At 36.0% G+C, this 57671-nt stretch carries 54 protein-coding genes (2 of these 54 cut by a window edge); 13 read left to right on the top strand and 41 right to left on the bottom strand.

From position 1 onward, the window contains the following. Nucleotides 1–793, top strand: the 3' portion of a protein-coding gene (locus tag CEF19_RS18190) for an HD-GYP domain-containing protein (protein WP_100407378.1). Its footprint begins 401 nt before the window's first position; 793 of the gene's 1194 nt are visible here — the last part of the coding sequence; its start codon lies off the left edge, out of view; the stop codon is at nt 791–793. A gap of 158 nt (nt 794–951) precedes the next feature. Here the strand turns inward: CEF19_RS18190 and CEF19_RS18185 are convergent, their stop codons facing one another. Beyond that, on the bottom strand, nt 952–1245 hold the full coding sequence (locus CEF19_RS18185) for a Dabb family protein (protein WP_100407377.1): 294 nt from the start codon (nt 1243–1245) through the stop codon (nt 952–954). 129 nt (nt 1246–1374) lie between these two features. After that, nucleotides 1375–2073 carry a class I SAM-dependent methyltransferase gene (locus CEF19_RS18180; RefSeq protein ID WP_100407376.1) on the bottom strand — a complete coding sequence of 233 codons (699 nt, stop codon included), beginning with the start codon at nt 2071–2073 and terminating at the stop codon, nt 1375–1377. A gap of 152 nt (nt 2074–2225) precedes the next feature. On the opposite strand from CEF19_RS18180, the gene CEF19_RS18175 reads away from it, so the two are divergent. After that, nucleotides 2226–3050, top strand: a complete 825-nt coding sequence (locus tag CEF19_RS18175; RefSeq protein ID WP_100407375.1) for a Cof-type HAD-IIB family hydrolase — start codon at nt 2226–2228, stop codon at nt 3048–3050. Between the two features lie 60 nt (nt 3051–3110). On the opposite strand, the gene CEF19_RS18170 is transcribed toward CEF19_RS18175, so the two are convergent. The 3 genes from CEF19_RS18170 to CEF19_RS18160 all read right to left on the bottom strand — a co-directional run bounded on the left by CEF19_RS18170 (nt 3111) and on the right by CEF19_RS18160 (nt 7167). Then, a complete protein-coding gene (locus CEF19_RS18170; protein WP_100407374.1) occupies nt 3111–4553 on the bottom strand; it encodes a carbon starvation CstA family protein in 1443 nt (480 codons plus the stop codon). Nucleotides 4554–4677: 124 nt separating this feature from the next. After that, nucleotides 4678–5409 (bottom strand): LytR/AlgR family response regulator transcription factor, encoded by a 732-nt coding sequence (locus CEF19_RS18165; protein ID WP_100407373.1) that lies wholly within the window; start codon nt 5407–5409, stop codon nt 4678–4680. 18 nt (nt 5410–5427) lie between these two features. Further along, a complete protein-coding gene (locus tag CEF19_RS18160; protein WP_100407372.1) occupies nt 5428–7167 on the bottom strand; it encodes a sensor histidine kinase in 1740 nt (579 codons plus the stop codon). Nucleotides 7168–7355: 188 nt separating this feature from the next. On the opposite strand from CEF19_RS18160, the gene CEF19_RS18155 reads away from it, so the two are divergent. Beyond that, nucleotides 7356–7613, top strand: coding sequence for a hypothetical protein (locus tag CEF19_RS18155; protein WP_100407371.1), 258 nt, complete (start codon nt 7356–7358; stop codon nt 7611–7613). Nucleotides 7614–7867: 254 nt separating this feature from the next. Here CEF19_RS18155 and CEF19_RS18150 read toward each other — a convergent pair whose 3' ends face one another. From CEF19_RS18150 to CEF19_RS18135, 4 genes are all read right to left on the bottom strand, one after another. After that, nucleotides 7868–8143: a YkvA family protein gene (locus tag CEF19_RS18150; protein WP_100407370.1), complete on the bottom strand. Its 276-nt coding sequence runs from the start codon at nt 8141–8143 to the stop codon at nt 7868–7870. Between the two features lie 26 nt (nt 8144–8169). Beyond that, on the bottom strand, nt 8170–10251 hold the full coding sequence (locus tag CEF19_RS18145) for a sensor domain-containing protein (protein WP_100407369.1): 2082 nt from the start codon (nt 10249–10251) through the stop codon (nt 8170–8172). A 167-nt stretch (nt 10252–10418) separates the two neighbouring features. Further along, a complete protein-coding gene (locus CEF19_RS18140) occupies nt 10419–11678 on the bottom strand; it encodes an erythromycin esterase family protein (RefSeq protein ID WP_100407368.1) in 1260 nt (419 codons plus the stop codon). A 173-nt stretch (nt 11679–11851) separates the two neighbouring features. Then, entirely contained in the window at nt 11852–13186 is a 1335-nt protein-coding gene (locus tag CEF19_RS18135) for a multi antimicrobial extrusion protein MatE (protein ID WP_100407367.1), read from the bottom strand. Between the two features lie 174 nt (nt 13187–13360). Between CEF19_RS18135 and CEF19_RS18130 the strand changes: the two genes are divergently transcribed. Beyond that, nucleotides 13361–13714, top strand: coding sequence for a protein YmzB (locus CEF19_RS18130; protein ID WP_100407366.1), 354 nt, complete (start codon nt 13361–13363; stop codon nt 13712–13714). A 77-nt stretch (nt 13715–13791) separates the two neighbouring features. On the opposite strand, the gene CEF19_RS18125 is transcribed toward CEF19_RS18130, so the two are convergent. Next, nucleotides 13792–14124, bottom strand: a complete 333-nt coding sequence (locus tag CEF19_RS18125; RefSeq protein WP_100407365.1) for a hypothetical protein — start codon at nt 14122–14124, stop codon at nt 13792–13794. An 86-nt stretch (nt 14125–14210) separates the two neighbouring features. Further along, nucleotides 14211–14537, bottom strand: a complete 327-nt coding sequence (locus CEF19_RS18120; protein WP_100407364.1) for a hypothetical protein — start codon at nt 14535–14537, stop codon at nt 14211–14213. A 103-nt stretch (nt 14538–14640) separates the two neighbouring features. On the opposite strand from CEF19_RS18120, the gene CEF19_RS18115 reads away from it, so the two are divergent. The 4 genes from CEF19_RS18115 (at nt 14641) to CEF19_RS18100 (ending at nt 18148) form a co-directional block, all read left to right on the top strand. Continuing rightward, entirely contained in the window at nt 14641–15171 is a 531-nt protein-coding gene (locus CEF19_RS18115; protein WP_100407363.1) for a hypothetical protein, read from the top strand. A 17-nt stretch (nt 15172–15188) separates the two neighbouring features. After that, complete coding sequence (locus CEF19_RS18110; RefSeq protein WP_100407362.1) at nt 15189–15671, top strand: DUF456 domain-containing protein; 483 nt, start codon at nt 15189–15191, stop codon at nt 15669–15671. A gap of 148 nt (nt 15672–15819) precedes the next feature. Next, nucleotides 15820–16686 (top strand): dimethylarginine dimethylaminohydrolase family protein, encoded by an 867-nt coding sequence (locus CEF19_RS18105; protein ID WP_100407361.1) that lies wholly within the window; start codon nt 15820–15822, stop codon nt 16684–16686. Nucleotides 16687–16777: 91 nt separating this feature from the next. Next, the gene (locus CEF19_RS18100; protein WP_100407360.1) at nt 16778–18148 is read left to right on the top strand and encodes an amino acid permease; all 1371 of its coding nucleotides are present in this window, start codon (nt 16778–16780) and stop codon (nt 18146–18148) included. Here CEF19_RS18100 and CEF19_RS18095 read toward each other — a convergent pair. Both CEF19_RS18095 and yicI read right to left on the bottom strand, forming a co-directional pair. Then, nucleotides 18140–18766, bottom strand: a complete 627-nt coding sequence (locus CEF19_RS18095; RefSeq protein ID WP_100407359.1) for a LysE family transporter — start codon at nt 18764–18766, stop codon at nt 18140–18142. The genes CEF19_RS18100 and CEF19_RS18095 overlap by 9 nt on opposite strands. Nucleotides 18767–18943: 177 nt before the next feature. Continuing rightward, on the bottom strand, nt 18944–21265 hold the full coding sequence (gene yicI, locus CEF19_RS18090; protein ID WP_100407358.1) for an alpha-xylosidase: 2322 nt from the start codon (nt 21263–21265) through the stop codon (nt 18944–18946). Between the two features lie 123 nt (nt 21266–21388). On the opposite strand from yicI, the gene CEF19_RS18085 reads away from it, so the two are divergent. After that, complete coding sequence (locus CEF19_RS18085; RefSeq protein ID WP_100407357.1) at nt 21389–22264, top strand: helix-turn-helix transcriptional regulator; 876 nt, start codon at nt 21389–21391, stop codon at nt 22262–22264. A 145-nt stretch (nt 22265–22409) separates the two neighbouring features. Here the strand turns inward: CEF19_RS18085 and CEF19_RS18080 are convergent, their stop codons facing one another. The 17 genes from CEF19_RS18080 to CEF19_RS18005 form a co-directional block, all read right to left on the bottom strand. Further along, nucleotides 22410–23165, bottom strand: coding sequence for an exodeoxyribonuclease III (locus CEF19_RS18080; protein WP_100407356.1), 756 nt, complete (start codon nt 23163–23165; stop codon nt 22410–22412). 15 nt (nt 23166–23180) lie between these two features. Further along, nucleotides 23181–24236, bottom strand: a complete 1056-nt coding sequence (locus tag CEF19_RS18075) for an asparaginase (protein WP_157800999.1) — start codon at nt 24234–24236, stop codon at nt 23181–23183. A 38-nt stretch (nt 24237–24274) separates the two neighbouring features. Next, entirely contained in the window at nt 24275–26125 is a 1851-nt protein-coding gene (locus CEF19_RS18070; RefSeq protein ID WP_100407354.1) for an ABC transporter ATP-binding protein, read from the bottom strand. Then, entirely contained in the window at nt 26122–27849 is a 1728-nt protein-coding gene (locus CEF19_RS18065; RefSeq protein ID WP_100407353.1) for an ABC transporter ATP-binding protein, read from the bottom strand. The genes CEF19_RS18070 and CEF19_RS18065 overlap by 4 nt, the downstream gene beginning before the upstream one ends. Nucleotides 27850–28098: 249 nt before the next feature. Beyond that, entirely contained in the window at nt 28099–28968 is an 870-nt protein-coding gene (locus CEF19_RS18060) for a glycoside hydrolase family 43 protein (RefSeq protein ID WP_100407352.1), read from the bottom strand. A gap of 12 nt (nt 28969–28980) precedes the next feature. After that, on the bottom strand, nt 28981–29358 hold the full coding sequence (locus CEF19_RS18055; RefSeq protein WP_100407351.1) for a sensory rhodopsin transducer: 378 nt from the start codon (nt 29356–29358) through the stop codon (nt 28981–28983). A 19-nt stretch (nt 29359–29377) separates the two neighbouring features. Continuing rightward, a complete protein-coding gene (locus CEF19_RS18050; protein ID WP_100407350.1) occupies nt 29378–31012 on the bottom strand; it encodes a response regulator transcription factor in 1635 nt (544 codons plus the stop codon). A gap of 71 nt (nt 31013–31083) precedes the next feature. Further along, nucleotides 31084–32865: a sensor histidine kinase gene (locus CEF19_RS18045; RefSeq protein ID WP_100407349.1), complete on the bottom strand. Its 1782-nt coding sequence runs from the start codon at nt 32863–32865 to the stop codon at nt 31084–31086. 109 nt (nt 32866–32974) lie between these two features. Further along, nucleotides 32975–33598: a YesL family protein gene (locus tag CEF19_RS18040; RefSeq protein ID WP_100407348.1), complete on the bottom strand. Its 624-nt coding sequence runs from the start codon at nt 33596–33598 to the stop codon at nt 32975–32977. 77 nt (nt 33599–33675) lie between these two features. Beyond that, complete coding sequence (locus CEF19_RS18035; RefSeq protein WP_100408368.1) at nt 33676–34719, bottom strand: glycoside hydrolase family 88/105 protein; 1044 nt, start codon at nt 34717–34719, stop codon at nt 33676–33678. Between the two features lie 24 nt (nt 34720–34743). Continuing rightward, nucleotides 34744–35589 carry a carbohydrate ABC transporter permease gene (locus CEF19_RS18030; RefSeq protein ID WP_100407347.1) on the bottom strand — a complete coding sequence of 282 codons (846 nt, stop codon included), beginning with the start codon at nt 35587–35589 and terminating at the stop codon, nt 34744–34746. Between the two features lies 1 nt (nt 35590). Next, nucleotides 35591–36538: a carbohydrate ABC transporter permease gene (locus CEF19_RS18025; RefSeq protein ID WP_198510315.1), complete on the bottom strand. Its 948-nt coding sequence runs from the start codon at nt 36536–36538 to the stop codon at nt 35591–35593. Between the two features lie 261 nt (nt 36539–36799). Next, nucleotides 36800–38116, bottom strand: coding sequence for an ABC transporter substrate-binding protein (locus CEF19_RS18020; protein WP_100407346.1), 1317 nt, complete (start codon nt 38114–38116; stop codon nt 36800–36802). A gap of 306 nt (nt 38117–38422) precedes the next feature. After that, nucleotides 38423–39727 (bottom strand): Gfo/Idh/MocA family protein, encoded by a 1305-nt coding sequence (locus tag CEF19_RS18015; protein WP_100407345.1) that lies wholly within the window; start codon nt 39725–39727, stop codon nt 38423–38425. Between the two features lie 173 nt (nt 39728–39900). Beyond that, nucleotides 39901–40692 (bottom strand): alpha/beta hydrolase, encoded by a 792-nt coding sequence (locus CEF19_RS18010; protein ID WP_100407344.1) that lies wholly within the window; start codon nt 40690–40692, stop codon nt 39901–39903. Nucleotides 40693–40908: 216 nt separating this feature from the next. Then, nucleotides 40909–41061 (bottom strand): hypothetical protein, encoded by a 153-nt coding sequence (locus tag CEF19_RS23275; RefSeq protein WP_157800998.1) that lies wholly within the window; start codon nt 41059–41061, stop codon nt 40909–40911. Continuing rightward, on the bottom strand, nt 41055–41255 hold the full coding sequence (locus CEF19_RS18005) for a hypothetical protein (RefSeq protein WP_100407343.1): 201 nt from the start codon (nt 41253–41255) through the stop codon (nt 41055–41057). Before CEF19_RS18005 ends, CEF19_RS23275 begins: the two co-directional genes overlap by 7 nt. Nucleotides 41256–41376: 121 nt before the next feature. Here CEF19_RS18005 and CEF19_RS18000 point away from each other — a divergent pair, with 121 nt between their 5' ends. Then, nucleotides 41377–41556 carry a hypothetical protein gene (locus CEF19_RS18000; RefSeq protein ID WP_100407342.1) on the top strand — a complete coding sequence of 60 codons (180 nt, stop codon included), beginning with the start codon at nt 41377–41379 and terminating at the stop codon, nt 41554–41556. An 81-nt stretch (nt 41557–41637) separates the two neighbouring features. On the opposite strand, the gene CEF19_RS17995 is transcribed toward CEF19_RS18000, so the two are convergent. Then, nucleotides 41638–42729, bottom strand: a complete 1092-nt coding sequence (locus tag CEF19_RS17995; protein ID WP_100407341.1) for a rhamnogalacturonan acetylesterase — start codon at nt 42727–42729, stop codon at nt 41638–41640. 309 nt (nt 42730–43038) lie between these two features. On the opposite strand from CEF19_RS17995, the gene CEF19_RS17990 reads away from it, so the two are divergent. Continuing rightward, nucleotides 43039–45120 carry a methyl-accepting chemotaxis protein gene (locus tag CEF19_RS17990; RefSeq protein ID WP_100407340.1) on the top strand — a complete coding sequence of 694 codons (2082 nt, stop codon included), beginning with the start codon at nt 43039–43041 and terminating at the stop codon, nt 45118–45120. Between the two features lie 57 nt (nt 45121–45177). On the opposite strand, the gene CEF19_RS17985 is transcribed toward CEF19_RS17990, so the two are convergent. The 5 genes from CEF19_RS17985 to sda all read right to left on the bottom strand — a co-directional run bounded on the left by CEF19_RS17985 (nt 45178) and on the right by sda (nt 48621). Continuing rightward, the gene (locus tag CEF19_RS17985) at nt 45178–46056 is read right to left on the bottom strand and encodes a metal-dependent hydrolase (RefSeq protein ID WP_100407339.1); all 879 of its coding nucleotides are present in this window, start codon (nt 46054–46056) and stop codon (nt 45178–45180) included. A gap of 123 nt (nt 46057–46179) precedes the next feature. Further along, nucleotides 46180–46785, bottom strand: coding sequence for an alpha/beta hydrolase (locus CEF19_RS17980; protein ID WP_100407338.1), 606 nt, complete (start codon nt 46783–46785; stop codon nt 46180–46182). A gap of 13 nt (nt 46786–46798) precedes the next feature. Further along, nucleotides 46799–47782, bottom strand: a complete 984-nt coding sequence (locus CEF19_RS17975; protein ID WP_100407337.1) for a ring-cleaving dioxygenase — start codon at nt 47780–47782, stop codon at nt 46799–46801. A 26-nt stretch (nt 47783–47808) separates the two neighbouring features. Then, nucleotides 47809–48255, bottom strand: coding sequence for a MarR family winged helix-turn-helix transcriptional regulator (locus CEF19_RS17970; RefSeq protein ID WP_100407336.1), 447 nt, complete (start codon nt 48253–48255; stop codon nt 47809–47811). Nucleotides 48256–48468: 213 nt separating this feature from the next. After that, the gene (gene sda / locus CEF19_RS17965) at nt 48469–48621 is read right to left on the bottom strand and encodes a sporulation histidine kinase inhibitor Sda (protein WP_100407335.1); all 153 of its coding nucleotides are present in this window, start codon (nt 48619–48621) and stop codon (nt 48469–48471) included. A 909-nt stretch (nt 48622–49530) separates the two neighbouring features. Here sda and CEF19_RS17955 point away from each other — a divergent pair. Continuing rightward, complete coding sequence (locus CEF19_RS17955; RefSeq protein ID WP_100407333.1) at nt 49531–49923, top strand: hypothetical protein; 393 nt, start codon at nt 49531–49533, stop codon at nt 49921–49923. Nucleotides 49924–49946: 23 nt separating this feature from the next. On the opposite strand, the gene CEF19_RS17950 is transcribed toward CEF19_RS17955, so the two are convergent. Next, on the bottom strand, nt 49947–51002 hold the full coding sequence (locus CEF19_RS17950; RefSeq protein WP_100407332.1) for a two-component system sensor histidine kinase NtrB: 1056 nt from the start codon (nt 51000–51002) through the stop codon (nt 49947–49949). A 247-nt stretch (nt 51003–51249) separates the two neighbouring features. On the opposite strand from CEF19_RS17950, the gene CEF19_RS17945 reads away from it, so the two are divergent. After that, complete coding sequence (locus CEF19_RS17945) at nt 51250–52152, top strand: mechanosensitive ion channel family protein (RefSeq protein WP_100407331.1); 903 nt, start codon at nt 51250–51252, stop codon at nt 52150–52152. Nucleotides 52153–52231: 79 nt separating this feature from the next. Here the strand turns inward: CEF19_RS17945 and CEF19_RS17940 are convergent, their stop codons facing one another. The 4 genes from CEF19_RS17940 to CEF19_RS17925 form a co-directional block, all read right to left on the bottom strand. Next, on the bottom strand, nt 52232–53422 hold the full coding sequence (locus CEF19_RS17940; protein WP_100407330.1) for a sensor domain-containing diguanylate cyclase: 1191 nt from the start codon (nt 53420–53422) through the stop codon (nt 52232–52234). A 482-nt stretch (nt 53423–53904) separates the two neighbouring features. Beyond that, nucleotides 53905–55008, bottom strand: coding sequence for a glycoside hydrolase family 88/105 protein (locus CEF19_RS17935; protein WP_100407329.1), 1104 nt, complete (start codon nt 55006–55008; stop codon nt 53905–53907). Nucleotides 55009–55047: 39 nt separating this feature from the next. Continuing rightward, complete coding sequence (locus CEF19_RS17930; RefSeq protein WP_100407328.1) at nt 55048–57363, bottom strand: AraC family transcriptional regulator; 2316 nt, start codon at nt 57361–57363, stop codon at nt 55048–55050. Nucleotides 57364–57601: 238 nt separating this feature from the next. After that, nucleotides 57602–57671: the 3' end of a sugar phosphate isomerase/epimerase family protein gene (locus CEF19_RS17925; RefSeq protein ID WP_100407327.1), read on the bottom strand. It continues 869 nt past the right edge of the window; the window shows 70 of its 939 coding nt (coding positions 870–939); its start codon lies beyond the right edge, outside the window; it ends in the stop codon at nt 57602–57604.

The following is a 57671-nucleotide window of genomic DNA, read 5'->3' as shown; positions in this document are numbered from 1 at the left end:
TACAATCTCATTTCTTTTTCCTAGTATTTTATATCCAGTGGACGGTGTTGATATTTCCAATCGGATTCTCTTATATATTATCGTGACAAGCTTTAGTTATGTTTTGTTTAATAAGTTAATTGAACTTTATAATCAACAAGTAAATATTGTCGTTGAATCTTTAGAAACCACCCTTGAACAAACGGTGAAAAGCTTTGTTATTTCAATTGAAGCAAAAGACCAGTATACCTTCGGGCATAGTGAACGTGTAAGTACCTATTCAGTGGAAATTGGAAGAAGTCTTAAAGAATATCACGAAAAACATAACCTAAATCGATTAAAACTTAGTGGGTTGGTTCACGATATTGGAAAAATTAATATCCCTGAAAACATCCTAACAACACCTGATAAATTAACAGACGAAGAATTTGAAATCATCAAGACCCATCCAATTGTTGGTGCTCGAATGGTTGAACGAGTTACAGGTTTAGAATTTTTAACACATGGTGTTCTTTATCACCATGAAAGATGGGATGGTGAGGGATATCCTAGAGGGCTTAAAGGAGAAGACATTCCTTTAGATGCTCGTGTTCTAGCAATTGCAGATGCATTTGATGCAATGACTTCAAATCGAGCTTACAGGGATGCGTTATCGTTTGAAGAAGCAATTAATTTGATAAAGGAGGGTAGTGGCACTCAATTTGACCCCAATCTGATTCAGTACTTAGACACGTTCAAACCTAGATTAAAAAAAGTTTATGATTTGTCCAATAGTTCATTAGAAGAATTTGAACGAGTAACCGATTTCTTATAACCCCTTATCTTTTAATAAAGCTAGGTGGCTATTCTAGGCAGCTGCATACATATAAGCGATTGTTTTTTTGAGGTTCCTTGACAGTACAGTATGACGACCCTAGACAGTTTTATCTTGAAGAAAAGACAGAGACTTTGGGTCTCTGTCTTTTCTCATCTTTATAGTTCAAAGTCAACGCCGATGCTATCAACGCGCCCCACTTCTTTAATAAATGCTGCAACTGCTTGATGGTCTGTATTTAGAACGTATACATCCAATGCGGCCTGATCCTCAAAACGTACACTTAAAACCACTTGATAATCCTTACTTTTTTCTTGCAGGTTTAAACCAGCATGAATCTCGACAATGCCAACCAATTGATTCTTTAATGCCTTAAAACGATCGATTACTTCTTGTAGCTGTTCTGATGAAGTTTCTTCTGAGAATTTAATTAATACCGTACGATGTATCATATGTTACCCCTCTTCTGTGCTCATTTATCAATTACCTGCTTATTTTATCGAACACGAGAGGGCATTTCAATGAATTTATCTTTTTTTGGAAACATCGACAAATGTTCTGTCAGTTCTAAATTAAAAGATTTACTTCTCTGCTGTTAATATAAGTGGAACAATATTTGAACGGTATATTGACATTAAATCTTCATGTTCAACAATCGTATCATAAATCTCAGGACCAAGTTCCGGTGATGGATTAAAGTCATATTCACTATTTGTTTGTAACTTATCAACGTGAAACGGCTGAACCTTTATATTTAAAAAACCGTTTGCTTTAAGATCTTCCACCCACTCGCTTCTTGTTCGTATGTTCTTAATTCCATAGAAGTGTTCCATTTTCTTAAGTTCCGTTTCATCTAATGTTTCATCATGAGACATCTCAATTGCAATGAATTTCCCACCCTGCTTTAATACCCGGTAGTATTCTGCTAATGATTTGGATATGTTAGTAAAAGCTGTAACTGATTCAGAAAGGACGAAGTCAAATATTTCTTCTTGATAAGACAAGCTTTCTGCAATTTCATAAGTCGCATGAACAGGTACATCCGCCAATTGAAAACGTTGATTAGCTTTCTTAATCATTAGTAAATGCTTGTCACATGCTGTAACACGGCAATTAAAATGAGTATACAAATACACGGAAGTCAATCCTGTTCCACAGCCAACATCAAGGATTTCCGTTTGCGCATGAATAGTTTGACTTTCTAACAATTCTTTTGACAAAGATAGCCCCCCGGGATGGGAACCGCCTACTCCTAGCTTTGCTAACGCATCAATATACATTGCCTTGTCCCCCTATCTCAGATTACTATCCTATAGTCTATGAATGTAGCTTGTGTAACGTGTTCATTTATTTCAAATTTATTTGACTACACGAACGCCTCTTTTTATAGTACAGTAATACTTAAAAGAAGAATCTGAAAGGAATGTTAAGCATGACTTACAAAATGATTGTTATTGATATGGATGATACTCTTTTACGTGATGACCATACAATTTCCGCCCGCACAACCAAAGCATTAATGGAGGCACAAGAAAAAGGAGTGAAAGTCGTCCTAGCCTCAGGAAGACCTACTTACGCAATGAATGACTATGCAAATAAACTGCAGCTTGCGGATTATGGGAGTTATATCCTGTCTTTTAACGGGGCAAAGATTATTAACTATAAAACCAAAGAAGAAGTATTCAGTAGCTCCCTACCACCTGAAACCGTTCATCGTCTAATTGAATTGAGTCAAAGAGAGAATGTTTGGATTCATACATATATTGGTGACACAATTGTGACAGGCGAGGCTAATGAATTTACGGATATTGAAGGCCACATAACCGGTTTACCGGTTCACGTAGTTCCTAGTTTAAAAGAAGCTATTACAGAACCAGTCGTGAAGGTTCTTATGGTTAAGGAAGCTGAAGTGCTTATTAAAGTTGAGGAAAAGCTTCAAGAGGAATTAAAAGGACAGTTTAGTATCATGCGCTCGAAACCATACTTTTTAGAATTTTTAGAAACAGGGATATCAAAAGGAACTAGCTTAAACCACGTTATTAAGAAACTTGGAATTTCTAAGGAAGAAGTTATTGCCGTGGGCGATAGTTATAACGACCTAGACATGATCGAATTTGCGGGCTTGGGAGTAGCTATGGGAAATGCGCCTGATGATATTAAAGAAAAAGCAGATTATGTAACGGACACGAATATGAATGATGGTGTGGCAAAAATCATTGAGAAGTTTGTGTTAGTAGAAGAAGCGCTTGTGGAATAGCTTTTGATAATAAAGAGGAAATCAAAAGGTGTGTGATAACCTTTTGATTTCCTCTTTCCTTTATGCTGCGTCGTTTATATCATCATCTAATTCAAAATCAGTTTCATCACGATTCAGCTTTACTTTATACGCGAATAAACCAAGAATCATACTTGTTCCAATCATAGCTACAATATATGAAACAGGCATCGATAAGCCGAAACCGATAGGCGCATTAAAGATAAATGTTAATGTCACCATGGTCATAAAAGTGGCAGGTATTGTTGCTACCCAGTGGAATTTCTTTTGTATGGCTAAATACATCGCTCCAACAAAAAGGGCCACCGCACTAAGCGCTGCATTCGAGACCCCAAAGTATCTCCAAAGTATTGTGAAATCCATATTGGTAAGAACAAATGAAACCACGAACAAAGGAAGAGCAATCCATAAGCGGCTCATTACTTTTAATTGGGAGATATTTATATATTCTGCGATAATCATACGAGCCGAACGGAAGGCTGTGTCGCCAGAAGTAATCGGTAATACGATAACTCCTAGGACTGCTAAGGTACCCCCAATTGCTCCAAGTAACGTATAGGCCACTTCGCTTACAACTAAGCCCGCCCCACCTGTTGTAATTAATTCATTTAAATCTGTACCAAAAAATAGACTCATTGCCGCTGCAGCCCAAATCATTGCGATAATTCCTTCTACAATCATCATTCCATAAAAAACTTTTCTTCCATTTTGTTCATTTTGCAACGTCCTCGAAATGATTGGTGATTGCGTTGCATGAAAGCCAGAAATCGCCCCGCACGCAATTGTTATCATTAAGACTGGGAAGACCGCTGTTCCAGCTGGATGCATATTTTGGAGGGTTAATTCAGGAATTGGAGCTCCAGTAATGATAAGCATGCTACCAATACCAACAGCGCTAATCAATAATAGTGCCCCTAAAATCGGATAAATTTTACCAATAATCTTGTCGACTGGAAGGAGTGTAGCAAAAATGTAATAGATGAAAATAGCTCCTGTAATGACACCTAAAGCAATCCATCCATTCATTAAATTGAAAAGCAATCCTGCTGGTGCAGTAACGAACACTGTACCCACAAGTAGTAAGAGTAATACAGCCACTAAGTTAACAAAATGTTTCATCGTCTTTCCGAGAAATTTCCCAGCAAGCTGTGGTAAATGAGCTCCTTTATTTCGGATTGAAATCATTCCTGTTAAATAATCATGAACAGCACCAGCAAAGATACATCCGACAACAATCCAAATAAATGCGACCGGACCATAAAGCGCTCCCATGATTGGACCGAAAATAGGCCCCACTCCCGCAATGTTTAAGAGTTGAATTAAGGAATTTCGATTCGTCCCCATTGGGATATAGTCAACACCATCCTTCAATCGAAATGCAGGAGTAGGTCGTGACTCTTTAATAACGAACATTTTTTCAATAACCTTACCATACGTGAAATAACCGATAATTAAGAGAGCAATTGATACTAAGAATGTAATCATAAAACACACCCCTTCCTCTATTGAATACGCTTTCATTATAGCGTCAAGTTTCAATAAATAGGTCGATTAGGTATAACATGTTAGAAAATGTACTTAACATGTTTATTTGGTGGTCTAAGATGCACTATAATTCTAATTTTTGTCTCAGTGCTTTCACATAATTTCTGCTTACAGGAATTTCTTCCATCCTTCCAACAATTTTTAGTTGAAAAGCACCATTAAACCATGGTATCAGCTGTTCAATTTTGTTAAGGTTAACTAGATAGCTTTTATGCGTGCGAAAAAAAGGATACCCTTTAAGCTTTTCCTCTATTTCTTTTATTGCTATTCTCGCGCTATACATACATTCTTTAGTACAGATGAAAGTTTCCCTATCCTCCCGAAATAAATACAGGATGTCCTCAGGGGAAATGTATACAATTCTCCCATCCTCCTCTACTGCTAGTTTAGCAATTTTCACTGAATTTTCTTGTCGTGAATGTCCACTGCGCATCCTTTCCTTTACCAACTGTATTGTCTCCTCAATCGCTTCTTCACTAAATGGTTTCAGAATATAATCTAATGCCTGGACTCTAAAAGCTTTAACAGCATAATCTGGGTAGGCAGTAGCAAAAATAATGAACGGCACCTTCTTCATACTCTGTAAAGCCTTCGCTAATTCCAACCCTGACATTTGTGGCATTTCAATATCGATAAAAGCAAGGTCAGGCTCGTTACGGATGATGATTTCTAAGCCTTTCCCCCCCGAATCTGCTTCTCCAATAATTTTGATGTCTTTATGTTTTTCTAATAAAAAAGTTAACTCATCTCGACTATAAAGCTCATCATCTATTACAACTGTGGTTATCGGTTGCATATAACTCTTCTCCTCCTACTACTTTATAGACGGTATGGAAAACGATACGGTTGTCCCTACACCTTTTTCACTATCTATATTAAGCGATCTTTTTTCACCATACATCATTTCAAGTCTCCTGTTAATATTGTATAATCCGATACCTGTCCCTGTATCTGAAGCAACTTGGTTAGTTCCAAGCTCTAAAATTCTTTCATGTTCAATTCCTAAACCATTATCAGCAATCAAGATTTCTACATACTTTCGCTTCTTTATTATTGCAATATGTATATAACTATCGCTTTTTAGCTGCTTCATGCCATGTTTAATCGCATTTTCTACAAGAGGCTGAAGCGTCATAGGTGGTAGTTTTAAAGGAAGTAACTCTTTATCAACGTCATAGTGAACGGTCAATTTATCAGAAAATCTGGTTTGTTCAATTTCCAAATATGCTTGAACATGCTTCAGCTCTTCTTCAATTGTCGTTTCAGTCGCTGTCGTCCCACTGAGATTCTGTCTAAAAAAGTGAGAAAGTGAGATTAATAGTTTTCTAGCTTTCTTTGGATCTGTTCTGACAAGAGCAACAATTGTATTTAAAGCATTGAAGAGGAAATGAGGACTGACTTGAGCTTGTAACGCTTTAATTTCTGCTTGTTTGGCTAATTCAAGATGTCGGTCAACTTCTGATAGTTCGAGTTGATGACTAAGTAACGTCGAAAGGCCTCGACTAATCTCTATCACTGTAGGTGTGATTTCCTCCTCTGCACCGAAATAAAACTTAAGCGTCCCAATTGTCTCCTCCTTTATCTTCAATGGAGCAATAATCGCTGCCTTCAATGTACAATTTTCTGCACCACAATGAATATCCTTTTGGCCAGTCATTTTTAATTTACCTTCTTTTAATACTCGTTTTGTCGCTTCAGTTCTGATTTTTTCATTAACCAGATGGTGGTCAGCACCAACACCTACAAAAGCCAAAATTTTCTCTTTGTTCGTAATAGAAACGGCATCAACATTAACTTCTTTTAAAAGTATTTTACATGTCGGTAACGCAGATTGCTCTGTTAAGCCTTTACGCATATCCTTTAATGTGAAGTCAGCTAAACGCAAGGCTTTTTCCGCTTGGATTGACCCCATCTTCTCTTCTTCTTGAATAACATTCCTAATAATCAAGATGAAAATAGCTGCACCTATTCCATTGGCTACAATCATTGGTAGACCAATTTCTCCAACTAACATAAGAGCCTGATTGTATGGCCGCGCAACAAGTAAAATCACTCCCATTTGTAATGCTTCCGCTAACATACCTACAATTAAAGCAGTTTGCAATGAAATAATTCGGTTATTTTTGTTGCGTTTATAGAAATAACCAGCAAGGGATCCAGCAATAATTGTCGAAAATCCACAGGCAAAGCCTGTGAAACCTCCTAAGAGATAACGATGAACACCGGCTACTAAACCGGCCCCTACACCAACCTTCCAGCCTCCTAATAAACCAGCGACAACAATACCAATCACTCTTGAATTTGCGATAGCTTCCCCCTCACCTAAATCAATCGCCCAGCTTGTGTACGTTCCTTGTTCAGGATTCACTGTTAATCCTGTATATGTTCCTATAATTCCAAATAGGCCAAACATAAGAATAACACTTACTTTATGAAATTTAGAAATTCTTCGTTTTTCAATCAGATGCCTAATAAACTTAAATCGTGTCATGACAAATGCTACGGTAACAATAATGCCAAGGCGTTCTAGCATAACAAATATTAATTCCCACATATTAGACATCTCCTTACACAAATATGATATGACCCTTTTCATACCATACCATGAGAGCCCCAAACAGCCTAGAACAATACTTTTTTCACGCAAAAAAACTTCCGCTTCTGACGTAGGATACATGTCCGTTTCAATCTATTGTTTGGTCACATATGATGCCTCATAGCCACTATAAAGGAGGAAGAGTAATGTCCTTACATTATTACAGTCTTTGTCAAAAATATCACGGAAAAACAGTGGAAATTACGACCGTTGATGGTCAAGTCCACAGGGGAGTTATTCGTCATGTAAATAAAAAAGAGGTTTATATTGAGCCAATTGGTCAACGCTTCGGTGGTTTTAGTTATGGCTATGGTTGGGGCGGTTATTATCGTCCAGGCTTCGGTTTTGGGATTGCATTAGGCGCTATTGCTACACTTGCATTACTGCCTTTCTTTTTTTGGTAGAATTGGTAAATTACAAAATGGGTGTCCAAACGGATTGATTAACCTCCGCTTAGACACCCATTTTCATTTAATAGGATTTGTATTGTGAAATACATTGCTGATAGCAATTGTAAAAGACCATTATAATAACCCTGTTTTATTGACCTGTCTGGATATCAATGACCGTCCTATTCTCAGATAAGGCTGTAATAGTAAATCCGTGTTTCAAATTTAACGCTATTAATATTTATAGGATATTATTATAACACCTCCACCTAATTCAATTTATGAGTATCCCTCAAATGTGGAGGTGCTTTTTTGATAAGATGCTGAAGAAGAAACATAAGAACGAATACATCGTCAACCAACCCTGCTAACGGAATATAATCATAGATAAGGTCGAACGGTAATATGAGATATGTGAAGAATATTAGAATATAGATTATCTTTTGACGAAACAACACTTCTTTTGATAAGAAATAATCAATTAAAAAAGGGAAAAATCGTTTTATTTTAAAAATAAGAAAGATTCGACTTAACATACGCTTCATTTCAATTCTCCTATTCTCCTATTAAATTATTCGGCTGGAGATAGTACCCCTACTCGCAAATACGAACTAAATTCAGGTTCCATAACTGGGCGACTAAAGAGAAATCCCTGAATAAATGGACACTCGAGTTCTAAAAGGAATTGTAATTGATCCATTGTCTCAACGCCTTCAGCAATAACAATCATATCAATACCCTTTGCCAAAGAGATTAAGTTCTTTATAATTTCCTTGTTTCGATTTTCTTTGAAAAGACCTGCAATAAATGATTTATCTATTTTCAAAAAACTAATATCATAGTTTGTTAATGAGGTTAACGAAGAATATCCTGTCCCAAAATCATCCAATGCAAAGCGAATCCCATACTCCATTAACTCCTTGATTACTGCTTGTGTTTGCATTTCATTTAATAAAATAGATCGTTCTGTTATCTCAATAATAACAAACTCAGGATTTACATTATAATGATTAATAATATTTTTAATATCCTGAGCGATTCCAGGAATGAGTAATCGTCTTGGTGAGAGATTGATGGATATTGGGACAATATCTATTCCCTCGGATTGCCATTTATTTATATCTGCACAAACCTTGTGAATAACCCAATCTCCAATTCCGCCAATTAATCCACACTCTTCTGCAACTGGAATAAACTGCATTGGTGAAATAATACCCTTTTTTGGATGATTCCAACGAATTAATGCTTCAGCACCTTTAACAATACCCGTTGTTGACTCCACTTCTGGCTGATATTCCAAAAAAAACTCTTTCCCCTTTAACGCTTTTTTTAGCTCTGTTTCAGTCGTAAAGAAGTGATGTAACTTATTATCCATGGCAGATGAGTAAAATTGGTAATGACCTTTTCCATTTTCTTTCGCTCTAAATAACGCAATATCCGACTTTTTCAACAATTCCTGTAAGTTCTTTCCGTCATATGGAAAAATACATATACCAATGCTTGCGGTAATTGAAAGTTCTTGATTATCAATTAGAAATGGTTCTTCAACCTGAATTGACAACTGACGTGCTATCTCTTCTGAAGTCTGTTCGGGGTTTTTAACTACTAATACGAATTCATCTCCCGCTAGTCGTGCTAAGAAGTAGTTAGGGTTCAATTTAGCTCTTAGTCGCCTTGCGAGCTCCCGAAGAATCCTATCCCCCACTTCATGACCGAGAAAATCATTAATATATTTAAATCTATCTAAATCAAAGTAATATAGAATAAATTCTTTATGTTCTATCGCTGACTTGGTAATTATCTCATTCATTTTCTTCATAAAATGACGTCGGTTTGGTAACCCTGTTAAAGCATCATGGTTTGCAATATAGTTCAAATTAATACTCGATTCTACTGATTGTGAAATGTCACTAATGATTCCAACCATTTTCATAGGCTGATATTCATTGTCATAAATAATGACTGTTTGACCGTGAACCCATTTTATCGTTCCATACTTGTCTATTAAACGATACTGATAAGCTATATTTCCAACCCTCATTAATTCCTCGTAACTCGCATCTATCATGTTAATGTCACTAGGATGTATACTTTGTTTCCAAAGGTTTATATCTCCAATAATTTCATCTGTGGAATATCCCATAATATCAGCTAAACCATTAGAACAGTAGGCCATTTGATTCTTTTTTATATCTAATGTCCAAATCCCCACACTTAGATGGTTAGTAATAACTTTAATAATTTCATCTGTATTTTTCAACTTATTATCCAATTCTTTAAATGGTGTTACATCTTGAATCGTACCAATCACACGGATAATTTCTCCATTTTCATTTAGAATGATTTCGTTTTTGTGAATAAGGTTTCGAATTTTACCATCTGAACGAATAATTTTATACTCCACTGTACAATTTTCCTTATTCACTAGTCCACTTTGTAATAGTCTAGAAACTCTTTCTCTATCACTATGATGAATTATCTTTAACAGACCATTAAAATCAGGAGCCGGGATTAGTGGATCTAATTGAAAAATCGCGTAAATTTCTTCAGACCAATATGTACATAGTGTAACGGGATTATATTCAAATAGTCCTAATAAATTTTGGTCTTGTACCCTACTTGTTTGAAAAATGTTTTGTAGTGGGTTGCTCATATTATCACCTTTTAAAAAAGTATTTTCCCTATATTTTTAAACAAATACAGTACAATCTCTAATCTATTATTCATGTTGGTTTTTGTCGGCCTATGTCTACTTTACCACTTTTTAATTTTATTGTCCGATTGTTTTATTAAATAAAATAAAAGCCTAACAAGAGTAAGTTAGACTTTAGCTTTTCTTCTATATAAAGGTGTGAGAGCTTGTGTTTGATCGATGTGAATATAAGCGTCATAACGTTCTGGTACATTGGTTGGTACATAATTTCCTAATTGTTCATACATTGGATTATAACTCACTCCAATTGCTCGATGGCCTACTATTTGTTGAAATAACCGTTTATTTTTGTGAGTAAACATTAAGAATTTATTAAATGCACCTGCTTGATGTAAGATATCTTCCCAACTATTTTCTATTGCTGGTGGAACTTGCATGACTTTCATCTCATCTCCCCAACTATCAGCAGCAATTACCGTTCCTTCATACGTTCCGAAACCGACGATATACACTTGATCGTCGCCGTAAGATTCCCTCATTAATTGACCAACGTTAACAAGTCCTTCATCAGCCATAGGGGTTGCTCTGGCATCCCCAACATGTGTATTATGTTCCCAAATTACACCTTTAGCCGATAAGCCATAATAGCTTGAGATAATATTAACAACCTCAACCATATGACGATCACGGATATTCCAAGAGTTATCATCGTGCGTAACCATTGTTCGATAATAATTTTCAGCATTATCCATAACTAATGAATTGATTTTCAAATTTAAGGTTTCTTCTCCCCCTTCAATTAATTCATTGTCACGGAGTTTTTTTAATAAATTCATTAATTCTTCTAAACAATCTTCACCGTAAAGTGCAGCCGCTACCCCATACTTTTGTGCATCTCTGTGATAAGGCTCGAAGCAATTGAATGCTTTTTTTGCATCTGATGTAATCGAAGAACCAATACTATCTAAATAATCAATTACAGCCTCCATTGATTCCCACAAACTGTATACATCCATTCCATAAAATCCAATCTTATCTTCATCGTCCTGTGTATCATTATAGGACCTGAGCCATGTAATGAACTCTACCATCTCTTCATTTGCCCACATCCAGCTTGGCCATCGATCGAAGGTTTTTAGTATTTTTTTAGCGTCTTCTTCTAAACTTTGACCTTTTATATAACGATTTACTTCAAAACAGGAAGGCCAATCTCCCTCAACTGCAATAAAATGAATCCTTCTATTCTTAATTAACCACTTCGTCATTTCCGCTCTCGTCGAATAAAATTCAGATGTGCCATGTGTTGCTTCACCTAATAGAAGAAATTTGGCATTGCTAGCCTCTGTAAGCAAAGGTTCTAAATCTCTGCTCGACTCAAATCGAACTGAATGTTCGACAATGAGATTGTTTAATTCATCTTTTCGCATAAGCACACACCTCCTATAATTAGTATGACCACCCTACTCACTGTTTATAGATGAATTTTTTTTGCCTTGTTCTTCGGATCGGTAGGGAGTATACCAAAAGAGTGAATCCACATGAATTCACTCTACGCACCAAATTGATTTATTATGTTAATTCAAAATGGCAGTTGGTTTCTCTACATTCCCGCTGATTGTGATTGCTTAGCTTGACGTTTACTTAATAAGTTTATTCGACCTCTTAAGACAACGAAAAGTAAAACAAATAATTCCCCAAGCATCCCCACTGATTGCGCTAGTGCTCCAATCACACCATTCCAAAATGGAAAGAAACTTGCTGTAATTAATAGAACCAAAAACGTGATGATAAGATTCGTCGCTTGCGTTAAAAGCATGAGTTTCGTTTGATCTCGAATTAATAACAACCCGTTACAAAAGTCAATGCAAGGGAAAACTAATGTCATTAATAAAAAAATTCTAAGACATTGCATACTTGCAGTGACCAGGCGTTCATTTGCACCAAGCACATGTTCAAGAAACCATGGACCTAGCGATGTAAAGCAAAATAAGGCTAAAATAAAGGAAGGAATAAATCCGATCAACAACGAAAACTGAATCACTTTTTTGGGATTTTCTTTATAAAAAGTTAGAACAATTTGATGAACATACGTAAAAAAGCTTAGAATGAGCTGAGTGATACTAAGAGCAAGTGCATAAGATGCAATTGCAAGCTCTATTTCACTCGTTTTTCCTAAAAAAGCGTTAATGAATGGACCCACCATGACGATAATAAGTGAAGACCAAATTAAAGGGTTATAAAAACGAAATACTTGCTTTTTTGTTGTAATCGCGTGATTTACATCCTTTTCTTTCATCTTCTTAACTAGTATTCTGCCTTCTAGGTAACTTACTAGGCTTTCAACCATCATTCCTGCTAGAAAAATATAAGCTCCGCTACTTGCGGTAATAGTACCCGAATCAATAAAATAAAGTGATAACAAGTACATGACGATTAATCGCAACACCATTCCAATGGTGAGCCATTTTGTTTGTCGATTTAAAATAATTACCCCTTGAAATAAACAACGAATAGCCGAAAAAAACGTAACTACAATTAAAATCTGATACACGTCAACGATTTGACTCACCATTGCCGGATCTGCGCCGAATAATTCGGTAAATACCCATCTACCAATCGGACTATAAGCAATTGTTGTGGAGATTATCATAAGGCCAATTAACACATATAAGCCGACCATTGACATCGCTTTGAACGATACCCTATCTCGTACTAAAGCTGAACAAGTATGACGCAATAAGACCCCTAAGCGCTCAGTAATCCCAAATAGACTCATGGCAATTACATAGCTTGCAATAATTACTTCGGGTTTCTCTGCCCTAGCTAACGTTCCATTAATTATAATATGGGAAAATGTGACTAAGCTTGCCGATAATCCTAAAGGAATAAAAAACAGTAAGAGCTTACTAACCGGTAACGAAGATGTTTGATTCATAAGACGACTCTTCTTCCCTTTTTAGATTTAACAACGTTGTTAAAATTACTAACAATTTTTACAATCATTTAACTTAATATTATCACACGCTTTATCTAATTCATATATACTTGCTACCCAAAATTAAAGAATGAATGTAATTGTAATGGGTATAGTACGAAGAGGAGGAGGGTTATGATGGATCACATGATTAATGAACTTGCTACATGGCTCGAAGCGGGTAAAGGACATACATTGATTATTCATAAAGGAGAACGAAAGCAAGGGGAAATAACTGATATTGATAAAATCAAGCTGGATCTTGAGGACATTTCGGTAAGGCGAATTGAACGGGAAGATCCTGACGGTTATTTAGCTAATGCTGAAGTGCTTCTACATGGACTTGGTGAAATTAGTACGGACCAAGGAACAATGCCTTTACCACAAAACATATTCGAAATTCCACTGCTTGGTGATTTTCATTCCTCAATTGTCGAGGACGGACTTAAAATCGAAACAGAAAAAGCGATTTATAACATCTATAAATAAGGGAAATAAGGGACTGTCACAACAGCAAAGGGTTGTGTCCTAAGGTTTAAACCACCCGTTTGACACAACCCTTATTATTAAGCTGAAAATTTATAATTAATCTGTTTAGACTTGTAATTTGCAATTTTACATTTTATATACGTTTCCGACAACTCAAATTCTTCTGCTACTGTAACTAGTGCACCGTAATATGTTTTGGTTTGTGCCATTTCTTCCATGATTAGTAAATCAAATATAACAGCATCTATATTTTCTTCCAAAGTAAGTATGTATTGATTTTCAGCCATTAGTCGTGCGATTTTAAAAATAAATTCAGAGCTTTTATTAAAGGTAAACTGGAATTCAATTAGTGATAATCCACTTGTAACAAACGTCTTTATCTCTTCTAGAAATAATATGTTTTTATTCATTACATCATCACTCCTTTTTATACCCTCATCTTAACACCATTAGCTAAATTTTGAAAGCGTTTTCAATAAATTTAGCTAAACTATTTTTACTCCGACTTGTTCAAATTTAAATTGACCCATTCACGAGCCTTCTCCCCACTCTCCCATAAGGAATCAATTGAAATATCATCAAACATAGGTTTTACTTTATTCTCTAAAAATGAATAGTCTATTTTTGTGGACTCTATCCCTAATTGAAAAATGTCTTCTGGTGATGAATGTAAAAAAAGACTTACTCCAAATATCAGAATGCAAACCCCAATCACCAATTTAATTAACTGCTTCAAGAAATTGAGCACGAAAACTCCGATAACAAGAACCCCAAAAAGAATAAAAAATTGTGGGTTTGAAATGATTGATTCAAGTATTTCCATAGTCAGTTCCTCCAAAACTTGTGTATACTACAGTGTGTACGTATTATACATATGTATACCTTAAATTGGTATAAAGATAATTATTAGCTAGGGGGAAACTGTTGTGTTTGATCCAACGATATTTGATAATATAAAGGTTGTCTTGGAGGGAATGATTTATGACTTTGACCTAGCTAATGAAATCATTGTCACGAGTCGCGAGGATTCTGTCGATTTAGCAACCATGTCCCGGAAATTTGCGATGCAATTTCAGCTTCAAGATTATCCACATGCTCTTCCTTATGCTGAGGTTAGTTTGTTTTCTTCGATAAAAGATTTTTCATTAGAGATGCTAGACCATGATGAGAAAACTGCAGGGTGTGTGCTTGAGATTAATTTCTATTCAACGGTTTCAAATGTGGATGATGATTGCCACCATATTGAAAAAGAGCTTTCTAACATTTGGAACGGACGACCATTTATTAACCAACAAATTTCCTTTAATTTTCGACAGAAACAGAAATTAATGAATAAAACCAATTTAAATTTCAAACGTAAAATTAACGAAGGGCAAATCAATGATTTCAAAGAAATTATTGACCATTGCCTCGAATCTTTAGAATTTTATAGTGAAAATTACAGTGAAAATGAATAAATAATGGAGCTGATTCTTTGGACATCATTTGGTGGAGTCTTATAATTTTATGTTTTTTTGCAAGTTTCATTGGCTTACTTTACCCGATTATCCCATCTGTAGTCATGATTTGGGCAGGGGTACTACTTTATCACTTTCTAGTTTTTTCCGATGCTTTAACATGGTGGACCTGGGGAACACTCCTAATGTTAACGATTGTCTTATTCGTTGTTGATTACATCGCAAATCTCTATTTCGTTAAACGATACGGGGCTTCTAAATGGGGAATGCGTGCGGCAACGATCGGATTAATTATCGGAAGCTTTATTCTTCCCCCTTTCGGCATTTTACTTGTGCCTTTTGCTCTTGTTTTGATAACAGAACTTATTCAAAGAAACTCCATACCCGACTCATTAAAAGTTGCCTTTGGTACATTTATTGCCTTTCTTAGTAGTACTTTTGCCAAGGCGGTTATCCAATTAACAATTATTCTGGTCTTTGTTATTGATATCATTTTCTAAAGTTGAATTCTTCGAACCGAATTGCCTTCTAAAGTCTTACTCAGATTTTAGAAGGCTTTATCTCCTTATCAATCCAATTTTTTCATCCTATACTCTCTTCTAACTTAGGTCATTCTAATATAAGAATTAATTTTTAGGAGGCCATCATATGTTACCAACCACGACAACTAAACCAAAAACCTATTGTAACACTGAATACGACAAGCTAGAGCAGGTTGTTTTATGTCAACCTAAGTACATGACTATTAAAGATTTGATTAATGAGACTCAGAAGCATTTTAAAAATGAAGGAATTCATATTGAACTTGCTATGAAGCAGCATAACGAGTTTGTGAAAACATTACAAGCACATGATATTGAAGTCATTCTTTTACCAACACTAGAAAAGTATCCTGAGCAAGTTTTTACAAGAGATATTGGCTTTACCCTCGGTCAAACAATATTTGTCGCAGAGATGGCAAGTGAAGTTCGTCAGGGTGAAGAGGACATTTTAAAGAAATGGCTTGAGGATTCTCTGACTTCTTACTACAATATCGTCGGGGACCGAATTGAAGGTGGCGACGTGATTATTGATCGACACAAGATTTTCGTTGGACAGAGTGACCGCACGAATAAAGAAGCGATAAATCATCTTCGTTCACTATTACCTAATTATGAAGTGATAACGATTCCATTTACTGAAAAATACCTTCATCTTGATTGTGTGTTTAACATTATTTCTCCACACGAAGCTATTTATTTTCCTAATGCTTTTACAAAAAAAGAAAAAGGAATACTCGAGCATCATTATGACTTAATCGAGGTGAATGACGAGGAGCAATTTACTCTTGGTACAAATGTGCTATCAATTGGCAGTAAAAAAATCATTAGCTTACCCGTCAACAAACATGTGAATGAACAACTACATGCACGTGGTTTTGAAGTGATAGAAGTTGATATTACGGAGATTATTAAATCAGGTGGGTCATTTCGATGTTGTACTCTGCCGACTCTTCGTAGTAAGAGTGAATTTTAAGTGTAAGAAAGGAGAATCTGTACTTTCTCTTTTCCGTTACATAAAGTCGAAACTATAACAAATAATAAAAGCAGAAGTGAGGTGAAAAGGCATGAAATCAAAGTCTGCTGAAAAAGCTGAAAAGCCTTTACAATGGTGGCAACTGTCTTTGCTTGGCGTTGCCTGTACGATTGGTACCGGTTTTTTTCTAGGCTCAAGTATTGCAATAAGTATGGCAGGCCCTTCTGTAATCTTATCATTTGCTCTTGCAGCCTTAGGAACATATTTTGTTTATGAAGCCTTAGCGAAAATGACTATTGCCGATCCTCAAAAAGGTTCCTTTCGTTCCTATGCAAAAAAAGCTTATGGTCGGTGGGCTGGCTTTTCAAGCGGCTGGGTTTACTGGCTATCAGAGATGCTTATTATCGGTAGCCAAATGACCGCCCTCTCCATTTTTTCGAGATTTTGGTTTCCAGGGATTCCCTTATGGGTGTTTGCAAGCATCTATGCTGTTTTAGGACTACTCGTTATCTTGGCAGGACCAAAAGGCTTTGACCGCGTTGAGAACTTACTAGCCGTATTAAAAATTGCGGCAATTCTTATGTTCATCGTATTAGCTATTGTTGCATTATTTGGTTTATTTGGAGGAGGAACGGAACAGAATGTAATTCCTAGAACATATGATGGGTTTTTCCCAAATGGTATTTCTGGATTTCTTCCCTCACTTATATTTGGCTTTTACGGATTTGCAGGAATTGAAATCATGGGTCTCTTGGCGGTCCGTTTAAAAAATAAACAGGAGGCACCTAAATCAGGCAAGGTTATGCTATTACTATTGGCGGTTATTTACATTTCATCAATTAGTCTTTCTCTAATAATTGTAAATTGGAATAACTTTAACCCTGACCAAAGCCCCTTTGTTTCAGCGTTAAATAATTATAATATTAAGTATGTACAGGATATTTTTAACGGTGTTTTTATCATTGCTGGGTTCTCAACAATGGTTGCCTCTCTTTTTGCGGTCATTCGAATTCTGGTAACATTAGCAGAAGACAAAGATGCACCGGCAGTTTTCTCAAAACGTATTAAATTTGAAATCGCTCTCCCGGCGATAGTCCTAACAACAGGAGGAATCATCGTTTCCATTATTCTTTCAATCGTCATGCCCGGACGAATTTACGAGTATATAACCACCGCAGCAGGGCTTATGTTGTTATATAATTGGTTTTTCATTCTTGGATCCTACGGACGATTATTTGAACAAACAACGATGGATAACATTAAACGTTACTTAGGTTTCGCTCTTGTTTTATTAGCAGTAACAGGAACTATGTTTCATCATACAAGCCGACCAGGTTTTTATGTGAGTCTTGTATTCCTCATTGTTATTGCACTTGTAACGTTTATTATGCAACATATGTGGAAGAACGATCCGGAAGGCGACGAAAAAGCTATCGGAACCCTCTTTACGAAATTAAAATAATATTCTACACGCCTGTATACCGAAGTAAACACCAAATCCTATTAAAGAAAGACCAGAGAGAATTGATACCGTTTTTAATAGCTTCGTTGTTAAAAATTTTCTCATTCCACTTGCGAGTCCTGCCATCGTAACATCCCAAATGGCAATTCCGAGAAAAATCGCACCACAATATAGAATAAGTGTATTTGTATCATATTGTGTGACTGTTTTAGCAAGAATAGAACCGAAAATTCCAAGCCAAAATAGAATGGTTAATGGATTAAACAATGACATGAAAAAGCCTGAGAAGAAGGATTTCACATGAGATTCCTTCTTTGATCGTGATAGATTTATCGTGATGTTTTTTGCGCCAAGCAAGCTTTCAAATCCCGTGTAAACCAAAACGAAGAAACCAAATAACCATAAAAAGGCCTGTATAAATGGAATTTCAATTAAATGAACAACACCGAGAAAAACGAACAACATATACACGCCATCCGCAATCGTTGCTCCTAATCCCACAAGCCAAGCATGAACAAAGCCATTCTTGATACCTCGATCAATTTGTGCAGCATTAACAGGGCCTATTGGGGCAGCTAACGACAAACCGAGTAAAATATAACTTAATAAAACAGTCATCAAACCAACCTCCATCAATCAGTCAGACGGACAAACCGTACCGCTTGTACATCCTATTCAGAAGAACAAGCATTTACGACAGAAGATTTAGAATGACAGTTTCTTTGTTTGTTATAAATAAAAAGAGGGTTGTATCATAAGGGTAAAACCGCCTTATGACACAACCCTCTCTAGTTTTTATAATTGGACATTTATTTGGGATTGACCTGGATCTGGGCTTAAGCGCAACCCAAACCCTTCTCGGTTTAGGGATGCTCCTGTCACACTAGACACCTGGTCTATTCCTCGCAAAATCACACTCCAATTTTTAGATTCTCCTGTAAGGTTCAACACGATTTGATTTCCAGTTCTCTCCGCATTAAACTGTAAACTCTCCACACCGTCCACGGAGTAAACTTTTGCTATCGCTGTTTTAACATCTTCTAATTCAAATATATGGAACTCTACTCCGTCCGTATAGTCATAGTCCGGCTTTGTATCTTCCTGGCCTACAGCAATAATCGTATTGGCACGAATATATAACGGGAGACTATGGTAATCATGAGGCTCCTTTTTCCAAACGCCGCCTTTTACCTTCTCATTTGTAAGAAAGTGAGTCCATGTCTCGCCATGTGGTAGATAATAATCAGCAATACCCTCTTCATTAAATATAGGCGCTACAAGAATTGAGTCTCCAAGCATATATTGTCGTTCTAAATAATCACTCGTTGGGTCACCATTAAATTCAAGGACCATCGGGCGCATCATTGGTATACCTTTTAATGCAGAACCATTTGCCTGAGTGAATAGGTATGGCATTAGTCTACACTTTAGTTTTGTAAAGTGCCGAAGAACACTCACGGCTTCTTCATCATACAACCAAGGAACACGATACGAGCGACTTCCATGTAATCGACTATGACTTGATAACAACCCAAATGCTATCCAACGTTTATAAACATCCGCTGTTGCATTACTTTCAAACCCACCAATATCATGACTCCAAAATCCAAATCCTGACATCCCAAGAGATAGCCCGCCACGAAGGCTTTCTGCCATCGATTCGTACGTTGCAGAGCAGTCTCCACCCCAATGTACTGGAAATTGTTGACCGCCCGCTGTTGCTGACCGAGCAAATAAGGCTGCTTCTCCTTTCCCTAATTTTTTTTCAAGTACCTCAAAAACAACTTTATTATATAAAAGGGTATAATAGTTATGCATCTTCTTTGGATCTGAGCCATCATAATAAACCACGTCCGTCGGTATGCGCTCACCAAAATCTGTTTTAAACGAGTCTACTCCCATATCAACAAGCTTTTCAAGTTTTTCTGCAAACCATTGGCTCGCATCAGGATTTGTAAAATCAACAATTCCCATACCAGGTTGCCATAAATCCCACTGCCAAACATCGCCATTTTCCTTTTTAACAAAATAGCCTTTTTCCAACGCTTCATCGAACAAATGGGAACGCTGAGCAATATATGGATTAATCCATACACAAATCTTTAAACCTTTATCTTTTAAACGGCGAAGCATCTCCTCTGGTTCAGGAAAGACACGCTCATCCCATTCAAAGTTACACCAATGAAATTCCTTCATCCAAAAACAATCAAAGTGAAAGACATGTAACGGCAAGTCACGCTCAATCATCCCATTCACAAATTCATTTACCGTCGCTTCATCATAATTTGTTGTGAATGATGTTGTTAACCATAATCCAAATGTCCACGCAGGAGGAAGAGCTGGTTTACCTGTTAATGTTGTATAATTCTCTAGCACATCCTTGATTGTGGAACCACCAACTACATAATAATCAAGGTATTCGCCTTCAACACTAAATTGGACCTTTGAAACCTTCTCAGATGCAACCTCAAGAGAGACGTTTTCTGGATGATTAATAAACACCCCATAGCCTTTATTAGTAACATAGAAAGGAATATTTTTATAAGATTGCTCGGAGCTGGTGCCACCGTCCTTATTCCAAATATCAACCGATTGTCCGTTTTTTACAAAAGAGGTAAATCGTTCACCAAGACCATAAACACACTCACCTACTCCAAGAGATAATTCCTCTTTCATGTAAGTGTTTACATTTCCCTCTTTTACATAGCCCATGCTCTTTAGTCCACTTTGTGTGAGATGCTTTCCTTTATAATCAAACAAAACAGACCATACATCCTTTTTTATCGTCGCAGTAACATCTCCACTTTTAAAGCGTAAAGACGAGTCATCTTCCTCGATAGAAATGACATGGTTGCTTTCATTCGTAATCGCAAAATGAGGACCACGAATCTGTTTACCTTTATGATGATAAATTTGAACACGAATCACATCAGCTATTGGCGAAGACAACTTTACCTCTATTAATGGGGTATCGAGCTCACCAGATCGATTCACAATTGGCTTTGGTGGAGCAAACACTGTTAATGAGTCTGAGCGTTTGGTTACATCATGGACCTCGACTGGACTAATTACTTCATATTGTTCTCTAATTAACCATTGACCATCTGAAAATTTCAAGAATATTCACCCTTTCGTTGTTTTCAACTCTACTTATAAGTACAATAATATAGTAGACAACTAGGTAAATCTTTAAGAATTCCATCAAAAAATAACACAATTCTGATATTATAAGGAGTAAAAATGGAAAAGTCGTTGTTACATGAGGCGAGAGTTCACGGAGACCCAATGTTTCAACTTGGGGTATACGAAGTATCTGAATTAAATAATCAAGTGATCTTTGATTGTCATTGGCATTACGAACTAGAATTTGTTTACTTAGAAAAGGGAGAGGCTTCCTTTCAAATAGGTACAACCCTGCACCAATTAAAAGCCGGCGAGGCCGTGTTTGTGCCGTCTGGTGGACTACACGCAGCTTATCCACTTAATAACTCTGAGTTTAGACTATACGCCATAGTATTTGATAGTAATTTTCTGAGTAGCTTCTCTTATGATGCCATTCAACACAAATATTTAGACTTACTTAACACTGAGTCGCCATTTCCAATCATTAGTCAAACCAATTCTTGGGAGAAGAATATTATTCACTATCTTCAAAAAATTATTAGTCTTTTTCAAACCAGAGATATTGCCTATGAATTAGAAATTAAAGCGGATTTGCTGTTAATTTTTTCATTATTTATCAAGCATCATTCTACTAAACTAGTAGCCTTTCGCGACCCAATTGAACAAGAAAAAATTGCGCGCTTAAAACAAGTTCTTCAATTTATACAAGATAACTATCCACACAAATTAACGATTTATGAGTTAGCCACTCTTGTTCGAATGAGCGAGGGTCATTTTAGCCGTTTCTTCAAATCATTGGTCCATAAAACGCCGATTGGTTATATTAATAGCATTCGAATCAACCATGCTACGAGGCTTTTAAAAGAAACCGATCGAAAAATAGTGGATATCGCCATGGACGTGGGCTTTGAAAATCAAAGCTACTTCATTAAAACCTTTAAAAAACAGAAAAAGTGCACCCCTAATAGCTTTCGAAAAATGAACTTACAGTAAAGAAGCGGACCCACTCCGAACCTAAAGTCCTTTCCTCTTCTGTGAACAAGGTTTGATATCCTTTGAAACTACGGTAATCACTTAACTTTTACCCTTCTATTTAAAAAAAACAAGGAAGACACACTCTGTCTTCCTTGTTTTATAGCTAGATATCAAGCTCGAGTACGATTGGACAATGATCACTGCCCATTACATTGCAATGGATATCTGCATCCTTTAAGTTTTCTTGTAATTTCTGTGAGACTAGAAAATAATCAATCCGCCAACCAATATTCCTTTCGCGGACTTTGGCCATATATGACCACCACGTATAGGCACCTTCTTGCTCTGGATAAAAATAACGATAACTATCAATGAAGCCTGATAGTAACAGCTCAGTCATTTTTCCACGCTCTTCATCGGTAAAGCCGGAGTTTCCTCTATTCGATTTCGCATTTCTTAAATCAATGTCTTGGTGTGCAACATTCAAGTCACCACACAAAACAACTGGTTTGTGCCCATTCAAATCGACCAAGTGTTGACGGAATGCCTCCTCCCACTTTAGCCTATATACAAGTCTTGCGAGATCTCTTTGAGAATTAGGAGTATAAACATTCACCAGATAGAATGATTCAAATTCAAGTGTAATGATTCTTCCTTCATCTTGCTTATCTTCTTCCCCGACCCCGTATTTAACCGATAATGGCTTAGTTTTAGAGAAAACCGCTGTACCTGAATAGCCTTTTTTTATCGCATAATTCCAAAATTGATGATAGTCTTCTAGATTTAACTCAATTTGACCTTCTTGGAGTTTTGTTTCCTGCAAACAAAATATATCTGCATCAACCTCGTGAAAATAATCAAGAAATCCTTTTTTTACACATGCTCTTAGTCCATTAACATTCCACGATACAAGTCTCATTATTATTGGTTCTCCTTAACTTAAACTTAAAGGCAGGTTCTCAAAGAACAATTCTTCAGAAAACAAAAACGCCTCTCTCTTCTTTTTGTCAGTAAATGTTCCATAAGCAAGCATTAGTTTCACCATCGCTGCTTCAAGTCCAATATTCTCAAGTTGATTAACTCCGTATTCCATCAACTCTATCGCAGACGAGTATTGATTAACGCGATGTTCCCTTGGTGCGATATACACATCAACATCATGCTTGGAGCAATATTCCACAAAGGCTTTTAACGAATAATGCGGATCTTCCACTTCTCTTGTAGATGCAGTGCCTGAATGATATAAATCATGGACAACTGCACGTGGTTTACGTTTTTCAAAATCATAGTAGCCATAGCCCACTCCAGGATAAGGACGAACATATAAAATATCAGATGTGAATTGTTCTTCGAGCCTTAGATTCGGTCTTTTTTTTCTTATTTCTCCAATAGACGGGTTTTCTCGGTGCTGATGGTATTGAAACTGTCCATTGACCATCTTCCCAAATATCACAGATTTCACACTATCAAACTCATCAGCAAACGGAAGCGAGGAAAGGAGCCTTGAACCTAGATGAACAAGGGTCTCCCCCTTTTTATCCGCAAAAACGACAAAAATGCCTGGAAGAGCCGTATTTACTATAAAGCTTACTGCGTCAGAGAAATTATCAACAGCTTTACTTTTTGGGTGAGCCATCGGAAAATTACTAGCAACAAACACAATCGGTATCGTACTATGCCGATTTAAATAACTAATCGCTGCTGTCGTATAAGGAAGTGTGTCCGTTCCATGGGTAATAATAATTCCAGCATAATCATCGTAATTTACTTTTTGTAAGCTTGCCTGTAAGACATGCCAATCGCTCGGCATTAAATTTTCACTTAATAAAGTAAAAGGTTCAATCGGTTCGAAATCCACTTCTATATTTGCTTTATCTTTATATTTTTCAAGTAATAAAAAGGGAGAGCTGTCATTTACATCAATAGTATGACCTTCTGTTTTGCTTCCAATTGTCCCACCTGTAAAAAGCACTAGAATTTTTTTAATCAACACTCCCACTCCTTCATTCAGAATTTAGTAGCCAATTATTAACTTACAGCTTCTTTTTCTGAAAATTGACTGTAATACAACTCAGCGTAAAAACCTTCTTGTTTCAACAGATCCTCATGTGAGCCTTTTTCAATAATATCCCCTTGGTCCATCACCAATATCAAATCAGCATACTTTATTGTTGAAAGGCGATGGGCAATGACGAAACTTGTTCGATTGCTCATTAATTCATTCATCGCTCTCTGGATATTCATTTCCGTTCTCGTATCAACACTGCTTGTTGCTTCGTCTAAGATTAAGATTTTCGGATTGGACAGAATCGCTCTTGCAATGGTGAGTAACTGTCGTTGTCCTTGAGATATCGTTGCCGCATCTTCACCTAAGACTGTCTCATATCCTTGTGGTAACGTTCGGATAAAATCATCTGCATAGGCTGCTTTTGCTGCTCGAATAACCTCTTCCCTCGAAGACCCTTCTTTCCCATAGGCTATATTATCATAAATCGTTCCACTAAATAACCATGTATCTTGTAGAACCATAGCAAACATACTTCGAACTTCCTCTCGTGATAAGTCCGTAAGCTTTACCCCGCCGACTCGAATATGACCACTATTAAGCTCGTAAAAACGCATCAACAGGTTAATTAACGTTGTTTTACCAGCGCCAGTCGGTCCGACGATAGCTACGGTTTCCCCTTCTTTCACATCGACATTTAGATTTTTAATAATAGGGATGTTCTCCTCATATCCAAAGTTCAAGTGTTCGAAGGAAACATTACCTTTCAGATTCCTAACCTTTATATCTGAAGGTGTTTCTCGTAATTCTTCTTCTTCATCAAGTAATGTAAAGATACGTTCAGCTGAAGCTAATGACGTTTGAATCATATTCGCAATTCCAGCCATCTGTGCCATCGGATGAGAAATTTGTTGTGAATACTGAATAAATGCTTGAACATCTCCTATTCGAATTGAGCCATTTAATACGAGTAGCCCCCCGGCAATGCTTACTAGTACATAAGAGATGTTACTAATAAACGTCATCATCGGCATCATAATTCCCGAAATAAACTGAGCTTTCCAGCTTACCTTGTATAAACGCTCATTCACCTCATCAAAACGTTCAATCGACTTTTCCTCGTAACCAAACGCTTTCACAACTTGATGACCGCTGAACATCTCTTCAATATGCCCATTTATCGTCCCAAGCTCCTCTTGTTGGCTTACAAAATGTTTCTGAGAAAACGAAGCGATATATTTCACAGTCATTAAGCTTAAAGGGATTGTAAAAAGAACAACCAAGGTAAGAAGTGGACTGATGACCAACATCATAATAAAAATCCCTATAACACTTATTATGGACGTAATGATTTGTGTAAGTCCTTGCTGGAAGGAATTATTAATATTATCAATATCATTTACGGCACGGCTTAACAAATCGCCATGTGCATGTTTATCAAAATAATTCAGGGGAAGTCGATTAAGCTTATCATTAACTTCCTTTCTCATTTCAGCAATTGTCCGCTGAGATACACTCGCCATAATATACTGTTGTAGAAAAGCAAATATTGATGAAAGTCCATATAGACCAATCAACATACATAAAATACGCCCTAAAAAATTGAAATCAACACCAACTCCACCCATGAAGCTATCAAATAATGAAGATGTTGCATCCCCTAGTAATTTAGGACTGACTACACTAAATAATGTTGAAAATAGCGAAGCAATTACGACAAAAATAAGTTGTGTCTTCCTCGGTTTTAAATATGAAAGAAGTCTTTTTAACGTCTTCTTAAAATCTTTTGGTTTTTCACCTGGCATCATTGCACCATGAGGACCATTTCCGAATGGACGGTTCCCACCCTTTGGAGGTATTTGGGATTTTTTCATGCGCTATCCTCCTCTGTTTGCTGAGACTCAACAATTTCTTGATAGATGGTATTTTCTTTCAATAGCTGTTTATGTGTACCAATCCCTACTAGTTGTCCTTCATCTAAAACAATGATTTGGTCAGCGTCCATCACTGTATTGACTCGTTGAGCCACGATTAATATTGCTGCATCCTTCATTCTCTTTTTTAGCACTTTTCTTAGCTTTGCCTCTGTTTTATAATCCAATGCTGAGAAACTATCATCAAAAATATAAATGTCAGCTTTCTTAATGAGGGCACGAGCAATTGATAAACGTTGCTTTTGACCACCTGATAAATTCGCTCCTGCTTGTTCAACCTGTGAATAAATACCTTGCTCTTTCTCTTTAACAAACTCAAGTGCCTGTGCATCATTTAGAGCCTCTTCTACCTCTTCATCGGTTGCATTTTCTTTACCGAAGCGAATATTATCAGCAACAGTCCCGCTAAACAATGAAGCCTTTTGAGGTACGTAGCCAATCTTTCTTCGAAGCTGACTTTGTGTTAGCTTACGAATATCGATTCCATCCAGCAATATGGATCCCTTATTCACATCATAAAAACGAGGAATCAGTTGCATAAGTGTTGTTTTTCCAGCCCCTGTGCTTCCAATTATTGCTGTCGTTTGCCCTGCTTTTGCTGAAAACGAGAGATGTTCAATCGCCGGCTTCTCAGCCCCAGCATAGTGAAATGTAACATCTTTAAATTCGATTTGACTAGTTCTTTCCTTTAGTTCCTTTGTATGTATTGGCTCTGTTATTGTGGGAACAGTCAGTAAGACTTCATTTATTCTTTTGGCAGATGCTTGGGCACGTGGCACCATAATAAATGCCATTGAGAGCATAATTAGTGACATTAATATCATCATAGAATACTGTAAAAAAGCCATTAGATTACCAACTTGCATCACACCTTGATCGATTCGCACAGCTCCGAACCAAACAATCGCGATATTCGTAAAGTTCATAATTATTAGCATGAATGGAAAAACATAAGCCATGATTTTATTCACTTGAATTCCAGTATCACGATACGCTTCATTTGCTTTATTAAACCTAGCTTTCTCAAAATCGACTCGATTAAAGGCTCTGACCACTCGTGTTCCAACGAGTGTTTCTCTTAGAAGGAGGTTTAAACGATCTGTGCGTTTTTGAAGCTTACCAAATAGCGGTATCGCTTTGCGTGAAATGAAAAAAATAACTAAACATAAAATGGGTAAAGCAGCTAAAAACACTAGCGAGAGTTTTGCATCTCGAGTAACAGCTAAAATAATCCCTCCGACTAGCATTAACGGTGCTCGCGTCATCATACGTAGCATCATATTGATAACATCTTGAACCTGTTTAATATCATTCGTGGTCCGTGTAATTAAAGAAGCGGGTCCTATTTTTTCATATTCTTGTAAAGAAAAGTTCTCAACCTGAACAAACAGTTTACGTCTGATATCTTTCCCAAACCCTAAAGCCGCTTTTGAAGCAAAATATGTTACGGTTATCGTTAAAAGCACCGCAACCACAGAACAAACAATCATCCAACCTCCAGTTTGCATGATAAACGGAATGTCATTATTAACGATACCTACATCAACCACATCAGCCATTAACGTAGGTAAATACAGTTCTAGTAGTGTTGCCGCTAAGGTTAGAATAAGAACGGCAACAATCGATAGATAATAAGGTTTTAAATATTTAAGGATTGATAACATTAAACGATTCCTCTTCTCTCTTACAATCTAGTTAACTCTCCAAGCCTGAATACACGCTAATTATTTGATACAAACTTATAAATACTTTCTTGTTATTAAGGATTACAACACAAAAGCAGTAAGTATAATCCCTTCTATACTTTATCCGATTTATTAAATAAACTCAAAGTTTTCATTGTATCTTTTTTACATAAAAAATGGACGTTATCATTGCGATAACATCCATCCGTTTATTCAGTTGATTAACTCTTATCTTTGTTCTCCAAGCACTAATGTTCCTGATTCTTCTTTAACTGAGAAGAGAACTGGTCGTTCGTTTGGAGAACGATTGGGTGAATGAATCGTCAGTAATAACTCGTCCTGAAAGCTTCTAAACAACATACCATGTCCACCATTTTCTCCAAATAACGGTGTTTCATCATGATCCCATGGTCCAAGAATGCTACCTGTCGTTGATCGAGAAATTCCAATTGCATACCCATTATCACCGATACTTGACCAGAGCATTAAGAGTACTCCTTGTGAATTCTTATAGAGGTATGGGCCATCCGTCACATAATTTTTATCCCCTCTCGTCCACTTTGCATTAGACGCGCTAAATAATGTGACGGGTTCACCGCTGGCTTTACTTAAACAAGATGAGAGTGGTATGGCGCAAATAGTACCATCCTCAATTTGTAGCCATTCATGGCAAAAAATCATCCAAGGATTGTCCAATTCATCTATGTATAATGTCCCATCAAGACATTCCCAGTCTTTTGGTGTGACTGGATCGTCAGTTAATAGGGTAAAAGGACCGACTGGTTTATCCGCTACCAATACCTGTGTCCCTCGACACCTATCTTCAGATTTAAATGAAGCAAACATATAATAGCGTCCTTGGTAAAAATATACTTCCGGAGCCCAAAAATGACGATCTGCCCAAAAGTTTTTATATGGTCTATATGCCGGATAAGGTCCATCCCAATTCGTTAAATCCTTACTCGTATACACATCAAACCCAGTAGCTGTTCCTTCCCAAACATTGTCATCGGTGGTACCGAATAAATAGTAGGTCTGTTCGCTCGCAACGGGAAGAATAAACGGGTCTCTAATTCGAATCTCATCATTTTTTAACATTGTGCACCTCAATTATTTTTGAATCGGATATGCCATCGTCGACATTAAACCAAGCTCATTTTGAGTGGAATCTAGACGACTATATTGAACAATAATTGGTAAGTCACTTTCAACTTCAATGGCGTAAGGAACGGCATTCGGAATCTTTTCCCCTGCTTTTTCAAGTGAGCTCGTACGAATATGATTTGTTCTTTTTCCAGCAACCACAACAGAAATATTCTCAATCGGATCGCGATCTTCAAAATAAATGGTAATGTTAAGGTGTACTTCTTCTTTATTACAATTAAGTACACAAATAGATTCATGACTAATTAAATCTCCCGAACTAATCGGAGGAATATACCCATCCGGAATATACCAAAGCGTTTCACCTTTTTTAAGATTGTTCATATTAATTACCACCTTTGTTTTATATTAGAGTTTTCTTATTAATCAATTCGGTTGGCGTGTATCCGGTATACTTTTTAAAAGTAGTGGTAAAGTAAGCAGGATTCACATAGCCTACCTTTTCGGATACCTCATAAATTAAATGGTTTCCACCTTGAATCATTTTCTTCGCTTTTTCCATTCGTACTCTCGTAATGTAGTTTTTAAATGGCTCACCAACAATTTTCTTGAAAATTTGTCCCAAGTAATTCCTCGATATAAATAATTCATCAGCAATTTCCTGGAGAGTAATATTATCACTCAAATGGGTTTGGACATAATCAATCATTTGCTCGACTAGTTGTCTATGCTTCATATTTTCATCCCATTGTTGATGATGACATACATGATTGGCACTTTCTTTAAAGTATTGAGCAATTTCCTCCCATGATTCTTTCTGTGTCAAATCGCGATACAAATCGAAATTATCTGAGAACATATCATGAATACGGATGCCAATATCATAAAGTGAATAAGTCATGATGGTCCACATTTCAATTCCTATTTGAATGGCCACAGCTTTGTTATATGGCTGTTTTGCAGCCTTTTCAAAGAATTGGTCAATTACTTCACATGCCGCTTTCTCATCTGCATACCGAATTGATTCAGCCAGCTTCTGATTGGCTTCCATCGACTCTGACCATAGGGTACGTTGCTCGGAATTGACTAAACTCAACTCCGGCACTTGCTCAATGGTTAATGGTTGTTCCGCTTTGTTAAATGAACTCTTCGACAAAGAATACATTGCTTCCTTCATAGATTCGTCTAATTCACTCCAGTTGGTTTTAATTCCACCAATACTTAGCGATGTAGTAACATTTAAATACGTGTTCATACTAGTTTCAATCAAGGATATGAGCTTATCAAGCTTATCCGTAACTCCATCGGCATCTGCATCAAAATGAATACATAAAACCGCTTGATAGCTATGAAGCTCAATAAAATGAAAATCATCAAAGTAAGGAGATGTTGTTTCTTTGATAATATTACTGGCTGCAAATCGAAATAAATACCAATTGGTTTGATATAGAGTGGATTGTTCCAAGCTCTCATCATAGGTAATGGAGACAACAACATGATGTTTATTTTTCCAATTATCAGTGATAAGTTCGATCGTTTTTGGTAAATTAAATAGATTAGCCGTACCTGTAACAAGTGACTTCAACCATTCTTTTTCAGCTACTGGCTCATAAAGCTTCACCTTTTCACGAAGCTCAACGTATTCCAACTTTTCCATATTTTCTTGTTCGAGTCGATTGATTAAGCTTTGAAGGACGTCTTTAATTGTTTGGGGTGATGCTGGTTTTGATAAATAATCATCAATACCAAGTCTCATTGCCTGGCGTGCATGCTCAAATTCACTGTAGCCACTCAAAATAATAACCTTGCCATCAAATTCTCTTTCCCTTAACTCTTGAATCATCTCAATTCCATTCATGACAGGCATATATATATCAGTAATAACAATATCAGGATTTGTCTCTTCGATAATTTCAATACCTTCTTCGCCATTTTTTGCTTCTCCAACCCATTCACAATTGAACTCATCCCAAGGGATAATATTTTTCATTCCACGTAGAACTTTTTCATCATCATCAATAATGACAACTCTCCACATTACATTCACTCCTTTTAAAACAAATTTTCCCTTGATTTCTATACTCTATTTTATTTGAAGTTGAAAAATTATTAGGTAGGGTAGTATTCTTCTAGCTTATAGTCCTTGTATTTAATATTCTCTTTATCGCGAATTTTGGGAATACATATAGTTGCTATCGCTCCACCAGACTTTCGGTTTTCAATCGAGACGCTAGCATCATTGCTAAAATAAAGATCCAATCGCTCTTGAACATTGACAGTACCGTAACCACCAGTGTCCATTTTTTCTTTTATTACGTTTTTGTCACTTTTCAGACCGCTTCCGTTGTCGATAACCTTAAATTCTATTGTATCGTCTAATTCTAACACTTCGATTATGATATTCCCTTCTCTTTGGTCATGAAAGCCATGAATAATTGAATTTTCAACAAAAGGTTGTAACGTTAATTTGGGAATAAAATAATCGCTTACACTTTCTGGTGCATTAATCTTATAGGAAAGTCTCTCTCCCATTTGGATTTTTTGAATTTTTAAATAGTATTCTAAATATCTTAACTCATCATAAATTGAAATAATGTTCTCACCTTTTGAAAGGCCAATTCGCAACATGTTTCCAAGTAATTCAAGCATACGACTCATATCCTCATCACCACGCTCTAGGGCACTCCAATTTAATTGGTCAAGAGTGTTATATAAAAAATGAGGGTTAATATTTGCTTGTAATGCTTTTAATTCAGCTTCTCTATGCCTACGATGTTGTTCGATTAAAGACTGATACAGCATATTGCTTCGGTTAATTAACTCACGGTATCCATTGTATAACTGTCCGAATTCGTTACGGTAATCCGTAGGAAGTTCCGTTGAGATATCTTGTTGCGGGAAGCGCTTTAAAACTCGGGTTAAATCAAGAATCGGGTCCGTAAACTTTTTCGTTAAATATAGAGTCCCTAAAAACGCAGTGAGGATGCAACCTATCCCTATTAAAGCTAAAACTCCTGTTAATACCTTACTCCCTGCCGTTAGTTCTTCATATGGAGTTATCTCCATAATCGTCCAGTTTGTTGAAGGAATGAGTGTGGTGACAACAATATGTTCTGCCTTTTGCTCAACTTGATGCATCCGACTTCGTTGTTCTTGAATATTTAAGGCGCTCTCCTCAACAAACGCTAGAAAATCATCTTCTAATGGAACTGAATTTGAATTTGCGATAACAGTTCCTGTACTATCTAATAGAAGCAAATTTGATTCATAGTTTGTACGAATTAACCAATCTTCTAGTAAAGTTGAATCGATATTAAGAATGAGGATAGCTTCTAATTCTCCACGAACGGAATAAACATTTCTAGACAGACTAGCAACATCAATGTCGGCAATTCCTTGTGAAGGAATGATTCGCTTTCCAATCCAAGCATGTGTTCTATTTTTAATTTGCTCATTCCACTCTTTATCCTCTATCACTTCAAGAGGATAATATTGAATGGGCTGATTTAACACATTATTAGGTGGGCGCTCCATGTAAACCTCAATCGAGTGTAGTCCTGGAACACTATATATATAATTTGAAAAGTCTTGAGATAGCGCTGAGAAGTACGTCCTCCTAGTATAAGGATCATCGGTTACTCGCAGAGCATCTTGAAACACTTTCTGTCTTGACAAAACAATAGAAATATCATCAAAATAATCTAAATTTCGATTTAAATCTTCCGTCAAGAGCGCAAGATTTTCTTTTTGGAATTCTGTTGTTGTCGATATCATTTGGTCCACAGAATAGCGGTAGGTTACCATTATAATAATCGTCAAGAATATTATAAAAAAAAGAAAAAAGCTACCAAAAAAGATATGACGTATTCGATATCGTTTAAATAAGCCCAATGTTTAGACCAACCTTTCATCACCATAACTTGCACGAAAAACGATTGACGATTTATAGTTTCTCATTAGCTATTATACCATAATGATACATGCTAAATACGAACACATCCTATTCGGTTTTTACAGTTTGCTTCTCAATTTTATCAAAAATTCTCAAACAAAAATGCATGATAATGATAATAGGGATGCTTACCAGGTAAAAAATGATAAACCCTGGAAATGTACCGTATATGACAGCAAGGACAGCTAAGATAACAACAAAAACAATAAAATAATGCAAATTAGCTAAACCTATTAAAAAGGAATGGCGAAAAGTTTCCCTAATGGTTAGACGGTAATGTGAGAAAACTGGAAAAGAAAACATGACAATAACCCCAAAAACAAAGGCTACACCAATTAGTAAAATCCTGATAAAGAATGCATTATTCATTTCATTGATAATTCCGCTACTTAAAAATAATAAAATTCCACCCGACAAAATAATAATCCCTAACGCATTCGCGCGGATAAAGTCCTTTTTATAAATGGAAAGAAATGTACGAAAAAGAGGCACATCACTGTCTGGTGAGATGAGAATTTTACGGATGACACCAAATGCCGCTGTCGTTGCAGGAGCCCACCCAAATATACCTAAACCAATCACCGTAAATAAAATCCAAAGAAAATTAACAAGCGCTAAATGCATAAACCATTCTGCAATTTTAAAGGTTCCATCCGTTAGTTTACGAAACAATAAAATCTACCCCCTTTTCCTATATTTCTGCAATAAATGAAAGGTGAGTCACCCGAAATCGAGTGACCCCCTGTCATTTAAGCATTCGTTTGTTTCCCTTGTCTTAACACATGAGAGAAAAATGCGAGGGCAAGACCTTGTCCCCATCCTTCAATACGCTTTTTGGACGTCGTACGATAGCCTTCTGCACTATTCATAACAGCCGTACCAGTTGAAACATCAAGAACTGTCCCTCTCTCATCAACCTTTTTCAATAAACCATCCAAAGCTTTTTGTGCAGCCTTGAATGTTTTAGGTGTATTCGCGCCTCTTAAAACTAACGCAGCAGCAATTCCAGCAGATCCAGATGTTTCTTCATACGATTCTGGCTCTGTCAAAATAGTATGCCATAATCCATTTTCGGATTGAAGTTGTATTAATGCACTCAATTGGTCGCGAATTGAACCATTAATCTCCATAAATGAAGGTTCTTTTACATCAATTTTTCCGAGTACAGCCGCCATGGTATAAGCTGCCCAAGCGTTTCCTCGCGCCCAAAATATACTTGACATGTTATTACCCTGAAGATTATCCCAGCCATGATAGTACAAATTAGTTTTCTGATCTTGTAAATACTTTTCATGACCATGGAATTGTCTTAATCCATCATTCGTGTATTCAGGATTATCTAATGATTCCCCCATCCGAATGAGAAAATAACCCGCCATAAAGAGTGTATCTATCCAAGCCTGTTCAGGAAAAACAGAAACCCCTCCTCCAACTGTATGTTGGAGGACACCTTCTGCAAAACGAGGTGCATCATGAATTAAATAGTCGGCCTTTTTTATAGCTAGGTCAAGGTACTTCTCTTCACCTGTTTCCTCGTATAACGTTAATAACGTATGACCCATGGATACGATATTAACAGACATTGGTGGTAGTCCATACTCAATATATTCATCAACCCATTCTTTCAATTGCAGTAAATACTTCTCGTTTTTGGTAGCTTTATAAGCTGTACATACTCCATAAAAAGCTACCCCTGCTGGCCAGTCCCACGTATGGTCCATTTCAAACGTTCGCTCAACAATTCTGTCAATGACTTGTATTAGCTCTTTTTCATCATAAACTAGAGACTTCAACATTCATTCCTCCTCTTGTTGATATTATTTGAGACCTGTTGTTGCAATACCTTCTACCAGATACTTCTGGAAAAAAGCAAACAAGAGAAATTGAGGTAAAAGCGACAAAGATGACATCGCCAGTAATGGTCCCCAACTTGTGTTTCCATCTGCATCCATAAAATTTCGTAAACCTAATGTTACTGTTTGCAAATTGATATTGTTTAGATAGATTAATTGTGAAAGAAAATCGTCCCATGACCACATAAAAGCAAAGATTGCTACTGTTACTAATGCTGGTTTTAATAGAGGGAGAATAATTCTTGTGAAAACACTAAAGGTCGAGCATCCATCGATAATAGCTGCTTCATCAAGTTCTCTTGGTATCCCTCTAATAAACTGAATAAGCAAGAAAATAAAGAATGGCGTTCCTCCTAAAAATGCAGGAACAATTAATGGAAGAAACGTATTGACCCAGCCCAGATTATGGAACAAAATATATTGCGGAATAAGAGTAATTTGTACTGGAAGCATTATCGTTGCCATTAGACAGCCAAATAGTATTCCTTTAAATTTAAAATTCAAGCGCGCAAAGCCATAAGCTACAATACTCGAAGATACAATTGTTCCGATTACCACGAGAGAAGTGACAATCAAGGAATTTTTGAAAAAGATGTCAAATCCAGTGCGACCGAAGCCTTGCCACCCGACTGGATAGTTTGACCATACAAATTCACTTGGAATTAATGATAACGTTTTACTAAATATCTCGGTGGCAGGCTTTAATGAACCAGAGAACATCCAAAGAATCGGATATATCATCACAAAACCAAAAGCAATAACAAACAGATAGTAAATTAAATCTGAAATTCTACTACGTTTCTTTTTCATGTTATTTTCCTCCTTCAGATTCGTAGTGAACCCAATACTTAGAAGTTTTAAAGAGAATTAATGTAATTATACCTATTAAAATGAGAATCAACCAAGCCATTGCTGAGGCATAACCCATACGTAAGTATTCAAATGCAACTTCATATAAATAAACTGCATAGAATAGCGTAGCATCAAGTGGCCCCCCGCCAGTAATTAAGTAAGCTTGGGTAAAGGTCATGAAACCACCAATTGTTTGCATAATTAAATTAAAGAAAATAACTGGTGTTAACATTGGAAGTGTAATTTGCAGGAATTGCGTAAATTTATTTGCTCCATCTACGCTAGCTGCTTCGTATAACTCGCCAGGTATTTGTCGTAACCCAGCTAAAAAGATAATCATTGGTGAACCAAATTGCCAGATAATCAATAATACTAAGACAGATAGGGCGGTATCTGGATTCCCAATCCAATTCATTGTTGGTAAACCAATCGATTCCATAAGACCATTGATAGCACCAGTGCGTCCGAACATTTGTCTCCAAACAACCGCAATAGCAACACTACCTCCAATAATCGATGGGATGTAGTAAACCGTTGTAAACAATCCCGTCCCTTTTCTTCCCGTATTAAATAGCATTGCTAAAAATAACGCAAACGCCAGTTTTAAAGGTGTTGAAATAAAGACGAATATTAAAGTGACTTTCATTGACTGCATAAAGCGTGGGTCACTCGTTAAGATTTTAGTATAGTTATCAAACCCTACCCAACCTGCAGTGGAAAGCATGTCATAATTGGTAAACGATAAGTACAATGAAGCGATCATTGGACCAATGATTAAAGCTAGGAAACCTACTAGCCATGGTGATATAATTGCGTACGCCGTTAAGTTTTCTTTAAATGCCTTTTTACGACGTTGTTTTTTTGCTGCCACGTCACTAACTTCTGTTTTTGTTAATTCTTTATCCATCACTTCTAACCTCCTTTATATCTAGTATAGAAGTTTATACTCTTCATCTATACTGTAAGTGCTTACAACAATTATAAGACGTGTGTCATAATTGTTGTAGAGTATAAAAGTTAAATATCTTTTTAAAAACAACGAAATTACACAATTGTTATATAAATTAAGAATAAACGGTGTTTAATAGTCCAAAAGCCACACATAACAATAGGAGTACAACAAAACCCCCTTCACACGAAGGGGGTTTATCGCTATTTCAATTATAAATTATTGTAAAACTGCTTCTGCTTCTCCACGGAATTGTTCTGCGGCATCTTCAGGAGAAATTCTATCGTACTTAAGTAACTCAATCATACGTAAGAATGCACCACGAACTTCAGATTCACCAGCTGGTGGTAGTGGATTTGCAGGGCTTGTGTAGTCTTCAACCAACTCTAAATAGTCGAACGTTGCTTTTACAGGACCCTCAACCATCCCAGCTAAGTGCTCACGAACTTCAGATGAGATTGGCACACCACGGTCAGCACGTAAAATTTCATTTGCTTCTAAACTATTAGTGAAGAAGTCAATGAACTTCGCTGCAGCTTCTTGTTGTTCAGAATGAGATGAGATTGAGAAAGACATACTTGGACGTATCCAGTTCCCCTTCTCTCCACCTTCTAATGTAGGAAGAAGTCTCAAACCTAAAGTATCTTCTGTTTGTTGAGCAGCACCAATGATTTGATTACTTGCAGCTGTCTGAATAGCTGCTGAACCTTCACCTACCATTGATTGACCACCCTCAACATACTCCATTGAAATGTCATGTGAAGGAGCCGCTCCACTATTCACCATATCTTGAACAAAAGTTAAATACTCAACTAAAGTTTCATCACTATAATTAAAGCCAGTACCATCTTCATTAAACAAAGACTCACCTTTTTGACGAGCATATACTGTAAACAATTCTAATTCAGCATTCGCAAAGTCATAGCCGAAAAATTCGCCTGAAGCAGACTCACTAATTCCAAGCATTGCTTCTTTTACATCGTCATAAGTGTAACCAGGCTCAAATGTGACGCCATGTTCTTCAATTAATGTCTCATTCACAATCGCAGCTAGTGCATTAGCACCTAATGAAACCGCAAGCACTTCATCGTTAATGGTATTAATTTCTTGATAAACATCTTCAACATTTTCTAAGTTAATCGTTCCATCTTCAATAAAAGGTGTTAAATCAATTAGTAAATCACGAGAATTATACTCATTCATTTTTGAATTATCCATGTTGACAATATCCGGAAGATTGTTACCCGCCGCTTGCGTGTTTAATCTTTCCCAATAACCATCCCAACCTGTGAATTCAGGCTCAACTTTGATGTTTGGATATTCAGCTTCGAAAAGCTCGATAGCTTCAAGAGTCATGTCATGACGCTCTTGGCCTCCCCACCATGCGACACGAATTGTCACTTCACCTTCTGCTGCTGGCGCTTCATCGTCGCCATTATCAGCAGGAGTATCTGTATCTTCATTTCCTCCGCTACAAGCAGCGATAACAAAAATAGATGCTAACATTAGCAACATAAGTTTAAATTTCATTTTCATACATTTTTCCCCCTAAATATATTTGTAAGTGCTTACAACCTAATTATAGGGGTTATGTTAACCAGTTTATAGATGTTAAATGTTAAAAAAATATAAAAAAACACGAAAATCTCTTATAAATGCATTGATTTAGTGAGCATCTGTGAGAATGATTTTCAAGTATTTTTTAATCTACTCATGTATTAAACCTCGTCCCTCTGATTCTATCTAAAATAAAAACCCTTCTAGTAGAATGTAAGACCACTCTTAATGAGATGATTTTACACTTTCTACTTGAAGGGGAACTATTATTATTCCAACTAATACCTATTTAATATATACAGTTTCCGTTTCTTTCATCATTTCCTCAACTTTTAATGGCTTATTCTCTTTGCTTGAACGCCAAACACCTTCACCGACAGCAATGGAGTAAGCTCCCGCCTCTGCCCCCGCCAAAATTTCGTAAGGACGATTCGGGTCAACTCCCATAAAAATGTCTTCTTGTAATAGTGGATCTCCCCCACCATGTGTTCCTTCACCTTGGACAACATGAATGCTCTCCTTCGCACCGAATAAAGGAAAATAATCAATTGTTTGTTCTGGGACAGGGAAAGGAACTCGACTTAATTCATGAAACTCCTGTGTTTCAATTCTTCCTTTTGTACCATTAATCGCAAGTCGGTACCCCTCAAATGGGACAGAAAAGTTTATGGAGTAGCTTAAAAAAGCACCCTTATCATATTTTACTGAAGCGACATACGTATCCTCAATCTCTATCTCGTTATCAAAAATACAGGCATCTGGACGATAGTTTGTGTAGCTTTGCTCAGATTTTTCAATTCCTTCAGAGAGAACATGATCGTCTTTGACAGCTCCCGCTTGGCTACGGCTATTCCATCTCATGTAATACCCACACTCTGGCTTTTCATTACAGGTTCCACAATAACGATTGTCAGTTGGACTTGGGTTAAGCTCTCCGTCTTTTCCAAAGTAATTTAACGCCCCATAAGCGAATACCTCTTCTGGTTTTTGATCGATCCACCAGTTAACTAAATCAAAATGGTGAGTCGATTTATGAATAGAGAGTCCTCCAGAGAATTCTCTCTTACGGTTCCAACGTTTGAAATAACTAGCTCCATGATACGTATCAATATACCAATTCAAATCTACTGATGTTACACGTCCAATTTTGCCTTCTAAAATCATTTCTTTTATTTTACGATGAAAGGCATTATAACGGTAGTTAAAAGCGACAATGACCTTTCCCTTACTTTTCTTTTCTGCTTCCATGACCTTTTTAGCATCTTTCACTGTTGTAACCATTGGTTTTTCAGTAATAACTGTAAGATTGTGCTCCAAGCCTTTTAAAATATAGTCGATATGTGTATCATCACGACTTGTGACAATGACTGACGTTGGATTTGTTTCTTCAATCATCTGATCAAACTGGTTTGTTTTATAAGCAGGAAGATTAACCAATTCCGGAAACCTTTCTTTACAAATCTCAATCCGACGTTCATCAGTATCTAGCAAACCAACAATTTCATTCTGTTCTGAAAACTTATTGATAACAGGATTAATAAACATTCCCAATGCTCGATTACTCACACCACAAACCACAATTTTATTCATCCATTTCTCCTCCTGATACTTTATCTTTAACAACGTTGTTATTATATTTTAGTAATCTACTACTTCATTTGTCAATACTAACTTCTTCTCTTTGTTGTTCTTAGAAATAGAAAATTAATAATTGAAAGAGGGGTAGAAGCTTGAACTATCCCTCATTTAAAGCATTGATTTATTTAAATAAATTCATTCATCCGAAACCATGATTCACAATTAGCTGTCCAAGAACTAACATGTGCATCTTCTGCTGCCATCCCTAAGCCATGCCGTCCTTTAGAGTAGACATGCAAATCAAATAATACGTCGTGTTTCCGTAATGCTTTAGCAAACTCCAAACTATTTTCAACTGGGACAGATGCATCATCGGAAGTATGCCATAAAAACGTTGGAGGCGTCTCTGCTGTCACCTGATATTCGCTACTAAGCTTTTTAATCATTAATTGTTCAGGTTGTTCACCTAGCAGATTTGTGCGTGAACCTTCATGCATAAAAGGTTCTTCCATTGTTATTACAGGATAGCAAAGTAACAATAGATTAGGCCGACTGGACATAGTCTCAATCGGATCTTCTTCCAATGAATTTCCATAATCAAATGACGTACCTGCAGTTGATGCAAGATGACCTCCTGCAGAGAAACCAAGCACAGCTAATTTTTCTGGGTTAATTTGGTATTTGCTCGCATTATAGCGAATTGTCCGAATTGCTCGCTTGACATCAAGTGTAGCGCAAGGATATTGGTATGGAGCGACTCGATACCTTAGGACAAATGCGGAAATGCCAATTGAATTTAACCATTTAGCTATCGGTTCTCCTTCGTGGTTTGCTCTTCTACTATATCCTCCTCCCGGACAGATGAGAACGATAGGATGATTCTCTCCTTTTAGTAAATATGGGATAATCGCGGGCTTATCCTCTTCCGTTGTCCCTTTTGAAAAAGGAGCTTCTGTTGGCCAAAGTAGTATTTCCATTTAACTCAACCTTTCACATAGATTTATTGCATATCTGGAATGAACGCTGTGACAATTAATAGCTTTTGAAACTTCTCTTTTTACTTTTGCATCCACCCTTATTAAAAGATATTTATGACTATATACAACAAGAATGCTATTTGACCTGCAAGAATTTTTAGTAATTAGAAACCTATTCTCGTTTAGTTCTGCATTCTTAACCTTTCGACTTATTTATTAATTAAGAATAGCTTCAGCCTCTTCACGGAATTGCTTGGCTGCATCTTCTGGTGAAATTCTATCATATTTAATTAATTCGACTAGTCTAAGGAATGAACTTCTAACTTCAGACTCTAGCGTATCAGTTGGACTTGTATAATCTTCTACCAACTCAAGGTAGTCAAATGTAGCTTTACAGGACCCTCAACAATTGATGCGAGGTGCTCACGTACTTCTAAAAAAATTGGAACACCACGATCTGCCCTTAACATTTCATTTGCTTCTATACTATTAGTGAAGAAATCAATAAATAATGCGGCAGCCTCTTGTTGCTCTGAATGTTTGAGAATGACATACTTAAACACGAAACTTTGTTACCTAACAAAAGGGGACGCTGACAAATGAATATAATTTGGGATAGTTTGACTCTTTTATTAAAAACAGATAAGCTTTAGAATGGTACTTATTCTAAAGGAGATGAATGATTTGACGAAAAATAAATTTTTCAGGTCTGGGATTGTTTATTTTGTAGCCTTACTTATTTGGATTATTTTTATGGTCGTAGCTAGTGCATTCACATTAATTGATTTTGTCATTTGTGGCGTTCTACTCTACCTAGGAATTAAAAATTATTCTCAGTATAAAAAGTCAGATCATACAAGATAATTTGAAGTATTAGGACTGTCCAAACATTTAAAAATTCTTCGAGAATTATAGATGCAAAGGAATTTTGGGACAGTCTCTTCATTACACACGTAAAAGATTATTTAACCTAATATTAGGAAGCTCTTGAATTCCTTCAACAATTAATTTAGCAATCTCAAATGCTCCGTATTCACTAAAATGTGTATTGTCTTTTGTACCTTCAGGAAGATTTTTATACTCATTCGGTTCTAACCACATAAAGACCTTCTTCGTTTCTTCCAGTCCTAATTCTTCAAAAAGATTCTTGCTTTTTTCAGCTAAATCAATCAAAGGGGTATTGCTATATTGTGCAACCTGTTTCATCGCTTCAGGATAATCTCCATGAGTATTAACAATGTTTTCATCATTATTAAATACTCGCCTATGCATTGGAGTAATTAATACTGGTTTTGCGCCTCGTTCTCTTGCTCCTTCTATATACTCCATCAAATATTGTTGATACGTTGTAAATGGTTTCGTCCCTCCCTCATTCTCTTTTTCATCATTATGAGCAAACTGAATAAATAAATAATCATTTGGCTTTATAGTTTTCCAAATTTGCTCTAAACGTCCTTCTTCAATAAAGCTCTTGGAGCTTCTGCCAGAACGCCCGTGATTAGACACTAGTATGTCAGCCGTTAGAAATGATGGTAAAACTTGTCCCCACCCTGTAAACGGATACTGACTTGACGCTTGATCCACGACTGTAGAATCTCCAGCCAGATATATAGTTGGTAACTCATCTACTTGTTTTACTTCAATTTGGAGAATGACTGAATTTTCTCCCAAAAAGGCTAAATAAAGTCGACCAGAAGTAATACTCACGGCGAAGCTCTGACAGACTTTATCCCCTGCTTGTGTTCTTACTTGCTTGAGCATTCTTTGACCTGCTCCAGACACTACGGTTGTAGTTGCTACTTTATCGTTACACCCAAACGTAATCCTAACCTGATAATGCCCATTAGGTAAATCAACTACAAATGTCGGTTCAGATAAGCGACTGTAATTGCCAGGATAAGAATCTTTTTTATCTTCATCTTCTGATGGAGCTGTCTCAAATAGAAAGCCATACCCTATTTCGCTCGAATAACGACTATCAACCTTTATTACAACGTTGTTATTTCCGTATAAAAAGCTAAAATCACTTAATAACATCGATAATCCTCCCTTTCGTAAACAAGTTTAATAGCATGGTAAGCCGTATCTATCATACCAAAAGAAAGTTACTTCTGTTACTAAAATGATTATGTTGGTTTCGACTTTTCCCAAAAAATTAATTCACTCCTATATCGCTACCCTAATTTCCCTAAAATTCTACAAAAATCTCCACAAACTGACAATGATCTGTGCTATTATTAATTGATTCTATATGATAAACAGTGAGAAACCGTGAAATTCTAAGTATTTCTTACTATATATGGGTAAAGTCACTGTCTTTGCTATCTAGAACAATTATCGAACATCATGAGGAGGACTTTTATTTTGAAATCGATTAAGACTAGGCTTGTTTTATTTTTTACTCTACTTATTTTGTTAACATCTATTGGTCTAGGCACTGTCGCCATTATTAACAGTACAAAATCTATCAGTTCTGAAGCTGAAAAAGGGATAACAAGTGCAGCCGTGGAAAATGCTAAATTCATATCCGCTACTTTAACACAAGAAATGAAGTACATTGAAGCAATGTCTGAAAATGAAATTGTCACAGATGATACCCCGCTAGAAGAAAAAATTGCTTTTTTTGAAGAAATCGCAGACAGAAGTGGCTACCATTCTTTTGCTTATGCTGACACTAGTGGACAGTCTATTACATTTAACTCCCGAGCTACAGTACTTAATGTGAGTGATCGTACTTACTATCAAGAAGCACTTACAGGAAAATCGACTGTTTCTGATGTAATGAAAAGTTCAGAAAGTGGCGAACAAATCATCATATATGCAGCCCCAGTGATTAGAGATGGAAACATCACCGGTGTATTTTATGGCAGAAAAAGTTCAAACGACTTAATAGATATTGTTAATAACATTGAATACGCTGGTCATCAATCCGCTCGAGGTTTTATCGCAAAACGTGATGGTACCTTTCAAGCTCACCCCGAATCAATATTAGTAGAAATGGAGCTTAATATCCTTGCAATGGATGAGATTCAAGCAGAACCTGCTGAGAATGATACATCCGAGCAAACACAAGAAGAAGACCAGTCACTTGATGAATTAGTAAAACTATTTGAAGAAAAAATTCAGTACGGTGAAGTTGGCTTTGGAGAACACAGCTTTGCTGGAGATAAAATATTAGTTGGTTTCTCACCAATCGAAGGCACGGATTGGGTAAATGTTATCGAAGTGGACAAACATGAATTATTTGCTGTATTGAATGATTTGAGAAATGGGTTAATCCTTATCACACTCATTTTTACTCTTGTTGGTATTGTTATCACATATTTATTAAGTAACTCTATTAGTAGACCCCTAGTAGCAGTAACAGAGGCAATTGAAAAGTTATCAAATTACGACCTTACTTTAGAGCATAATAGAATATTAGAAAAGCAAAAAGAACGAAAAGATGAAATTGGCCATATAACAAATTCATTATCCACAATGCGGATAAACTTTGTTAAACTCATCCAATCCACGGGGGACATTTCTGAACAAGTTTCGGCATCCTCTCAGCAATTAACAGCTACTAGTCAACAATCGGCAAATGCAGCGAGCGAAGTTGCCAGTGCCATTGATGATATTGCTGCAGGTGCGAACGATCAAGCTACTGATACTGAAAGAGGAGCATCACAAGTACAAGAGTTAGGTGAATTAATCGAGCAAGATCGATATTACGTTAACTTATTAATTACCTCCACAGAAAAAGTAAGTCATTTAAAAGATGAAGGACTTGGAAGCTTAAATGATTTAATTGAGAAAACAGATTTAAATACAAGGTCAGTTAAGGAAATAAAAGATATCATACTGAATACAAATGATAGCACCGAAAAAATCGCTTCGGCAAGTCAAATGATAAGAAGTATTTCTGACCAAACAAATTTATTAGCCTTAAATGCAGCAATTGAAGCTGCCAGAGCTGGTGAAGCCGGCAAGGGCTTTGCTGTAGTTGCAGATGAAGTACGAAAGTTGGCAGAACAATCAAATGAATTTACTGAAGAAATCGTTGGAATCATTCAAGAGTTAACTAGCAAATCAGAGCACGCTGTCAAAACAATGGATATAGTTGATCATAATACAAGCTCTCAATCTTCCAGTCTTGCTATGACAAATGAAAAGTTTGTTGGCATCTCGGCAGCTATCGAAAACATGAAAGAAGGAATGAATAATATTATCCATTCAAGCAAAAGCATGGAAGAGAAAAAAGAGGAAATTATTAATCTTATTAATAATCTTTCTGCGATATCCGAAGAAAATGCTGCGAGCACTGAGGAAGCTTCTGCTGCTGTGGAAGAACAAACATCTTCTATAAGTGAAATCGCTAATTCAAGTGAAGAACTGGCTAAGCTAGCAGAGATGATGCAAGCAAGCATCTCCAAATTCAGATTATAAAAATCAGTTAAAACCGTATGAAATCACCAATTATGGTAATTTCATACGGTTTATTTTTTATTCCGATTCTAACGTAATGGATTCAGTCAAAAAGGAGGAGCCATTACTATAGAAACGAGGATCATAGATTCCAATAGTTTCTTCGTTAGCTACAACAACAACAAATGGTGACCATTCGTTTAGAACGGCTGCCCTTGGATTTTCTTCAAATAACCTTTCTAGGTCAGCATTCTTTGCGGAATACAATGTTTCTACTAACTTCCCTTTGCTCCATACCGTCTTTTCATAAATAGATATGCTCTCCTCTGATTTCGCAATGACGGAGAAATGTCCAGGAATAAAATCGGCTGAAAGTTCAACTTGCTCAAATTTTTCATCAAATTGATATTGAATGATAGCTCCCTGTAAACTTTGTAATCCGATATGCATCAGAATAACTATCCATACCCCTCTCCAGACCTGATACCGAAGAAGATTTTTCCTGAGTTTTATTAATAAGAAGCCTATCAGTATAATTCCCCAAATAATAAAGTCAACAATGGAGATAAAGCCAAGCGTGATACGAGCCGTTGAGAAAGGTTCAAGTAACCCTGTTCCCCATGTATTAAGTGCATCTGTACCGTCATGAATGAGAACATTCAACCATGCCAGGTGAAAAATAATAGCATCTTTTCGTTTCCAAATTAAAATGGCTAGACCATAAATAATAATAGCCCAAATTGGCGTGAGAAATAGTGAGTGAGTGAGTCCACGGTGCCACATTTGTCCCATAATTCTACCTGTCTCGCTAAGGTTAGCAACAATATCTATATCTGGTATTTGTGAACCAACAACCGCAGAGAATAATAGCGCTCGTTTAGTGTGAGCATCGATATTTTCTTTTTTTATTGCCCCGTATGTGGTTAATCCGAGTAAGGTATGTGTAATTGTGTCCATCTTTCTCCTCTTTTTTCGCTTTTATCAAATCATAGCCGACTTTTGGTGCGCTGCCAATGTATAAATCCTATAAAAAAAGCCAAGCACATTTTTGCTGGCTTTTTCGACAACAACTTGCCGTCATTATTGAATTGTATTGTACCAAGTTGTAGCTTGGTCTACTTCTTCTCTAGTTAGTTGATGACCGCCTTCTGTCCAAAAATCAGTAACATCAGAACCTGCTTCACGCAAGTTATCAATCAACTCTTTTGTCTCTGTTTCAGGAATAAGCGGGTCATGTCTTCCTGCCCCAATAAATACAGGTGTCCCATTTAAACTTGGTAATGTCAAATTACGACGCGGAACCATTGCGTGAAATAATACTGCACCTCGTAATGATTGCTCATGATGATACATTAGGCTTGCTGCAATATTGGCTCCATTTGAATATCCAATCGCAATCACATTGTTTCTATCGAACTGATAGGTCTGTGCACTTTTATTTATAAACTCATGAAGCTCATTCGTACGGAAGATTAAATCCTCTTCATCAAAAACCCCTTCTGCAAGGCGACGAAAAAAACGCGGCATGCCATTTTCTAGCACATTCCCTTTTACTCCTAAAACCGAATGATCTGGTGCAATAATATTCGCAAGCGGTAATAAATCTCGTTCATTTCCTCCTGTTCCATGCAAAAGCAACAAAGTTGGAGCAGAAGTTTTTTTTCCTTCGATAAAAATATGATGCATAAATTAGCCTCCTTTAGTCATTTTTTGTGTCTAACGGTTGTAATCTCGCTTCAATTTCAGCACGTTGGTTTTCAAAATATGGAGGTAAAGCTAATTTCTCACCTAAATGCTCAAACGATTCATCCCCTTCAAAACCTGGGCCATCCGTTGCTAGTTCAAATAAGATTCCATTCGCTTCACGGAAATAGAGAGAACGGAAGTAATAGCGTTCAACAAATCCCGAATTTGGGAGACCCACTTCACGAATATACTCAACCCATTTATTTAATTCTCCTTCATTCTCCACACGAAAGGCAACATGATGCACGCTTCCTCGTCCAGGTCTTTCACCAGTTAAATCTTTACGCTCTTCAATATGAATTTCTGCGCCGGTCCCACCTTCACCCGTTTCGAATACTCGAATATCATTTTGTCCTTCAATTAGTGATGAATAGCTTCTTATTTCACGGTAGCCCATCACATCGCGAATAACTTTTGCTGTTAAATCTGCTCGAGAAACTGTCAAGGTTACAGGACCCAAACCAATAATACCATGTCGAACAGGAATCGGACTCTTATCCCAAGGTTTCCCGCCTGCTACCCCTGAATTATTTTGATCAGAAACGAGCATTAAACGTTGTCCTTCGAAATCGCGAAATGCTAAGGTCGCTCTACCTGTATGGTGAGAAATCTCATCATGCTCTACTCCAAGATCCTCAAAACGGTTTTTCCAAAAATCTAATGCCTCATCATCTGACACCCGTAAGGATGTTAAAGATATACTGTTGGTGCCTTGATGTGTTTGACCAGCATGAGGAATTTCAAAAAATGTTAGGTCCGTGCCAGGATTTCCTCGTTCATCCGCATAAAACAAATGATAGACTGATGTATCATCTTGATTAATAGACTTCTTTACTAAACGCAAACCCAATGTTTCTGTATAGAAACGGTAATTCTCTTTTGCATTAGCTGTTATAGCAGACACATGATGTTGGCCTTTTAATGGTTTTAAATCCACCGGTAATCACTCCAATTATAGTTAGTTTAGTTTTCGACATTCATGAGCTTTTTTAATAATGACATTAATTGTTTCTGCTCTACTTTTGTTAGTCCTTGAAACTGGGCCGCCTGAAAGCGCTCTTGCTGCGGGACAACTTCTGAATATAGTGTTGTTCCTTTGTCTGTTAAGGTAATCAGCTTTGTTCGCCATTCCTGTGTACGCTTCACAAGCTCCATTCTTTCGAGCTTTGTTATAAGTTGAGTCAAGTTTCCTTTCGTAACAAATAACTTTCCAGCAAGTTCTTGTTGAGAAATCGGTTGATGCGCTCCAATTTGAACAAGTAAATCAAACTGTGAAATGGTTAGGTCCCATCTTTTTAAGTGTTGATTTGAAAGACGAATACTCCGGTTGTAGAAACGGGCGAAACGAAACCAAAGTAATATTCCTAACCGTTCCTCTTGCTTCTGAGAAAGGAAGTGTGCTCTACTCATTTCTGTTCCTCCAAACTTAAAGCTATTTGCTTCTCAATATCAGTTTAGTACTAAACCGATAGAATGTAAAGTAATTTACTTACTTTTTATTAGTTTTTATTTTAAAAGTCTCCTAGGATTAAAACGGTCTATATTAAAACTTCTCCTATTCGAATAATTATTAAACCCAAAATTAAAAACCTATTTAAGAAATAGGTTTTAGCTCTTATCCGACTAACTTAAATTATGTTTTTTTAATAAAGCTTCTACGTCTATACCACGTCTAGTTATTTCAGTTTCAAGCAAAATAATAAATTCTTTGTCAACCTTTAAAAGCATTGCTTTAATAAACGTTTCTACCAATACCTCTTCTGATAAATAATCCATTTTTAAAACTCCTTTATAAGTGAGTGGCTTCCTATCCTCTCACCTCTACTTAAGTATAGAATTCACTCATCAGAATGCAACCGTTTATATTATTTAATACACTTGCAATTTACTATAATACACGTTCAGTTATTTTTATCAAAAGAAGATTAGCTAAAAAATTATTCAAAATCCTTATTTATTGCATTACCATCGATGTCCAATTCTTACCCTATTTAAATTGTTGGTATAAATATAACAACTAAAAAATAAATTTAAAGTAGAAATGTTAGAGTTTGCAGGGACATGTCAGAGCTATATCCAACGAATCAATCAATTCCAAACTAATATTTGGAGCGACGGTCACAATATAAGCAGAATCGTATTAAAACACCCTGCTTTCAAAGGAGTGATGGATCGAGGCAAACTTTATCATAAGCTTTTTATCAAAATTATCCTATAGAAGCTAATATAAAAAAATTCAACCTTTCTTAGATAATGAGTCAGAATAAGCCTTTCCAAATTCTGATTATTTGCCAAAAGAATGATTTTATGAAAAAATGAAAGAGTTAGAAAATATTCCTCAGAAGGGACTGATTAGATTTGAAACGGTTCCATGTCTTCGTTGAGTTTTTGAATGGTAATAAGATACATTTTAAGACCCGTTCCGACGTAAGAAAGGAAATGTTTCAGCAAACTATTGAAGGGGAAAACTGCATTGTAACAGATGATGATTTTGTCTTAAACAAAGCTAAAATTAAAAAAATTATGGTGAAAAAGATTAAATCTCAGTTTCACGCAACCTGATATTAGTATAATCAGTTTCTGGTATGTTAATTATGACCATAGAGATATCTCTATGGTCTTCTTATATGATATGAGCGGCGTTTGTTAAAGCAAGCCTATTGTTCTGTTTTTGGAGGTGATGTCATGTATAAAGGTAAAGTAGATTGTGAAGCACGAATTTATATTTATTTTAAAGAAGATGAACCCATGAAAGAACGTAATAAACGTATATCCACTATCTCAACGGTTATTAGTGAAACGGTTAAAGTAACAAATGTAAAGGTTCTAGCTACTGGTTATGACGAAAAAAACAAAGAGTCGTACACTGAATTAACAGTACTTGCAGAAGTACTTGTTCAATATGACCCACACATCACTCATCTTAATGATTACCGTGTTAAGGGGTGCAGAGAGCTGAGAAAGTTATTTCCTAATGCTGGTGCTATAATGGCCCACTCCATCGATACTTATAATACTCCACGGTTAAAAGGATTTATCCGTACCAAGAGACAGCCCTATAAAAAGGCTAAAAGGTAAGTATCATTCTTAACATAATAGTATTAGATAAAATTCTTATTGTCGTCTGTAGGTAGATGAATGATAAACGTCGTGCCAACACCTTCTTTACTTTCTACAGTAATTTCCCCATTATGGTCTTGAATGGTTGTATAAACTTGAGTTAGTCCCATTCCTGTTCCATCACCTTTTGTAGTAAAAAAAGGAGTTCCTAGTATATTTAAATTATCATTTGACATGCCGATGCCAGTATCTTCAATTTTGATACATACCGTAGTTCCATCATAAAAATGTTCAATGATTATTGAATCCTCTTTAGTAACAGCTTCTATGGCATTTTTAATTAAGTTAAATAGAGCTTTAATTAATAAATTCCGTTTACCTTTTATGGTAATATCTGAATTTCGAAACCGCTTCTCTACTTTGATGTCATATAATTGTTCTTGAAATAGAAATATTACCGACTCCAATTCGGTACATAAATTAATGACAACTCTCTCTTCCTCATGTAAATCAGGTTTCGATACTTGTAAAAGGTTATTTAAAGTATTTAATGCCTTTTTTAATTCTTGTTCCATAATTTGATAATAGTGATGAGCACTTTCTTCTTTTAATAATTCAAGAAAACCTTTTACTGCTGTTAACGGGTTTCTTACCTCATGTGCTATGCCAGCAGAAATTTGACCAATCGAGCTCAGTTTTTCTCTGTGTTTTAGCAACTTTTCCACTTTTTTTTGTTTTGTTATATCCTTGATGTAAACTAAAGCCATTCTTTTTTCTTTATATATATAGGGGACTGCTTTAATTTCGACATTAATCTCTTCTCCCGTATAAGAAATTAACCGTTGCTCCATTTCCGTCGCATCTATATCATGGTAAATCACATTATGTACTCTCTCGTTACAAATCTCATGAAAATCCGGATGCAAAAATACGTCAAAGGATTGATTTAATATATTTTCGGTCTTACATTTTAAAAGCGATTGTAATGTTTTATTATGATAATAGACTTTTTTGTCCGGTCCAAGTAACAGAATCGCACTATATGCATACTCAAGAATATAGTGGAAATCAATGTCCTTTTTAATCTCTTCAACCATCTATGATACTCCTTAAAAACCGAAATTTTAAATATTTTGTGTATACTTATATGACAATTGTACCATAAATTATAACATTACTCTTTACGTTAACTGAAAAATGAGGGGAAGGATAAGTGAGTTTTCCTTTTTAAAGCAATCTCTTAGGATGAAAGTATGTTTATAAGTGACTTATTAAAGGAATAGACAGATAGAGATTTCGAGACTGAACATCTATTTATTTTAGCAGTAAGTTAGGAGGTATTTAATGGAGGAAAGTATTCGGGAACTTATATCTAATCTACTATTAACAAAAATGATTATTTCCATAGTAGGAATTACCCTAATTGTTATCATTATTAGATTAATGCAAAAAAGTATTAACCGATATGTTAAAGATCATGACAACCGATACAGAACGAGAAAAATGATTAATATTTTTGGTTATGTCTTCGCACTTATCTTTATAGCTATTGTTTATAGTAACCAGCTTGGTGGGGTAACAGTAGTACTTGGTGTTGCAAGTGCGGGTATTGCTTTTGCCTTACAAGAGGTCATTATCAGTATAGCAGGATGGATTTCGATAATTACAGGGAATATCTTCAAGACAGGCGACCGAGTGAAAATGGGTGGTATTAAAGGAGATGTCATAGACCTTGGTGTTTTGAGGACCACAATAATGGAAGTCAACGAATGGGTAGATGGTGATTTATATAACGGACGTATTGTAAGGGTTGCTAATAGCTTTGTATTTAAAGAACCTGTTTATAATTACTCCAATGACTTTCCTTTTCTGTGGGATGAAATTAAAATCCCTATAAAATATGGAAGTAACTATAAAGCTACAAAAGAAATTATTCAAAAAGTCGGGATAGAGGTTACTGGTGAATATTCCCTCCATGCTAGAGAACACTGGAATGAAATGCTAAAAAAATTCCTTATCGAGGATGCGAGCACACAGCCAATGGTCACGCTTTTTGCAAATGATAATTGGGTAGAATACACACTTCGGTTTGTCACCCATTACCGCTTGCGAAGGACGACCAAAGATTTACTATTCACGAGAATTTTAGAGGAAGTAGATGGCAGTTCAGAAAAAATTCAATTTGCTTCTGCAACGTTTGATATACTAGAAGTACCTACTTTAGACGTTAATATTAAGCAAAAATAACTTAAGAAGCCAGTGGGCCGTGAATCGAATCAGGCACACTGGCTAGATTTTTATATGCTTGTACGTAGTGGAACTAAGACTACCAACTAAAAATCTTTGAATTCTGTATCGCTTCGACCCATTTTTCTAAATGACCTACCTTTTTAAATTCCATATCATTTAAATCCGATGTATAGATTTTGAAGTTGTTTTTGCCATTGTTTTTAGCAAAATACATGGCTTTATCGGCATGATCAATAAGTGTTTCTTTCGTTTCCCCATCATCGGGAAACATACTTATTCCAATACTTAATGAGATTGTAACTTCTTGTTCATTGATTAGATATGGGAGTGAAATATTTTCAAGAATGCGTTCCGCAATCCCTTCAATTTCTTCTAAATTGGTTTCTTCAAGGACGACGATAAATTCATCGCCACCTATTCTTGAGATTAAATCCTCTTCCCTTATACTTTGTTTTATCCTAATTACTACTTCCTTAAGTAAAAAATCACCTGCTTCATGTCCCATGGAGTCATTTACATTTTTAAAATCATCTAAATCAATAAACATTAAGGTGAAATTATGGTTATGACGCTTTGAACGTGCCAAAGCCTTTTCAATGTGACGGTCTAAAGATTTACGATTTGGCAAATCCGTTAATTCATCATGATATGCTAATTGTTTTAATTCGTTTTCTAACTTAATCTGCTTCGTGATATCTATTATTTGTCCATGAACTTTTATTACCGTCCCGTCCGAACTTTTCAGAGGATTCGCTCTTTTAACCAACCATTTTTCACCCGTTTCAGGGTGATTTATTCGAAACTTCACTTGAGAGGAATTTCCTTGCAACAACTGTTTCTCATATTTTTCTACTTTTTCATAATCATCAGAATGAATTAACTCTTTCCAAAGGTTAATATTTTGACTAAAGGCCTTATCTGAATAACCGTATATCAGTTCCGCCCCTTTTGTAAAATATATCTTATTGTTACGTACGTCCAAAGAAAAAATTGCTCCTTCAAGAGAATTTAATAAAAGCTCATAATCTTTATTTTTTTGATTCATTAACAATAGTTTCTCAGCTACTTTTTCATTGGTTATTTTAAGTTTTTGATGTTGTAGAGAAATATCATCATATTGCTTACCTAACCACAAGGCTAGAAGTCCAATAAGTAAACTTAATAATCCTACAAAAAGTTCCAAACCAACCGAAATATAAGTATAAACAATATTAGAAACAAGAATTATGATGATAAGTCCTACCATTAATTTACCCTTTTGTCTCATTTATGCACCTTCTATCAAGTTTAATTACAGTATGTAATTAACTTAAATTATACAGAATAATAATAGTTTGTCTATTACAATTTCATTGATTTTCTACATATTACGACAAATTTCCACAAAAGTATTTACTGAATAAAAAAACGCTCGCCAACACTGTCGGTATTCATATGAAAAGTATTTTATGAGACTTTTTAAAAAGTAACACCTTCTGTTTTCGAAAAGCCTATTATCGCATGCCGAGGAATAATGAGTAGAACAGTTTTAAAGAAAAAAGTAAGCGGTCGATTAAATTAAATCAACCGCTTACTCAAATTTATTTTTTCCGTAATAATTGGACCTAAGCGTTCTTCTGCATCGACGTAGTCTGACTTAAATGTGTCATGAAACCGATGAAGGACTCAGATTAGTTCTGAGCCCATTTTTATTTCCTCACCACATGACAGTGCTAAAGTACGATTATTTATCCCCCTCAAAACTGCTCTTTACAAACCTTCGAGGTTAAGAACTTCAGCAAGTAGTACCATTACCAATGCTTGCCCATATGCAGTAGGAGCAATGACTATTTTCTTGTAATCTTCCTTTTCCTTCCCGATAGCAGTACCTGCTGAAACATTCAAAACCGTTCCGTCCTCTGAGATATTTCTTAGGATAGCTGCGATCGCTTTTCTACATGGTTGGATATAGCTTGAATCCAATAAACCTAACCTAATCCCCTTTAAGATCCCTGCTGTTATAGCAGCAGATCCAGAAACTTCTGTATAGCTTTCATCGTCATCCAATAATGTATGCCATAGACCATTTTGAGATTGTAACTCAACTAATTTATTTACTTGTAATTTATACATATTTACAATCGCACGGTACGAATCAGATGACACTTCGTTTTTGAGAATTTCAATGTATTCAGGAACAGCAAGTGTAAACCAACTATTGCCACGACACCAATAAGCTTCACTAAAGTTATTCTCGTTTTTAAAATCATACCCATGATACAACAATAAATCATCTTCATTAAATAAATAGTCCATATGAAGAGTAAACTGATAAGCAGCTTCATTTTTCCAATCTTCCTTATTGTATTTAATACCCATTTTAGCTGTGAACAATACAACCATAAACAATGTATCAATCCAAATTTCTTGGTCATGGTAACTTAATTCTGACTTTGACTCACCAGATGTTACATGCTGAAGACCCTTTTCCTTTGTCCTCGGGCATTCATTATAAATCCATTCCATCCATTCTAAGGAAAGTTGTTCCATATCCTCGTAATCCATTAAAGTTAATAATGGAGCAGTCGTATTTATATTTTTCAACGGGAGTTCACGATTAATCTGCTCATTAGCCCAATTTTTGATAAATTCATTATAGTCCGGAAATTCATGTTCCCCACTAAGTTTCTTTAAACCATATAAGCCTATACCTTGAGGCCAATCCCATTCTTCCATTCCAAAGTCTCTTGGGAAATATCCAAAGCTTTTCCCATCTTCCCCTAACTCTTTAAGTGCAGTTTCATCGTTTGGTCTTTTTAAATTTAATAGTTGGTTTATTATTTTATACAGTGCTTTTCGAACTTCCTCCTTCAATTATACCACTCCTATTGCTTTAATCTCCCATCATTATCCTTACTTGATAGATTGATAATTCGTTCTATAAAAGGATGGGGTTACTCCATATGTTTCTTTAAACTTCTTTGTAAAATAGGCCGGGTTGTTATATCCGAACTGTAATGAAATACTCTCTATATTTTGATCACTAGCCACAACCATTTCCTTTGCCGCCTTCATCCGTTCTTTTGTTACAAAATCAACAAAATTTTCACCGGTACTTTGCTTAAAGATTCTACTTAAATAACGCGGGCTTAAATGGACGACATCTGCGACAGCATTTAAAGATAAATCCTCTGGCAAATTTTCGATAATATAATTCTTCACTTTATCAATAATGTCATTATTTTTTCCTTTATCTACTTCTTCTAAATAATGATAGGAGGATTCAATAACGTTGAGAAGCCAGCTTTTATACTCATCAATCGTAGATAATTGATTAAAAACATCATAGATTTGCTGATTTAGAATTTCACGTGTACTATAATTTAGTTCCTTAATAAACTTATAATAGTTATACACCAAATCATATAAAATTTGGTGACAATAATCAGCTGCATAGTTTCCTGTTTTAATTTCAAATAATATTGTTGAAAGGGTCTCATTTACTTTTTCAATATTCCTAGTTCTCAATGTTTTATTAAAGTTGTCTAGAAATTGGTCATTTATTTTTTCTTTACTTTGTTCCCTTTTTAAAAGCCGGACGTTTGAAAGGATTTTATTTTCAGGGAAGAAATATTGATATTTCATTAACGCCTTCAATTCTCTAAAAGAATCATCAACTAGTAATGGACTCTCTTTCCATTGTCCGATTGTCGCCAACAGCTCCAATGAAAAGTTCGAGTGTGCATAGGAAGAAAGGTGATTAATATTATCATAGAGAATTTTTGAATTCTTTTTCTTTGCTCCAACTATGACATCAATTTGATGGTCCTCAGCAGATTCGATTGCCAAACATAGCAAGCCTGCTTCACTGAATTTTTTTTCTGTTTGTGAGATGAGGTTGTAGACAATAAATTGTCTATTTTCTAAACTAATTGATTGCATAACCTCTGTATTTAACGTTAGAGAGAAAACGGTAAAAAAATCTTTTGAATCGATATTCATATTTAATAGATTGAGCCGCTCATTTAACTCTTCCCTACTTTTAACCTTTCCATAGAGTAAATCAAAGGCCAATTTATTCCTCATCATTGGTATGTTCTCACGAAGGGTACTCTCTAATCCCTTAACCTTAATTGATAAATTATCAATTAAATTATCTATAAGATGATATTCGTTTTTTCCGGTTGTTTGCAGTTCTGTTGTATCACTAAATAAGCTTTTCGTTCGATTTAGTAGTATTTTTACTGGATTATACATATTAATCGTTAAAATATGTGAAATAACAACACCAATTAGCACAGCAATAATTCCGATGATAATAATTGACTGCTGTACTGTTTGCGATTTACTATAAAATTGCTCAACAGGGGTAATATTAACAAGCTTCCAGTTTGTCGTTCCTATTGTATGATACGAGACCATTGATTTAACCCCATCGATATCTTTAATAAAACTCTGACTCTCTTCAGTTGAAAAAAAGGTTTTTTTAATAAAGTCCTTGCCTAAGTCGTAGTTCAATTCCTTGTTATTACTTTTAGCAACGATACCATCTTCATCAATAATAAAGATTTGTCCGCCTGATTGTTGTTCTGAGGATTCAGATAATAAAGAAGATAAGGCATTAGCCTTAATATTTATAGCGACATACCCACTTTTATCGGTTGCTGCTGCTCCTTGTGGATAACCTACTACTAGACTAACTGCATTTGCATGAGAATTGGAAGAGTCATTACTAGTCAGCCAAATTAAATTCCCCTCTGATTGTTTCATTATATTGACCCAACCGATAAATTCGTTCTCTCCGTTCAAATACGTAAGGCCACTATGAGAGGAGATTATCATATCGTTCTTTGAATAATAGACATCGATTGATTCCAAGAGACTTGAATTGACTGACACGACATTTTGTAGATAGGTATAAATATTGTGAATTTTCATGTGATTACCGTTAAGTGATTCATCAAATAGTAAAAATAATTCATCATTTCTATAATTAGGAACAAATAATTCCAAGTAAATTCTCTCAGTTTTCTTAAAGACATTCTCATCAAGAGTATTTCTTAAATATCCAAGCATTCTTTCATTCACATTCTCGATTTCACTATTAAAACTAGAGGAAAAGTAAGCATATGAACTAATTCCCATTAAGGTAATTGAAATAATTATTAATAATACATATGTGAAAATTAGTTTGTAAAATACTGTATTAAACCTTTTATACCATTTCATATGTATACCTCCTCCAAAGCCCCGGCCTACTTACATTGGAAACGCTTTCTTTTTTACGGAAAATTTTAATAGAGTTTATTCATAAAGCAAAATTCACCTTTTGCTCTCCCTCTAATTCGTTATCTTTTATAGGTTAGTAACAAGTTCTGCGCTTTCTATTAACTTCCATTTTCATTATAATACATTATCTATCTAGTTGCCATATGTCGAGGTAGATTGGGCATATTGATAGCCTTACTCAAGTACAATTAATCATTTTTTCTCGAATTATCTTATGGGATTTGTCAATTTCTAAAGGAGTACACACT

Origin of the sequence: Bacillus solitudinis (assembly GCF_002797395.1) — a bacterium.
GTDB classification, from domain to species: Bacteria; Bacillota; Bacilli; order Bacillales; family Bacillaceae_D; genus Halalkalibacter_A; species Halalkalibacter_A solitudinis.
Note: the sequence above shows the minus strand (reverse complement) of the source record. Positions and strands in the feature narration are given on the sequence as shown.

What these genes read in the sequence shown, in the direction of transcription:
- CEF19_RS18185 (WP_100407377.1), bottom strand. Translation starts at nt 1,245, where the DNA reads ATGATACATCGTACGGTATTAATTAAATTCTCAGAAGAAACTTCATCA.
- CEF19_RS18180 (WP_100407376.1), bottom strand. Translation starts at nt 2,073, where the DNA reads ATGTATATTGATGCGTTAGCAAAGCTAGGAGTAGGCGGTTCCCATCCC.
- CEF19_RS18175 (WP_100407375.1), top strand. Translation starts at nt 2,226, where the DNA reads ATGACTTACAAAATGATTGTTATTGATATGGATGATACTCTTTTACGT.
- CEF19_RS18170 (WP_100407374.1), bottom strand. Translation starts at nt 4,553, where the DNA reads ATGATTACATTCTTAGTATCAATTGCTCTCTTAATTATCGGTTATTTC.
- CEF19_RS18165 (WP_100407373.1), bottom strand. Translation starts at nt 5,409, where the DNA reads ATGCAACCGATAACCACAGTTGTAATAGATGATGAGCTTTATAGTCGA.
- CEF19_RS18160 (WP_100407372.1), bottom strand. Translation starts at nt 7,167, where the DNA reads ATGTGGGAATTAATATTTGTTATGCTAGAACGCCTTGGCATTATTGTT.
- CEF19_RS18155 (WP_100407371.1), top strand. Translation starts at nt 7,356, where the DNA reads ATGTCCTTACATTATTACAGTCTTTGTCAAAAATATCACGGAAAAACA.
- CEF19_RS18150 (WP_100407370.1), bottom strand. Translation starts at nt 8,143, where the DNA reads ATGAAGCGTATGTTAAGTCGAATCTTTCTTATTTTTAAAATAAAACGA.
- CEF19_RS18145 (WP_100407369.1), bottom strand. Translation starts at nt 10,251, where the DNA reads ATGAGCAACCCACTACAAAACATTTTTCAAACAAGTAGGGTACAAGAC.
- CEF19_RS18140 (WP_100407368.1), bottom strand. Translation starts at nt 11,678, where the DNA reads ATGCGAAAAGATGAATTAAACAATCTCATTGTCGAACATTCAGTTCGA.
- CEF19_RS18135 (WP_100407367.1), bottom strand. Translation starts at nt 13,186, where the DNA reads ATGAATCAAACATCTTCGTTACCGGTTAGTAAGCTCTTACTGTTTTTT.
- CEF19_RS18130 (WP_100407366.1), top strand. Translation starts at nt 13,361, where the DNA reads ATGATGGATCACATGATTAATGAACTTGCTACATGGCTCGAAGCGGGT.
- CEF19_RS18125 (WP_100407365.1), bottom strand. Translation starts at nt 14,124, where the DNA reads ATGAATAAAAACATATTATTTCTAGAAGAGATAAAGACGTTTGTTACA.
- CEF19_RS18120 (WP_100407364.1), bottom strand. Translation starts at nt 14,537, where the DNA reads ATGGAAATACTTGAATCAATCATTTCAAACCCACAATTTTTTATTCTT.
- CEF19_RS18105 (WP_100407361.1), top strand. Translation starts at nt 15,820, where the DNA reads ATGTTACCAACCACGACAACTAAACCAAAAACCTATTGTAACACTGAA.
- CEF19_RS18100 (WP_100407360.1), top strand. Translation starts at nt 16,778, where the DNA reads ATGAAATCAAAGTCTGCTGAAAAAGCTGAAAAGCCTTTACAATGGTGG.
- CEF19_RS18095 (WP_100407359.1), bottom strand. Translation starts at nt 18,766, where the DNA reads ATGACTGTTTTATTAAGTTATATTTTACTCGGTTTGTCGTTAGCTGCC.
- CEF19_RS18085 (WP_100407357.1), top strand. Translation starts at nt 21,389, where the DNA reads ATGGAAAAGTCGTTGTTACATGAGGCGAGAGTTCACGGAGACCCAATG.
- CEF19_RS18080 (WP_100407356.1), bottom strand. Translation starts at nt 23,165, where the DNA reads ATGAGACTTGTATCGTGGAATGTTAATGGACTAAGAGCATGTGTAAAA.
- CEF19_RS18070 (WP_100407354.1), bottom strand. Translation starts at nt 26,125, where the DNA reads ATGAAAAAATCCCAAATACCTCCAAAGGGTGGGAACCGTCCATTCGGA.
- CEF19_RS18065 (WP_100407353.1), bottom strand. Translation starts at nt 27,849, where the DNA reads ATGTTATCAATCCTTAAATATTTAAAACCTTATTATCTATCGATTGTT.
- CEF19_RS18060 (WP_100407352.1), bottom strand. Translation starts at nt 28,968, where the DNA reads ATGTTAAAAAATGATGAGATTCGAATTAGAGACCCGTTTATTCTTCCC.
- CEF19_RS18055 (WP_100407351.1), bottom strand. Translation starts at nt 29,358, where the DNA reads ATGAACAATCTTAAAAAAGGTGAAACGCTTTGGTATATTCCGGATGGG.
- CEF19_RS18050 (WP_100407350.1), bottom strand. Translation starts at nt 31,012, where the DNA reads ATGTGGAGAGTTGTCATTATTGATGATGATGAAAAAGTTCTACGTGGA.
- CEF19_RS18030 (WP_100407347.1), bottom strand. Translation starts at nt 35,589, where the DNA reads ATGAAAAAGAAACGTAGTAGAATTTCAGATTTAATTTACTATCTGTTT.
- CEF19_RS18025 (WP_198510315.1), bottom strand. Translation starts at nt 36,538, where the DNA reads ATGGATAAAGAATTAACAAAAACAGAAGTTAGTGACGTGGCAGCAAAA.
- CEF19_RS18020 (WP_100407346.1), bottom strand. Translation starts at nt 38,116, where the DNA reads ATGAAAATGAAATTTAAACTTATGTTGCTAATGTTAGCATCTATTTTT.
- CEF19_RS18015 (WP_100407345.1), bottom strand. Translation starts at nt 39,727, where the DNA reads ATGAATAAAATTGTGGTTTGTGGTGTGAGTAATCGAGCATTGGGAATG.
- CEF19_RS18010 (WP_100407344.1), bottom strand. Translation starts at nt 40,692, where the DNA reads ATGGAAATACTACTTTGGCCAACAGAAGCTCCTTTTTCAAAAGGGACA.
- CEF19_RS17995 (WP_100407341.1), bottom strand. Translation starts at nt 42,729, where the DNA reads ATGTTATTAAGTGATTTTAGCTTTTTATACGGAAATAACAACGTTGTA.
- CEF19_RS17990 (WP_100407340.1), top strand. Translation starts at nt 43,039, where the DNA reads ATGAGGAGGACTTTTATTTTGAAATCGATTAAGACTAGGCTTGTTTTA.
- CEF19_RS17985 (WP_100407339.1), bottom strand. Translation starts at nt 46,056, where the DNA reads ATGGACACAATTACACATACCTTACTCGGATTAACCACATACGGGGCA.
- CEF19_RS17980 (WP_100407338.1), bottom strand. Translation starts at nt 46,785, where the DNA reads ATGCATCATATTTTTATCGAAGGAAAAAAAACTTCTGCTCCAACTTTG.
- CEF19_RS17970 (WP_100407336.1), bottom strand. Translation starts at nt 48,255, where the DNA reads ATGAGTAGAGCACACTTCCTTTCTCAGAAGCAAGAGGAACGGTTAGGA.
- sda (WP_100407335.1), bottom strand. Translation starts at nt 48,621, where the DNA reads ATGGATTATTTATCAGAAGAGGTATTGGTAGAAACGTTTATTAAAGCA.
- CEF19_RS17955 (WP_100407333.1), top strand. Translation starts at nt 49,531, where the DNA reads ATGTATAAAGGTAAAGTAGATTGTGAAGCACGAATTTATATTTATTTT.
- CEF19_RS17950 (WP_100407332.1), bottom strand. Translation starts at nt 51,002, where the DNA reads ATGGTTGAAGAGATTAAAAAGGACATTGATTTCCACTATATTCTTGAG.
- CEF19_RS17945 (WP_100407331.1), top strand. Translation starts at nt 51,250, where the DNA reads ATGGAGGAAAGTATTCGGGAACTTATATCTAATCTACTATTAACAAAA.
- CEF19_RS17940 (WP_100407330.1), bottom strand. Translation starts at nt 53,422, where the DNA reads ATGAGACAAAAGGGTAAATTAATGGTAGGACTTATCATCATAATTCTT.
- CEF19_RS17930 (WP_100407328.1), bottom strand. Translation starts at nt 57,363, where the DNA reads ATGAAATGGTATAAAAGGTTTAATACAGTATTTTACAAACTAATTTTC.